We start from the raw sequence: 55,855 nt of genomic DNA, 5'->3' as shown, positions 1-55,855 counted from the left end.
AAGGGATTCGGTTTTGGCGCTGACGACTACATGACAAAACCTTTCCATCGGGAAGAACTCGTCGCCCGTATTCACGCGATTATCCGCCGTTCCAAAGGTCACTCGCAATCAGTGATCCACACGGGGCGGGTCGCAGTGAACCTGGATGCCAAAACTGTTGAGGTTGAAGGCAAGCCTGTTCACCTGACCGGCAAGGAATACCAGATGCTGGAATTGCTAAGTCTGCGGAAAGGGACAACTCTGACCAAGGAAATGTTCCTAAACCATCTTTATGGCGGCATGGATGAGCCGGAACTGAAAATCATTGATGTGTTTATTTGTAAACTGCGCAAGAAACTCAGCAATGCGACAGGCGGCGATAATTATATCGAGACCGTTTGGGGCAGGGGCTACGTCCTGCGTGAACCTCAAAGCAACAACATGGACGAACGCCGTATTGCGGTTGGCGCCTGATCCAGGATGAGACTTGGTCGCCGGAGGTCCGGGGCGACCACCTCACTCACTGAACAGCACGGCTGGACCTGACCATGACCTCGCCCTATCACTGAGGTCCAAGACTACGTGACAGGGCGAGGCCATGAGCGATTTGATTCCGGTAAATGATCTGACCGAAAATGCAGCGCGTGCGGAACTCGCGCGGCTTGCTGATCTTATTTCGCGTGCGAACACGCTTTACCACGTCGACGACGCTCCTGATATCTCCGACGCGGAATACGATGCGCTAAAACGCCGGAACGCCGACATTGAGGCGCAATTCCCTCAGTTGAAGCGGTCCGACAGCCCCTCGGATCAAGTTGGTGCGCGCCCAGCCGAGGGGTTTTCAAAGGTCGTTCATGCGGTTCGTATGATGTCGTTGGGCAACGCGTTCAATGATGAAGACGTTGCAGATTTTGACCGTTCGATCCGGAAATACCTCGGGCTGGAGACCTCGACCCCACTGGAGTTCACCGCTGAGCCTAAGATCGACGGCCTTTCTCTTTCTTTGCGGTACGAACAGGGAAAGCTTGTTCAGGCATCCACCCGTGGCGATGGTGAAGTTGGTGAAAACGTCACCGCAAATGCCCTGACGATCTCGGATATCCCGCACAATGTCGAAAACGCCCCGGATGTTCTGGAGGTACGCGGCGAAGTTTATATGTCGCATGAAGACTTCAAAAAGCTGAACGAGCGACAGGCAGAACTGGGCGAAAAGACGTTTGCAAACCCAAGAAACGCGGCGGCGGGGTCGCTTCGACAACTGGATCCCAAAATCACCCATTCACGTCCTCTCAGGTTCTTTGCCTATGCGTGGGGCGAACTGTCTGAACCTCTGGCGGATACGCAATCGGAAGCGATAGAACGGCTGGCCAAGTTAGGTTTCTCGACCAATCCTTTAACGGCTGTGTGTGAGACGACCAGTGAGATGCTAAGTCACTACCGTAGCATCGAAGAACAACGGGCCACGCTTGGATATGACATCGACGGTGTCGTCTACAAGGTGAACGATCTGGCGCTTCAGGCCCGGCTGGGGTTCAGGTCCACGACCCCCAGATGGGCGATTGCTCACAAGTTTCCGGCCGAGCTGGCCTGGACACGGTTGGAAGCGATCGACATTCAGGTAGGCCGTACTGGCGCGCTTAGCCCCGTTGCGCGGCTGCACCCTGTAACCGTAGGCGGTGTTGTCGTGTCAAATGCCACTCTGCACAATGAAGACTATATTGCGGGTCGCGATGCAAAGGGGGGGACGATCCGGGATGGCAAGGACATTCGTGTCGGTGACTGGGTACAGGTCTATCGTGCAGGTGACGTGATCCCAAAAGTTGCTGATGTCGACATTTCGAAACGCCCTGAAGATGCGGAACCTTATGTCTTTCCTATGTCCTGCCCGGAATGCGGCAGTGATGCAGTTCGCGAAGAAGGCGACGCCGTTCGGCGGTGCACAGGTGGTATTATTTGCCCTGCTCAGGCCGTTGAAAAGCTGAAACATTTTGTGTCTCGCAAGGCGTTCGACATTGAAGGTTTAGGCGCGAAACAGATCGAAATGTTCTACGACGACCCCGATCTGCCGGTCAGAGCGCCCGTTGATATTTTCACGTTGCAAGGCCGGGACGCGACCAACCTGAACAAGCTGGCCAACCGCAAGGGCTGGGGCGCACAAAGCGCGGGCAATCTCTGGGACGCTATCGACGAGAAACGCAAAATACCCTTCGGACGGCTTTTGTTCGCGTTGGGCATTCGACACGTTGGTGAGGCGGCCTCAAATCTGATCGCCAACCATTATGGTGCCTGGTCCGACTTTGAACGGGCTGTCACCGCGGCTGCGAATTTCGAAGGCCCTGAATGGGACGAACTGCTGGGGATCGACGGCGTCGGAGAGGTTATGGCCCGTGCACTGGTGTCCTCTTTCGCTCAGGAGGCAGAGCGGTCCAGCATTGACGCCCTTGTCGAACAACTGGATGTGCAGGACGCGAAACGCCCGGACACTTCGGGCAGTCCGGTGGCAGGAAAAACGGTTGTTTTCACCGGCACGCTGGAAAAGATGACCCGCGCCGAAGCCAAAGCACGGGCCGAGTCCCTGGGGGCCAAGGTTTCGGGTTCGGTCAGCAAGAAGACTGACATTCTGGTTGCGGGCCCAGGAGCCGGGTCCAAAGCCAAGAAAGCCTCAGATCTTGGCATCAAGACCCTGGACGAGGACGAATGGCTGCAACTGATCGGCACCGCATGAGTGGCCGTCCCGAAGTTCTTTTTCCGCTGTTTGCAGGGCTCGAGACCCTTGACGGCGTTGGTCCCAAGACCGCTCAGGTCATGGTGCAGTCGGGCATCGAGTCTCCGCGCGACGTGTTATTCGGCCTGCCATATGCGGTCGTGGACCGGCGTCGGCGTGAATCGATCAAGGGGGCCGACCTGCCGACGACGTTAACCGTCGAAGTTACGGTCGGAACGCACAGGCCACCACGCAATAAGGGCGGGGCCTATAGGGTTCATGTCGAGAACTCGCAAACCGACTTCCAATTGGTGTTTTTCCATGCGCGCGGTGACTATCTGAAGAAGGTTCTGCCGCAGGGAAGCCGCAGAGTGATTTCTGGAAAGCTCGAACTGTTCGACGGAATGGCTCAGATGGTCCACCCCGATCACATGCTGCCGTTGGAAAATGCAGGTGACATCCCTGAGTTTGAGCCCGTCTATCATTTGACCCAGGGCATCACCCAGAAAACAGCATACAAAGCCGCCCGCAGCGCGCTAGCACGCGCACCGCAACTGGCTGAGTGGATTGATCCCGCTCAGGTTGGGCAGCAGAATTGGTCGGATTGGGCGACGGCCATTTCGGCAGCTCACAATCCGCAAGGGGCAGATGATGTTGCTGCGCACGCTCCGGCCCGCGAACGGTTGGCCTATGATGAGCTGTTTGCCCATCAGGTGACGCTGGCATTGGCCCGGCAGCGCGAACGTAAGGCGCGGGGGATCATGAGCGTTGGCACCGGTTCCCTGCAGGCCAAAGTTTTGCGCAGTCTTCCATACAAACCAACCGGCGCCCAGATACGGGCGATCGAGGAAATCACCGCTGATATGGCCTCGGACGCGCGCATGAACCGGTTGCTGCAAGGCGATGTCGGCGCAGGAAAGACACTGGTAGCCTTCATGGCGCTGCTGGTTGCTGTTGAGGCCGGCGGTCAGGGCGTGATGATGGCGCCCACGGAAATTCTGGCTCGCCAACACCTTGAGGGCCTGCGGCCGCTAGCCGAAGAGGCCGGGGTCGTTCTGGAAATCCTCACAGGCCGGGATAAGGGGGCCGAGCGGCGCGCCAAACTCGCAGCGTTGAAACAGGGCGACATTCACATCCTCGTCGGCACTCACGCGGTTTTTCAAAGCGATGTTGAGTTCCGCGCATTGCGTTTGGCCATCGTTGATGAACAACACCGGTTCGGCGTCCGCCAGCGGATGGAGCTTTCCGAAAAAGGGCAGGGCGCGGATGTTCTGGTCATGACCGCCACGCCAATCCCGCGCAGCCTGGCTTTGGCACAGTACGGAGACATGGATGTCTCTGTTCTGGACGAAAAACCTCCGGGGCGAAAGCCGATCAAGACGGCCATCATCAGCACCGAACGCATGGAAGACGTCGTGGCGCACTTGCGTCGGGCGATCAACGAAGGCCGCCAGTGTTATTGGGTTTGCCCGCTGGTCGATGAATCCGAAGTGTCGGACCTGACGGCCGCGGAGGAACGGTTCAAACGCCTGCGCACTGTGATGGGAGAAGGCATGGTCGGTCTGGTTCATGGCCAGATGCCTGCCGCCGATAAAGACGCCGCTATGGCAGCCTTTCAGAAAGGCGAGACAAAGGTATTGGTTGCCACAACAGTCATCGAAGTTGGCGTTAACGTTCCCAATGCCTCGATCATGGTGATCGAACGAGCCGAGATTTTCGGGCTGGCCCAGCTGCACCAATTGCGCGGGCGGGTCGGACGGGGTGAGGCGGACTCGACCTGTCTGCTGATGTATCAACCCCCTCTGAGCGAGGGCGGACGCAAACGACTGGAAGTCCTGCGTGAGACCGAAGACGGGTTTCGGATTTCCGAGACTGACTTGCAGATGCGCGGCGCAGGAGACCTGATCGGAACGGCGCAATCAGGGCTGCCTAAGTTCCGGATTGCGGATTTGGAACGACAGGCTGGGTTGATGGCAATTGCACAAGCAGATGCACGCAATATGCTGAGCAAAGACCCGAAACTTGGCACCGAACGGGGGCAGGCAGTGCGTGTTCTTTTGTGGCTTATGAAACAGGATCAAGCAATCCGTTTGATTTCAGTAGGTTAGCAAAAGTGTTCCCGTAAGTTCACAAATGTTCTCAAAAAGTTCTTTACCGACTCGGCGAAATATGAGAACAAAAGGTCAACAAAGGATTAAAACCCTGACCGGAGGTGAGACCATGCTGACCCAAATCAAGACTGCCATTAGCCGCTCGCAAGCAACGCTGTTGCAAGACGCTGCCGGTGCTGTGTCGTTGGTGGTCATGCTGGTGGTAGCCCTTCACCTTCCCGGAGCGTTCTGACCCTTTCTGCCTGCGATCTCGTGCCGATCAAACCGCGCTGTCATCCCCATTTCAGTCAAGGGTGACCTGCCTGTCCCAATTCCCTTGAAGGGGCCATGCCTCGGCCCTGCGCGGATATCCGGGTCCCACGCGAGAAACGCAATGCCTGCCGCCGCCCTTTCCGCCCGGAAGGTGCGGCGGTTTTTTTTACAATTGACCGGTTTTGAATATTTCCAGCATCGCGGAAAGTACGGAGTTCACTGCGACTGAAGCAAGGATCATGCCCATGATCCGGCTGATAATCGCCGCGCCGGAATGTCCGATCAGACGGATGATTGGTTCGGCCAGCAGCATCAAAACAAAGGCAATGGCGATCACGGATAGCATGACCAACGCGGTGATGCTCTGATCAGTGGCGCTGTAGCGGCTGTTATCCGTCAGAATAACCACTGCCAGCATCGCACCGGGAGAGGCAAGTGACGGCACGGCCAAGGGGAAAATCGCCGGGTTATGCTGGTGAAACTTGTCCTCCTGATCGTCTTCGGCTTCACGACGTTCGATGTCTTGTTTGCTTTCACCAAAGATCATCGTCAGAGCAAACAGGAACAGAATGATCCCGCCGGCGACCTGAAACGAGTTGAGTCCGATATCCAGCGCCTCGATCAGCCATTGTCCGCAAACCAGGAAAAACAACAAAACCCCGGCGCTGATAGCAGCAGCCAGCAAAGCCGTTTTCCGACGCGCCGCGGCTTCAAGCCCAGCCGTCACTGCGATGAACACAGGGATGGTGCCAATCGGATCAATGACTACCCAAAGGGTGACGAAGTGTTCCAGTAAATTATTCAAACCAATGACTCCCCCTGATTGGACAGGAGGTTAGATGGGTTTGAACTGAATTACCATGTTCAGGCGCAATTGGCCTGTTCGGCCTGCTCCATCGCCTCGGCAGTCGCATCCAGCGCTAGTAGAATCGAGGCGTGGCGGTTTTTGTAGTCGCGCGCTGGCATGAGGACTTCCAGACCGTCGAACGGGGCATCGGGGGGAGGGCCATCTTTCTTCAGCATGGTCGCCAATTGATCCCGTGCCGTTTCGATTTGCGCGCGTGTGGTACCAATCACGGCAGAACCAACAACCGAAGCGGACGCCTGACCCAGCGCGCAGGCTTTTACATCCTGTCCAAACTCGGCAACCCGACCGTCCAGAACCTTGACGTCCACCGTCACGGTCGACCCACACAATGGCGACCGCTTTTTCACGGTTGCGTCAGGGTTTTCCAGCCGCTCCAGATGCGGAATATCAGCGGCAAGCGCTAGTATGCGGCCGGAATAGAGCTTTATCAGGTCGTTCTCGCCGGACATGGCTTTCCCTCGTTGCGTGTTCCCCATACATAGTGAGCATCCACCGGGATGCAAAAGGTTTTTATGATGTCCGAGACCATCACATTCGATCCGTCGAGCTTGAAGTATAACCAGGCTGGCTTGGTTCCCGCCATTGCACAGGATGACGCCTCTGGCGAAGTTCTGATGATGGCCTGGATGAACGCCGAAGCGGTTGAAAAAACGCTGGAAACCCGCCGGGTGACCTATTGGTCGCGCTCGCGGCAGTCGTTTTGGATCAAGGGTGAAACGTCAGGCCATGTTCAGGAGCTGGTGGATTTTCGTGTGGATTGTGACCGGGATTGCTTGTTGGTCCTGGTGCGGCAGACAGGCGCAGCATGCCACACAAACCGCCGTACCTGTTTCTACACTGCCGTTCGTGACGGTGAGGAAGTCGAGTTGATGTCACCGATGGAGTAGGGCTCAAAGCCCGACCATGGTGCGGATTTGACCTGCGGAAACTCCTTCGGCCCGGTACTTGGCAATAGCCCGCGCGTCGTCGCGCTTGGCCAGCCGTTTTCCTGTGTCGTCGCGTATTAGCCGGTGGTGGTGGTACATAGGGGTCGGCAAGCCAAGAAGCGCTTGAAGCAGCACATGAATACGGGTTGCCTCAAACAAGTCCTGACCGCGCACAACATGAGTCACGCTCTGCGCCGCATCGTCCAGAACGACGGATAGGTGGTAGGATGTCCCCATATCGCGCCGTGCCAGTACTACGTCGCCGATGGTTTCTCTAAGCTCTTTGGCTGTGAAGGCAATATGTCCGCTTTCGCCTTCTGGGCCGGTGCCGGTTTCCTCGAAAAAAGCTGCGTTTGCAAGTTGTTGAGAGGTCATCTTGAACAATTCGGGAACTGCGCTTGCGGCCTTAGCAATGTCCAATCGAAGGGGCGTGTCAGTTGGCATGGGTCCGGTTCTGTCTGAAACCTCCCGGCACGTACCCGGATAGATAATTCCGTCCGGCCCATGCAAGGGCACACCTTCCTGCGGCGCACCGGCTGCGGCGGCGATATCCCGGCGATTGCACGTGCATGGATACAACAGGCCACGCAACCACAGGTCTCTCAACACCTCTTCGTACGTGGAAAGGCGCAATGACTGGCGCATTACCGGTACAGGCCATTCCAAGCCCAACCATCCCAAGTCACCGTAGATCTGATCCTCCCAATGTTCTCGGCATCTGGAGCGATCTATGTCCTCAATCCGCAACAGGAATTGGCCACCTTCTTCAGCAGCCATATCACTGGCTAGAAGTGCGGAATATGCATGGCCAAGATGAAGAGGGCCCGTTGGAGAAGGGGCAAACCTGGTAGTAAATGTCACGTTTTCTCAACAACATATACGTCTGATTTAAGGTCCATCCCTGGTAAGTGAGGACCATATTCCTTAAACAACAGCCTAGCGGCCCCCATGTCCAGCCAATCGTTCAGGCGGCTCGTATAAGACGGATCGTTGAGCGTATGATCATTGAACGAAAACGCCAGCAACCCATCCTTGGGCAACGCATTCATCAACAGGTCGAAGGTCTCTGGCGGCGCCGCACCGGTTCCGATCACGCCAATCGCGGTGATCGCCTTATATGCGCCTTGCTCCAATGGATCCGGATTGGTGATCTCAAACGTGGTCAGATTTCTGTAGATACCTTTGGCCTTAGCCTCTTCAAGCATCTTCAATGTGGGGTCGATCCCGTCGATCACCTGAAATCCAGCCGCGTGCAGCGCCATTCCTGACAATCCAGTGCCACAGCCGTAGTCCAGAACAGGAGTCTGAGGTTCAGGCATCTTTGACCATAGCGCTTCGGCGACGCGGCCAGGCGTGGCATAGCCATGCGACCCGACTTCGGCGTCATAGGATGATGCCCATTTCTGATAGTGCGCTCGGGTGGCCTCGGGCGTTTCCAACCCGTAGACATCCTTGAGATATTTGTCGCTCATATACGCATGTTAGGCTGGTTGGACGCGGTGCGTCCAGTCAGCAATGCGCGAGCCAATCAGACCATTCCGCCTTGGCGCGATCAGTATAGGCCTTGTAGCGGTCTTTTCGGCCGCGCCGACCGCCTTTCAACCCTTCGACAGGACGGAAAAGGCCAAAGTTCACGTTCATCGGCTGAAACGTCTTGGCCTCGGCGCCACCGGTGATGTGATGGATCAACGCGCCCATGGCACTGTCTTGCGGTACTTCAGGGAGCGTCTGACCGAGGATCTCAGCTGCGGCCAGACGTCCGGCCAGCAGCCCCATGGCAGCACTTTCGACATAGCCCTCAACACCCGTGATCTGACCGGCGAACCGGATATTCGGTTTTGATTTCAACCGCATCTGCGCGTCAAGCAATGTCGGAGAGTTAATAAACGTGTTACGATGAATACCGCCCAGTCGCGCAAAGCTCGCATTTTCGAGACCGGGGATCATTCGGAACACTTCGGTTTGCGCGCCGTACTTCATCTTGGTCTGGAAACCCACGATGTTGAATAGGGTTCCAAGCGCATTGTCGCGGCGCAGCTGCACAACCGCATGAGGTTTCACGTCTGGCTGATGCGGGTTGGTCAGGCCAACCGGCTTCATCGGCCCGTGGCGCAGCGTTTCCCGCCCGCGTTCGGACATCACCTCAATGGGAAGGCATCCGTCAAAATATCCAGCGGTCTCGCCTTCATGGAACTCGGTCTTGTCGGCGGCCAGAAGGGCATCGACGAACGCCTCGTATTGGTTTCGATCCATCGGGCAGTTCAGGTAGGCGGTGCGCTCTTCTTCTGTTTCGCCCTTGTCATAACGCGACTGCATCCACGCTTTGCTCATGTCGATGCTGTCGGCATAGACGATGGGGGCAATCGCATCAAAAAAGGCCAGAGACTCGGCACCGGTTTCGGCTCGGATCGACTCTCCCAGCGACGCCGAGGTCAACGGACCGGTCGCGATGATCCAATTGCCGTCATCGGGCAGGGCGGTGACTTCCTCGCCGGTCACCTCGACCCGTGGATGGGCGTGTAGTTTCGCGGTGACCGCTTCGGCAAAGGGATCACGATCCACAGCCAGCGCGCCCCCGGCGGGCAGACGATGCGCATCGGCCGTCGTCATGATCAATCCGTTAGCCGCGCGCATTTCCCAATGCAGCAATCCAACCGCGTTCTGTTCGTCATCATCCGAGCGGAATGAGTTCGAGCACACCATCTCGGCCAAGTTGGCGGTCTGGTGCGCAAAGGTTCCAACTTTGGGCCGCATTTCGTGGATCACTACATCCACGCCCATTTCAGCTGCTTGCCAGGCCGCCTCGGACCCTGCCATGCCGCCGCCCACGATATGCAATTTCTGTGTCATGAGGTGCCACATAGGGCAGAGCAGGGCGCAACGCAACACAAGCTGCGCACCGTATCAAATCGTCAACAATTTAAGGGGAACTTGGGGTCGCCGCAGCGGGAATGTCAGCGCTGGTGAGAGAAACCAGCTTGGAGGGACCTTCCGCCTACAGCGACCCAAAAGCGTATCTGGGGCCTAAGCCTTGTCCCAGCTTTGCCACAGTGTCGCCCTTTTGAAAAGTCCAAAAATGCGAACAGTGGTTAAAATTTCCCGAGACAATCGCGTTATTGCTCCCAATTCGGAGGTCTTTTTTCGATAAATGCGGAAATCCCTTCCTCGGTATCCCGATGCATCATATTCTGTGCCATTACCTCTCCGGTATAGGCGTAAGCCTGTTCGACTGGCATATCGAGCTGTTTGTAGAATGCTTGTTTGCCGATTTTGACCGCTGATCCAAGCTTATCTGCCAATTGTTCCGCAAGCGCCGTTGCTTCTTGCTCTAACAGATTTTCCGGTACCACGCGATTGATCAGTCCCAGTTCGGCGGCACGGTCCGCAGAAACGAAGTCGCCGGTGGTCAACATCTCGAACGCTTGCTTCCGTGGGATGTTCCGGCTGAGCGCAACCATAGGGGTCGAACAGAACAATCCGATATTGACCCCGTTCACGCCGAACCGCGTACCCTCAGTGGCGATGGCCAGATCGCAGGTCGCGACCAGCTGACACCCCGCGGCCGTGGCAATCCCGTGCACCTGAGCAATCACCGGTTGGGGCAGAGACTGGATCGACAACATCATCTTGGCGCAACGTGCAAACAGATCCTGAAAATAGGCTTTGCCGCCGTCCTCGCTCTGCCGCCCGGCAGTCATCTGTTTCAGATCGTGCCCCGCACAAAATGCCTTGCCTTCGCCAGACAAAATCACGGCACGGATACTCGGGTCATCACCGAGAGCGTCAAATTCAGACTGCAGCGCCGTCAGCATTTCGTCGCTCAGGGCGTTCAGGCGGTCTGGCGCGTTCATTTTCAGCCGTGCGACACCCCCTGTGTCGTTACGTTCCAGAATTCTCATCTTGCCCTCCGATCTGATGTCGGGCCAACTCTAGGGCGGCAAATCGAGGAGGGGAAGTATGTCGTTGGTTTTGAACCGCGAACAGCTGTCAGAGTATCTGCATCAAGTATTTCCGCAGGTCGAGCGGGACTTTGCGGTGGACAGTTTGGACGAAAACTCAATCGTAATGCGGTTGCTGGTCGAGGATAGACACCTGCGACCTGGGGGAACGGTGTCCGGCCCGTCGATGTTCAGCCTCGCCGATGTCAGCGTTTACGCAATGATCCTTGCCCGTAAAGGGCGTCAGTCGCTGGCCGTGACAACGGGCTGCTCGATGGACTTTATGCGCAAGCCAGAAGGCACAGTGGACATGATCGCCCGATGCACATTGCTGAAACTTGGAAAATCTCTGGCAGTAGGCGATGTCCTGATGTTCACGGAAGGCTCGGACAAACCTGTTGCGCGTGCCACGATGACGTATTCTCTGCCACCCGAGGGGTCTGCCGCCGCGGCATTTGGATAAAAAATGGCCGGGTAAATACCCGGCCAAGGAAGAGGTCCCGATAGGGACTGGGGAATGGTTAATACTGCCAGAAATAGCGTTTGATCTCTCGGTCGGCTTGACCACGGGTAAGCCCGACGTCTTTCAACATACGATCATCCAACTGTGACAGGTTAATCCTGCTGCGGCGCTGTCGTTCCCACTTTGTGACAGTCGCCGCAAACCGCACGGCCAGCGCGGCGATCATCGGCAGCCGGGGGCTATCGTTCAGCAGCATGAGGGCGGGGTTGTGCATTGAGCGTGTCATCTTGGGTGTCCTTTCAAATTGTATTGACACAAAGCTAATATGTTCGGTACATGTGCTTGATACATTCAGCATTGTGTCAAAAGCAAAGGAAGAATTGTAATGGATACAATTTGGCCAGAGGCGCTCCCGAAATCCAAAGGTCCAAAGTACACCCTGGTTGCCGACACAATACGAAAAGCGATTGAGAACAAGGCGCTGGAAGTCGGGGCGAAACTGCCTCCGGTCCGTGAACTTGCTTATCGATTACAAATTACACCTGGTACGGTTGCCCGGGCCTATACGATTCTGACCGACGAGGGATTGCTACAAGCCGAAGTCGGACGTGGTACATTTGTCGCCCCTCCAAAATCGCCCTTGCTGGATGACGTCTGGGCGCGGCAACTTTACCTGCGCGAGGACAAATACAACGCCAATGTCAGCCTGTTCAGCCCGCGACTGCCCGATGTCGGGCAGGTGGCGCTGATCAGGGAATGTCTCAAAAAGGTTTCCCAAGCCGATCCGCGATTGCTGATGAACTATCCCACGCGCGACGCCTACCAACCCATGCGGCAAGCGGTCGTTGAATGGCTTTCAGATTTGCCTTTGGGCGCGCTGACCCAGGACGATATCGTCCTGACCCATGGCGGCCAAAATGGCCTTTGCCTTGTGTTTCAAACGATTTTGCGTGACCCCAAGCCGGTGGTTTTGGTCGAAGACCTGTCATACGCCGGTTTCCGACGGGCGGCCGAGTTGATGCGGGCCGAGGTCGTTGGTGTGAAGATGGACAAATGGGGCGTTGACCCTCTGGCCATGGAGCATGTCTTGCGGCAAACCCAGGCGCAAGCGGTATGCGTCTCACCCGAGGTGCAAAATCCGACCGGCACGCACACTCCGTTAGAGCGCCGCAAAGAGGTTGTCGAAGTCGCCCGGCGCTTTGATTTGCAGATCATCGAAGACGATTGCTATCGGATGGGCGACGCGCGCGAGCCAAGCTATCGCGCCCTGGCCCCCGAGCGGGGGTGGCATGTCTCATCGATCTCAAAGATTCTGACGCCGGCCTTACGTGTCGGCTTTGCCGTCGCCCCGCGTGAACGCAGCGTCGACCTGCGTCGCTCGGCGGAATATGGGTATTTTGGTTTGGCGCAGCCGCTTGCCGAGCTGACCCGGTTGCTGCTGTCCGACCCACGGACACGGCAAATCGCCAAAGACGTCCGCGCCCGGATGGGAGAATATGTCAGGGTGACCGTCAATGCGCTTGGGGGTTTTGATCTGAACTGGGCGCCCGACGTGCCTTTTGTCTGGCTGAACCTGCCATCTGGCTGGCGCGCCGCCGCATTCAGCCGCGCGGCCGAGCGTGAGGGGATTCAACTAAGGTCAGCCGACGAATTCGCCCTGCGAGACGGACGCGCACCCAATGCCGTGCGCATTGCAATGAACGGGCATGTGTCACTGGAACGGTTCGAGGTTGCGATGCAGCGCCTGCGGGCGCTGCTGGACAATCCGCCGGAACAGATCAGCGTCTGACGCCTCAACCCAAAGGCTCAGGATCGCCGAAGAACCCAGCCAAGTATGAGATCTTTCCCTCAGCATCCAAATGTGCAAAGTCGTGCCCGGCAATAAGAACGCTTCCGTCCGCGCCGACCAAACGCCATGTGAAATGAATGACATCGTTGTGGCCATTGGCCTTGCTGGTCAGCTCAAGCTTGCCGCCAGTGCTGTGAACCACCTCTGCAATGTGACCGCACAGATTTGAACGGCCCTTAACCATCGCCGAAGGGTCAACATAGATGCCATCTTCGGCAAAGCAGCCACTGAGTATTTCAAGCCGCTTGCCTGTGTCGGGCTCGTGCCATGCTGCCCCATAGTCATTTACGGTCTGTTGCCAGTTCATTGAGTGATCTCTCCCTTTCTGGAGCTTGACTTGTTAGTTAACGATCACTTCTGTATTGCGGATTGGCGGTGTGATTGTGGGGTAAAATAATACCTATTTTATAACCTTTTGTATTTACTATACAAAATTAAGTTAGACGTTCTTGACGCGCATTTCGCCTGCCTCTAAATACCCAACATCGAATTCGGGCCGCTCCGCTGGGGCGGTCTTTCACATCAAACAGGACTATCCTGCCATGAAAACCTTTTCTGCAACACCTGCAGACATCGACAAGAAATGGATCCTGATCGACGCCGAGGGCGTTGTTCTGGGCCGTCTTGCCTCGATCGTCGCCATGCGCCTGCGTGGCAAGCACAAAGCGTCGTTCACCCCGAACATGGACATGGGCGACAACGTCATCGTGATCAACGCTGACAAAATCCAGATGACCGGCAAGAAGCGCGAAGAGAACTTCTACTGGCACACTGGCCACCCGGGCGGCATCAAGTCGCGCACCAAACAGCAGATCCTCGAGGGTGCACACCCCGAGCGCGTCGTGACCCAGGCGGTCAAGCGCATGCTGCCGGGCAACCGTTTGGCGCGCCAGCAGATGACCAACCTGCGTGTTTATGCCGGTGCCGAGCACCCGCACGAAGCCCAGGCCCCCGAAGTTCTGGACGTTAAGTCCATGAACAAGAAAAACACCCGGAGCTAATGACCGATGGCTGATCAGATCAATACTCTCGAAGAGCTGAGCGCCGTTGCAGGCGTTGAAACCGTGGCCGAAGAAGTCATCGTGCGTGAACCCGTACGTGACGAGCTGGGCCGCTCGTACGCCACCGGCAAGCGTAAAGACGCTGTTGCCCGCGTTTGGATCAAGCCGGGTTCCGGCAAGGTCACCGTAAACGGCAAAGACCAGGACAAGTACTTTGCGCGTCCCGTTCTGCAGCTGATCCTGCGCCAGCCGTTTCAGGTTGCCGGTGTCGAAGGTGAATTCGACGTTGTCGCAACCGTCAAAGGCGGTGGCCTGACCGGTCAGGCCGGTGCGGTTAAGCACGGCATCTCGAAGGCCCTGCAGCTGTACGATCCCAGCCTGCGTGGCGCACTGAAAGCCGCTGGCTTCCTGACCCGCGACAGCCGTGTTGTGGAACGTAAGAAATACGGTAAGCGCAAAGCGCGTCGTTCGTTCCAGTTCTCGAAGCGTTAATTCGCTGCGGAATGCACAAATTCAAAGGGCTCGCGTTTGCGAGCCCTTTTTCGTTATGCAGATGTGCATGTCTTACTCTTCATACACCATCTTCCAGGCTCCGTTTTCCACGACGTTCACATAGACTGAATCGGCACCTTGGTGATCGTCCGGCCCAAAGGTCATATGGTTGCCAACTAGATCGTCCTGATAGTTCAGCGTTTCCATCGCAGCGATAAAGCTTTCATGGGTCAGGTCGGGACCTGCTGCCTCAAGCGCCTTGACCATCATCTCGGCCGCCGCATAGCCAAGCATGGCAAAACCTACCGGGTCTTCGCCTGTGGTTGATTTATACTCTTCAATGAACGCAGCGGGGGCAGGGTCGTCTGCACGCGCCCAGAGGTCTTGCCATGAGGCCGCGGCATAGAAACCGTCCGTCACACCACCGGGCACTTGGGCAACAACGGTCAGGAAGCTGGCCGAGGTTCCCATGAACTTCATGTCGCTCAGGCCCATCTTCTTGGCGGTACCGACCACCGTAATCGCCTGTCGCACACCCAGAGCAATCGTGACGATATCGCAGCCTTCTTCCTTGAGCTTGCTGAGCGAGCCAACGAAATCCGTCTCATCCGGTTTATGCGTCGTCTCGGCGGCAAAGTTGATGCCTGCTTCTTCGGCACCTGCCTTGCTGCCTTCCAGAATCTCTTCGCCAAAGTCGGTGGGCAGGTACATGGTGCAGACGTTTTGCGATCCGAACTGTTCGGCGAGATACTTCACTCCGACGCGGCTCTGATCAAAATAGGTCGAGAATGACGTGAACTTGTTGTCCATCGGATCTTGTAGCATTTGCCGGGCTGCGGTTAGGGGCGCGACGTTCGGAATCCCCTTGGGATCCAACAGCTTAAATCCGGCAAGGTTCATTGGTGTTCCCAGTGACTGCAGCATGGCAAAGACCTTGTCGCGGTTCAGCAGCTTGTTATAGCCCTGCATCGCGCGCGGCATCTGGTACCCGTTGTCTTCGACCACATAGCGGATCGTGCGCCCATGCACGCCGCCGTCAGCGTTCACACGGTCAAACACAACATTGGCACCCTTAATCGCCGGAACACCGACGGCCGCGAAAATACCACTCAGATCATTGACCGAACCAATGATGATCTCGTCGTCGGTAACGCCCTGGGTCTGCGCGTTTGCAAGGGTTGCCGAAGCCGTCAAAGCGGTGGCCGCCGCCAACCGCATGATCAATTTCTTCATCTTTCTCCTCCCTTTGGGTTTTCCCTTTTTCTATTTGTACATGTCCTCAATGAGATGGCTGTGTTTCTTTTCAACAAAACTCCGCTTCAGTTTCATTGTCGCGGTCAGTTCGTCGTCATCGGCCGTCAGCAAGACGTCGATCAGCCGGAAGTCCTTGATCTGCTCGACCCGGGCAAAGTCCTTGTTGACTGCATCGATCTCTGCCTGGATCTGATCATTGATCTCAGGTGCCGCACACAGCGAGGCAAAGTTCGAGAACGGGATTTTCCGGTCCTGAGCAAATTTCTCGACGTTTTCCTGATCGATCATGATGAGTGCGGTCAGATACTTGCGTTTGTCGCCTATGATCACCGCGTCCGAGATGTAGTGACTGAACTTCAATCTGCTTTCGATCTCGGCCGGAGTGATGTTCTTGCCTCCGGCTGTAATGATGATGTCCTTCATTCGGCCGGAAATGGTGACGTAACCGTCATCGTCGACAGCCCCCAAATCACCGGTGCGCAACCAACCGTCAGCGGTAAAGGTCTCAGCCGTTTTGGTATTATTGCGCCAATAGCCCTGAAAGATGTTCAGGCCTTTCAGCTGGATTTCGCCTTCTTCCGAAATGCGGATGTCATTGCCGGGAACAGCACGTCCGATGGTGCCAATTTTATTGTGCTCAATCGTGTTAAGCGTCGCCAGCCCCGAGGTTTCGGTCATCCCAAAACCTTCGATCAGGGGCACGCCAATGGCCCAGTACCACTTCAGCAGATCGGTTGAGATTGGGGCCGCACCCGTCCCGCCACGGCGCATTTTGTCCATGCCCAGCATCCGCCGCAAGTTGCGCAGCACCAGACGATCCCACAGCCAAAACCTTGCCGCGACACCTGCAGGCACCGGCTTGCCAGCCAGAATATACTCGGCCCGCGCCAAACCCGCTTTTAGCGCCAAACCAAAGGCAGCACGTCCCGTTGGCGTCGCATCCTGCGCCATAATCTGCACGTGAGAGTAAATCTTTTCCCAAACCCGAGGCACTGCGGTGAAGGTCGACGGAGACACCTCCTGCAGGTTCGCAAAGACGGTTTCCGGGCTTTCAGCGAAGTTGACGATGCATTTGGCGGCCAGCGGGAAATAGACCGAGACGTCACGTTCAAGAATATGGCACAGAGGCAGAAAGCACAGTTGTTCGTCGGTCATGAACGTGGGCAAGGAATGCGCGCCGCATTCGATGGCGGCCAGAACGTTTTCATGGCTGAGCATCGCGCCCTTCGGCATACCCGTTGTGCCTGACGTGTAAACCAACAGGGCCGTATCCTGCGGGGATGCCAGCGCGATCTCAGCCTCAAAACTGCCGGGCTGTTCCGCTTCGGCCTGTTTGCCCACCGCGTAGAGTTCGTCGATCATCATGCAGCGCGGGTGTCTCAGGTCGTGCAGACCTTCATCGTCCAGAATTATGACGTTCAGAAGCCCGGGTAACTCGCTTTCAACCTGAAAAAACTTGTCCAACTGTTCTTCGTTTTCAACGATCAGAAATCGGCTGTCGCTGTCATTGATAAGGTATTGCAACTGGTTAGCGGAATCCGTGGTGTAAACGCCCGAGGCAATACCGCCGACGCCTTGAATGCCCATGTCGAACCACGCCCATTCCTTGCGGTCTTCGGACAGAATCGAGACGACTTCACCACGCTGTAATCCCAATTTGCGCAGCGCGAGCCCGATCCATTTGGCGTGCTGCCAGTAATCGGCCCAGGAATAGGATTTCCAGATACCAAAGTCTTTTTCACGATGCGCAGTGCGATTGCCAAGTTCGGCGCAGCGGCTCTGAAACAACTCGCAAATCGTGATACATTCATCGACACGCACCGGACGCTGGCCCGGCGTTGCGTTCAGGCGAACACCATTGACCGTGATCTGAGGGGGCAGGGTGCTGATATTCATCTGGCTCACCTCCACGTCTTTTTCCGCTTCCACCGGCGGTTCTCTCGCGCGCCTTCTTCCTGAACGCCCAGATAGAAATTCTGGATGTCCTCAGACTGCATCAAAACATCCGCCGCGCCGTCCATGACGATGCGACCGACCTCCATCACATAGCCATGGTGGGCCAGTTCCAGAGCCGCATTGGCATTCTGTTCGACCAGCATCATCGTCATGTTCTGTTCGTCATTCAGGCGCTTGAGGATACCGAAGATTTCCTGCACCAGCAGCGGCGACAGGCCCAGAGACGGTTCATCCAGCAGCATGATCTTCGGGTTCGCCATCAGGCCTCGACCAATCGCCAGCATCTGCTGTTGGCCGCCTGACAGAGTACCGGCCTCCTGGCCCCGCCGCTCCTTGAGGATGGGGAAATACGAAAACACCAGATCGCGGTCGTGATCGATTTGCCCTTTGTCCGAAAGGGTATAGGCGCCGAGACTAAGGTTTTCGTCAACTGTCAGAAGGGGGAACACCTCGCGCCCCTCTGGCACATGAACAATGCCTTTCTGCACGACCTTGTGCGGCTCGGATCCTTGAATTTCGTCGCCAGCAAAGATGATCTTGCCCTTTTCCGGGTCCATAACGCCCGACACTGTTTTCATCAGCGTAGTCTTTCCTGCGCCATTCGCGCCAAGGATCGAGACGATCTTCCCCTGATGAACGTCCAGCGAAACGCCGCGGATGGCCATTATGGGGCCGTAAAAGCTTTCGATATTGCGGATTGTCAGGATTGGCTCACTCATGAGGCTTTCCCCAGATAAGCTTCGACTACCGCAGGATGCGACTGCACCTCGGCCGGGGTTCCCAGCGCCAGTTTCGCGCCGTCCGCCATCGCCAGAACGCGGTCGGACACACCTGAGACCAGCCCCATATCGTGCTCGACCATCAGTACCGTGATACCCATTTGCCGCCGGATATCGTCGATCCACCAGCGCATGTCCGTGGTCTCTTCAACAGACAGCCCAGATGCCGGTTCGTCCAACAGCAACAGTTTGGGATCGGTGGCCAAAGCGCGAGCGACCTCGACCACTTTGCGCACGCCATAGGGCAGGCCCGAGATCATTTTGTCTCGGAATGCCTGCAGATCCAGAAAGTCGATGATTTCTTCAACTCTTTCCCGGTTCTCAAGCTCCTGCCGTCGCGCTGACGGGAGAAACAGAACTTCCGATAGAAAGTTTGTTTTGCGATGACGATGCCGCCCGACAAGAAGGTTTTGCAAAACCGTTGCGTGTTCAAACAACTCAATGTTCTGGAATGTCCGTGCAACCCCATAGGACGCCACGCCCGAGGGTTTCACCTGTAGCAAATCGTGCCCGTCATAGTGGATCGAACCGGCATATGGATCGTAGAAACGCGAGATAAGGTTGAAGACGGTAGATTTACCCGCGCCGTTGGGTCCGACAATGGCGAAAACCTCACCTTCTTCCACCTCGAAAGACAAGTCGTTCACTGCCGTAAGGCCGCCGAATTTCAGGGTGACGTTTTCGAACTCAAGCAGGCTCATCTCAGGCGCTCCGTCTTGAGGTAGGATTTCTGGCGCTTGAACATGTCCTTGCGGTAGAAGGGAAACAACTCGAACCACGTCCGGATCTTGAGCCAGCGCCCATACATGCCCATCGGTTCGAACAGGATGAAGGCGATCAGGATCATCCCAAAGATACCGAACTCCAACCCCGGAATGGCGACGGTATTGCCGCCGAAAATGGCACCGACATATTCCTTCGAGATCGACAGAAACTGCGGCAGAAACCCGATAACGATAGCGCCCAGGAAGGCGCCGTGGATTGAGCCCAGCCCGCCGATGACGATCATCATCAGGAGTTGGATGGAGATTACGACGCTGAACGTCTCGTTGTTGAACGCCCCGGCATACATTCCCATCAGCGCGCCGGCCCAACCAGTGACAGCGCAGGACAACGCAAACGAGATCATCTTGGCGCGGGCAATATCCACGCCCATGGCCTGCGCGGAAACTTCGGAATCCCGCACGGCGATGAAGCTGCGCCCCAAGGGCGCGCGTAGCAGGTTGATGTAGCCAAGCGTCACCAGAATCGCCACGCCAAGAACCAGCCAGAAGAACTGTACGGGTGTACCCCAGCGGTCGATCAGAAATCCAAAGATTTCTACGCCGCCCAGATACTTACCTGCAACGCCGCCCGTGATAGGTTCGGCTAGAACGATCACGTCGTCCATCAGAATGGACAGGGCCATGGTAAAGATTGCCAAATAGATGCCGTGCAAGCGCAGTGCAGGGATGGCGACAGTTACTCCAGCGATCCCGGTCAATATGCCCGCCAGAGGGAATGCGATCAGGAACGGCACACCGGCTTCCAACAGGATGACATTGGCATAACAGCCAAAGGCCAGAAACGCCGCGTGACCCAGACTGACCTGCCCGGTATGGCCGGTCAGAACCATCAGTCCAAGTCCGGCGATAGCCCAGATCAGGACGTTTGTAAGCTCACCCAGATAAAAGTCGTCCAGCCACCAAGGGGCAGTTGCGGTGACGGCCAGCAGGATCAAGTACAGGCTCAGTTGATAGGTGTCTTTCCAGGGCCGGATATCCTGCATGTAGTTGGTTTTGAAAACAATCCGCATAGTTTAGACCTTCTTGACCCGAACCTGACTGAACAGCCCGTTGGGGCGGAAGATCAACACCAACAGCAGCAACGCGTAAGGGGCAATCTGGCTGTACCCGGCGGCGATATATCGGCTGGCGAAAGGTTCGATCACACCGACGACCAAACCTCCGGCCAAGGCCCCGGGCAGGCTACCGAAACCACCAATCACAGCCGCTGCAAAAGCCTTGATCCCAAGTAGACCTGTGTTCGGATCGACAGACCCTTTTGCAGCAAACAGAATGCCCGCAATCCCGGCGACAACCCCGGCCAAGGCCCAGATGAACCCCTGCACACGCTTGACGGGGATGCCCATGTAATAAGCCGCGAGTTGGTTCTGCGACGCGCCTTGCATGGCCAATCCCAGCTTGGTCCGGCTGAAAAAGACGTACAGACCCCAGGTCAACAGGATGGTGACCACTATGACTGCGACATCCTCCATCCCAAGGACCAGCCCGCCAAACCGCACTTCTTTTCCGGCCAATGGATTTTGTAGCGTCTGCGGCTCGTGCCCCCAAATCAGGCCGGCCACAAAGCGGATCACGAATCCAAGTGCAATGGTGAGGATCACAACCGCCGTCTGACTTTCACCGAACAATCGCCGGATGATGAGCCGATCAAGAAGGTAGCCCAAAGCTCCCATGATCCCCAGCGAGATCGGCAGGGCAAGCCAGAACGGCAGCCCCATATACTCGGTATTCGTAAGTCCGATTGTCACAAAGGCGCCCAGCATCATGAAGTCGCCCTGTGCGAAATTCACCGCTTCTGTGGCCTTGTAGATCAACACAAAGCCAAGCGCGATGAGGCCGTAGACACAGCCATTCGCCAGCCCGCTGATCAGCAGCTGCGCGTTATCCAAATTCACCCTCCCATGCCGGTATGCCCGGCGTTTTTGGTGCCCCGGACATCCTCCATGGTCCGGGGCTTGGTTCTACTATGGCGTGATTATTACCTTTCCGTCACTCTTTTTCAGCGCATCGGCCAGATTTGACACCACGTCACGCAGCGCAAGCCGTTCAGAAACATCGGTTTTCCAACGGCCATCGGCAAATCGGGCCTGAACCTCACCGACAACGCGCATCTGGTCTGCTGGCGGTGTTGAGGTCATCCATTGCGTCAGCCAAAACCCTTCGATCCGCTTACTCATAAAGATCAACTGACCTGTCTGCGTCAGCTTCGGAAGCTCCGGACTCAGCTTGCCGTAGACAACCCAACGCGCGCCGTTTGGCATCGCGCAAAAGATCTGCTCGGATGTTTGATCAGCGACGGCATCCAAAAACACGCGGGGTTTGAGTTCGGCACTTAGTGCCGCGAATTTCTGCATCATATCCGGATCAGAAGTGACCAGAACATCATGCGCGCCGAGCTCTTTCAAAGCGTCTACCGCCCCGGCCCGGCGGACGATTGCGATTGGTTTCAGTCCCAGATCGCGACCCAGCGAGCACATCAGCTTACCCAACTGACTTGTCGCGGCCGAGACGATAAAGGCGTCTCCGGTGCTTCGAGCAATGTCGACCATCGCCATCGCGGTCATTGGATTGACGATCTGTGCCGACCCGTCCTCGTCCGAGATATCGGGCCGCAGCGGAATGCACATCATGGCTTGCGTCACAATATATTCCGCCCAAGCACCAGAACCGGCGGCAACAAACGCAACCCGCTGTCCTTGCAGCGCTTCGGCACCGGTGCCGGTGGCGACCACATCGCCGCACCCCTCGAAGCCGGCTGGCATTCCTTTAACACGCGGTTGACCGTATTCCCCCTTGATAAAGTGGATATCGGACGGGTTTACCGAAGACGCCCGCAGTTTGATCAGAACCTGTCCGGGGCCGGGCTCAGGAACCGGAATCTCCGCTTCGGCCAGCCAATGGGCGGCGTCCTCAATAAACGGTCCAGAGGCCGATCCGGAGTACCCGTCATGGGTCTGAATGACGGCAAACATGTTTGCGGGCAGGGCGGTCATAGTTTCTCCTATTTCCTGTACGGACACTGCACAGACTGGGTCTGTCGCAAATGATGTAGCTTTGGATTTAGGGGCAGCCAATCAAACCGTAGCAGGCGCGTCAATCTGAGGGGCGACTGACGTAGCTGGAGGTCCGGGGCGCGCGAAAGAAAAGGGCCGCTCGAAATCGAACGGCCCCTTGGCTTATTGTTGTCCCGACAGAAGGGTCCGGAGCTCTTCTATCTTTTCGCCGATCAACTGCGGAGATGCCTTGATCTCGTCCAGGATCTTGATGGCTTGATCCTTCAAGTCTTGCGCCAGATCGCTGTTTTGAACCGAAGCGACCATGGCATCATAGTCGAAATTCTGGACGTTCAGAGAACCTTGCTCGATCCACGTATTGACCAGATCCTGACCCTGGCCGGCCAAAGATGCAACTTGATCTCCGGCCTGGTTGGCCAGATCGGTGGCCGCCTGTCCGGCTTGCTCGGCAGCTTGCGAGGCCTGGTCGGCGACGGACGAGGCAGCTTCGTTCACCTGCTCGGTTGCCGCATCCACGGCTTCGTTGACCGCATCGCCCGCGTCTTGGGCAGCTGACTGCAGTTGCTCGGCCGGGGTCGGTTCTGGTTGGTTGAGATAGTAATAAATGCCCGCGCCAATGGCGGCGACGAATACAGCTAACAAGATAGTACGCGACATGTGTCTCTCCTTGAAATAAGTGCCGCTGAGATGGTTCAAAACTAATAGTAATCAAAGGGGAATTCCCCGAAGTTCTTTTCAATACGGGGTATTGAGCCAGCCTGCGCCGATCCGAAGGGCACAGATGGCAATAACACGCCGTCACGCGTGACTGTATACGGACAGCACGGTTGTCGAAAACGATATGATGCCCAAATCCAAAGAATTGTGGCGGAGAAACAGGTATTGTCACATTCCCAAGAAAACAATGGCTTAGAATGGTGAACCCTTCATTTGCCGCACAATAACCCACAAAGTAAATTTTGTGGTTTGACGAACCTTTAATTCATTGCGGTTGCATCTTCTTCCAACTTTCTGATCTTCGCACCACTGGGGGGTGCTCCCCCAGTGAGTAAGAAAGTTAGAATGCAGTTTCCCAATACGTCGTCATACGTTGACCGACATGGGAAAATACGCTGGCGCTATCGAAAGAACGGGATGTCTGTTGAACTTGGCACTGTCTATGGGTCGGTTAGTTTTCGGCACCGGTATGGATTGGCAGTAGCTGGTCAAAAAGCAGCCAAAGGACAGTATCAACAGTCCCGGCACAGCTTTAGCCGGTTGGCTGAAGAGTGTTTCAGCTCGTCGGATTTCATTTTCTCGTGGCGCCAGCACGAAATGAAAATACCGAAGGGTGATTGAGAGTATTCTCGAAGCGCATGGTCAAAAATCGGCAAAGAAAATCCGGCGCCCTCACTTCAAATAGATCCTGCAAGAGAAAACCTCCACACCATCAGCGGCAAACCATCGTCGCAACCTGTTGAGGAAAATGATGGACTTGGCCATGGACTTGGAGTGGCGTCATGACAATCCCCTCAACGATCTCAAACTATTCCCAGAGGTAACCGAAATCTTGCGCACATGGTCCGAGGTAGACATTGAGAACTTCGGTCAAACCCACGAATCCGGCACCTGAGAAAACACAGCGATGCATCTAACGCTTTTTACCGGTGTTGCTTGCGTCGACGCGGTCAGATTTGGACCCCCAAATGTGGTTCGTGGTCGACTGAAACATCGACGGCAGACGACCCGAAACAACTGAGTCGCTCTAATTGACATTCTTCTACATCCAGAACTCAAAGCTCTACTCGCAAAGCTTCCAAAAGGGCAAAATACCTTTCTACAGTTGCAGAACGGTCGGCAGCGATCTGAGAATGGTCTTAGCAATTTGACCTGCTGCGGGGGCAAGTTGATCCTGGCTAAGAACTCAATGAACTCGACCAATATGCCTCCTGAAGAAGTCGCATGGTGCTATCCGGCCACAGGGCAGCGCAAGATCCGGACATCTCGAGTGTGACTGGCACCATAGCACACGCGTTTTCCAATTTGCTGGCATGTGCCGGGGTGATGTCACCGATACGCCGGACCTGGCTTTGCAGGCTTCGGGCTGCGGCCAGGCGACCGTCTTCCTCAAGCCATGGCTGCTCAGCGATAACGGATCCAGTTGTATGTCTGGTGAACTTGCTGAATGGCCGGAAGATCAGGACATCGATCATGTCCGAGGAACACCATACCACCCTAAGACCCAGAGCAAGATTGAGCGTTGGCACCAAACCCTGAAGACCCGCATCCTGCTCAAAAACTACTATTTGCCTCTGATGACGGACAGAAAGAGGCATCAAAATCGAATAAGTTTTGGATTTAATTATTAAAACAGGAAGATTGGAATTGGGATGAGCGATGCAACTATGCAAAAGATTCGTTTTCTCAATTTTCTCTACTCAATTTAGAGCTATTGAGAGTTTCTGTTAATCCATTGCTCGGTCCAGGGTTCGGATTTATCGCCCTTAGCTACAGCCTGAAGCCTCTTTTGCGTATCCAAAAGGAAAGCCAAAGTGCGTTCGGTTTTTTGGATCCTGTCCTCAATTACCTTAATCCCAGCCTCGAGAGCAGGTGCTTCATCTCCATCGAGCGTATCGTTCATTTCTTTGAGCTCGCTTACCGACAACCCGGCTTCGCGCGCTTGTGCAATAAACACCAGATCCTCAACCAGATGCTCGGGATAGTCCCGATACGTATTCGTCGCCTCATCTCCGGGCAGTGACTGAATCAATCCAGCACGCTCATAAAACCTTATGGCGTCCCGGGTCAGACCAGTCCTGTTCGCAAGTTCACCTATTCTCATGTGGATCGGATATCCCAGTTCCGAGCGACCTACAATAAGTTGAACTATGGACCATTGACCATGGTTTCAAGTTTGTGTAGTGGGCCTGATGTTTTTTGCCCTGACCCGCTTTGGCATGCCTCAACTCACGCACCGAAGGCAGAGAGCAAGTGTTCAGGGGAGAAGTTACTGCAACAACCGACCGGTTTGCTTGGACGCATCGCGATCACAAAGCATTGACAAATGAAAAAAGGAAGGAAGAGCCTTGCTCCCTCTCTCAAAGTGTATTTCCCCCCTGATCTTCACTCTTGGTTTGTCAATCGGGGCCGCAAGCCCAATTGCGGCGGTCGCTCAGGTGGAATCTGAGAACCTTGTGACGGTTCTGGTTGCGCCCGTCATCCGCAAGGACATAAGCGACTTTCAGGTTGCGCAGGGGACCGTTCAAGCGGTGCGCCGGGATTTTCTTTCGTTCGAAAAAGCCGGGCGCGTTGTTTTCATTAAGAAGGTTGAGAACGGAAACCTCTTGCACGAGGGCAATGCAGTCGCAGGACCGTCGGAGCAATATCCCGAAGGCGAATTGCTGGCAGAGTTGGACAACTCTCAGGCGGAAGCTGCGTTAAAGGTTGCGCAAGCCGAGCTTGCAAATACCCAAGTTCAGGTAACTTCAGCCCGACAGAAGCTTGAACGCACAAAAACACTGGTCGACCGTGGCGTTTCGACCACGGCGCAGCTGGAGACTGCCCAGGCGGCATATGATGGTGCAGTGGCCGCGCAAGACGCAGCAGCAGCCCGTGTCGACCAGACAAAAACACAACTGCGTCTCGGTCAGTTGCGCGCACCGTTTGATGGCGTGGTCTCGTTTATCAACATCCGTGAAGATCAGTATGTTACACCACAGCAATTTGACGCAACGAACCTGGGCACAGCCTCGCGCACGGCCCCGATTGCCGTGATCGACCCGAATGAATTTGAGATTTCGGTGAACCTGCCCGTGTTCATTGCAGAGCGCGTCAAGGTTGGTCAGCCCGCCGTTGTGATCAGCGAGGACTTTCTCGCCAAGGCGCAAGAGTTCGGCGCGGATACCGCGACACAACAAAACCAGTCCGCAGTCGACGCATGGGCAGCGGGCAGGCAATTGACCCAGGTGACCTCGGTCAGCCCTGCTGTTGACCCGTCAGACCGGTCCATTCGCGTCCGACTAGATCTGGATAACAGCACGCAAAAACTGCGCGACGGCGCTTTTGTCACTGTCTGGATCGAGGTTGGGCACAAGGAAGATGCGATTGTTGTGCCGCTGTCAGCGATCAAGGCTGAAGGGGATGATAGGTATGCCTTTACACTCTCGGATGACAACACGGTCACGAAGCACAAGGTCGAACTGGGTCTGTTCGATTTTGAAGGCGTTGAAGTCACTTCGGGACTGAGAGCAGGGGACACCGTTGTCACAATCGGAAAGAGCCGCTTGCTGGACGGAATGAAAGTTAATTCGGTCAAAGCAAAAGGGGCAGACAAGTGAGCGATACGTCCCAAGCTCCCGGATTTTTGAGCCGGGTATTCATTCTCAAAACAACATTTGCGCGCCTTTTGCTGATCATTTTGGTCGTCGGCGGGGTAATGTCCGCCATCGGTATGGTGAAAGAGGCACAGCCCGACCTGAACATCGCATCGGCGATTGTTACAACCGAATGGGGCGAAGCTGACGGACAAACCATCGAGCAGCAGGTAACGCTCAAGCTTGAAAAGCACCTGAAAGATATTCCCGGCGTCAAGAAACTGCTCAGCGGTTCGTTTCAGGGGTTTTCGGTGATCTCCGTCGAGTTTCGCGCCAACGTCTCGCCGGAAGAAGCGATGACCAATCTTCGCGCCAAGCTGGCTGAGGCCAAATCGGAGCTGCCTGCCGCCGCGAAAGAACCCAAGCTGAAGCAGACCCGCGTTTCGGATTCGCCCATCTTTTCTATTCGCCTGACTGGCGATGCTGGTCTTGAGGAGCTGTCCAAAACCGCGGAAGACCTGAAAAAAGAATTGGGTCGCATTCAGGGTGTCAACGAAGCAAAGGTTATCGGCAAGCGAGACGACATCGTCGCCATTCGCCTGATTGGCGCGCGCCTGCAATCATTAGGCATTTCCGCAACTCAGGTCGCACACGCGCTTGAGCAGAACAATCTGAACATGCCCTGGGGTAAGTTCGACGGCGAACAGTTGGGCTCGATTTTCCGGTTCCAGGGCCGTTTTGATTCACTGGATCAGATCCGCGACCTGCCGATCACCCGCGCCGACAGTGGGCGTGTGATCCGCCTGTCCGAAGTTGCCGAAGTACGTCGAACGCTGGCCGAAGAGCGCACGAGAACGTCTTTCAGCATCGACGACGGACCATTCAAAACCGCGATCGAGCTTTCGCTGACCAAACAGCCCGGTGCAGACGCCATCAATGTAATCACTCAGGCCAAAGAACTGCTGGCGGATCGTCGCGCGCGTGAAACCTGGCCAGAGGGCATTGAATACTATGTGGTGACTGACAACTCGGTCACGATTAACACCAACCTCACCAACGTATTCAACAACGGTTGGCAGGCGATGCTTGCTGTCTTTGTCATCCTGTTTTTCAGTTTGACTTGGCGCGAGGCACTGGTCGCCGGTCTGGCAATTCCGATCACCTTTGCCGGAACATTGATCGTTTTGGCGCTGTTTGGATTCACTCTGAACCAGATGGTTATCATTGGTATGGTCATCGCCCTAGGTCTGCTGGTGGACGTTTTCATCCTGATGATGGAGGGCATGCATGATGCTATGTTCGTCAAGGGTAAGAAGTTCTCTGATGCCGCATTGGAAACCATCAGAACCTACGCCATTCCTGCTCTGACCGGCACCCTGACGACGGTGTTTGCCATGGCACCCCTGCTTGGTATTGAGGGGACGGCGGGCAAGTTTATCCGCATTCTCCCATCCACTGCGATTGTTGCCCTGCTAATGGCCTTGCTGGTTGCGCTTGTTCTGGCGGTTCCCCTGTCGCGCTATGTTCTGCCCAAGCCCGGGACGGTGGTCAAAAAGACCGCCATCGACAGAATCTCTGAAAAACTGTCGGAATCCCTGGATAGCCTGCTTGAAAGGTTTTTCGTCCGCAATCGTTTGACAGCTATCGCATGGACCGCTGTCGCTGGCGCTGTGTTCACAGCGTCGCTGATGGCTTTTTCAACTTTGCCCAGCGAATTGTTGGGCCGTTCCGACGGTCAGGACATGGGTGTGTTGATCGAGCTTGAGCCGGATACGTCTCTTGAAACCGCGCAGATGTGTGCCGACGCAGCCGGAGACGTTCTGGCGGCTCAGCCCTTTTTCAAAAGCGTCACCAAATACGTCGGTGAAAAAAGCCCATTTTCCACACCGGCGCTTTCGGATCAGCTTTCGAGCACAAAAGACCTGAGCTACGTGGGCTTCACCGGGACTTTCTTGCCTCGCAAAGACCGTGAAAAGATCGCCTACGAATACGAAGACGACATCCGTTCGGCACTGGGTTCCGCCATGACAAGTTGCCCCGGTGGGCGACTGAACCTGACCATGCCAGCGGGTGATGCATCGCCTGAATCGCCTGTGCAGATTGTCCTGTCCGGCCCTGATATCGATCGTCTTCGGGATATGTCGATGGATGTGCAAAGCAAGCTCAAAGAAATTCAGGGCACGCGAAATGTCAGGGACAATCTGGGACTGGTCGCGCTAGACATCGAAGCGAAGCCAAAGATGGAAGTTCTGAACTTCTATGGTTTGCCGGCAGAGGAATTGGCAAAGCAAGTGCGCTTTATGCTGAACACTGACGATGTTGGAAAATACGTTCTGGGCGGGATTCGCGAAGATATTGATATTCGCATGGGGTATGCCTGGCCCAGCCGGGAAGGCCAGCTGGGTGGCCCGACAATTCCTGGTGAGCCGCAGTTGCTGAACGTCATTACCAGCAACGGAAATTCGGTACCGCTTGCCGAGCTTGTGGATGTCGAGCTTAAAGAAAGTGCGCTGAATATTCTGCATTGGAACGGCGAACGCGCGATTACCGTTCTGTCAGACGTGTCCGGAAAGACCGCAAGTCAAGTTCTGGATGATCTGCTACCTGAATTGGATAAACTGAGCGCTCAGTGGGGTCAGGATTACGGGTACACCATTGCAGGCGAAGCCGCTGACAGCGCCGAAGTCTTCGGATCGGCTGGTGTCATGCTGTTGGTGGCTCTGTTCCTTGTTGCCGCGCTGCTTGTGCTTCAGTTCGACAACTTCATTCAGCCGCTCATTATCATGGCAACAATTCCGCTGGCACTGACCGGGACGTTTCTTGGGTTCTACATCCTGCAACTGCCGTTTTCATTCATGGCAATGGTCGGGGTAATCGCGTTGATTGGTATTGTCGTGAACGACTCGATCGTGATGATCGACACGATGAACAAACACGCGCGTTCGGGCCTGTCTGTTCGTGCAGCTGCGGCGCGCGGTGGCTCGGATCGTTTGCGGCCGATCATTACAACTTCGCTTACAACAATTGTTGGGATGATTCCGTTAACCTTCAGCAGCCCGTTGTGGATGCCGCTTGGCGTCACGATCATCTCCGGGCTGATATTCTCGACCGTGTTGGCCCTACTGATTGTTCCCTGCCTCTATCGGATATTTACGCATGAGGGTTTGCATGCAGAAGGATGAGGCGAGCCGTCGTTTTGAAGATTATCAGGACGTTTTCCGACACGACCCGGACATGCTGATCGCATGTCCGGCGTGCGATACGTTACACGTGTTGCAACCAGTTGAACCGGGGCAGGTGGCACGGTGCACGCGATGTCATTTCAAACTGGTTGCCCCCAAGAAGGACTCGCTGAACCGATCTTTGGCACTGGCGTTGACGTCGGTTGTGCTGATGATCACGATGCTGAACTTCCCGTTTCTGAAGATGTCGAAATCCGGGCTGTCTCATGAAGCGACAATCGTCCAGATCATCACCGGGCTGGCCCATGGCTGGTATGTAATTCTGGCGGCGGCCGTCGCTTTGTTTGTGGTTGCTGTACCCATGATCCGGGCAGGGGCCCTTTTCTATGTGATGTGGGCGTTGAAACAGGACAAAGTGCCCTCAAAAGCCCGCCGTGTTTTTCTTTTCGCAGAAAAACTCTCGCCCTGGGCCATGACCGAGATCTTCATCATCGGGACCGGGGTAGCCTTGATCAAAGTGGCTGGATTGGCCTCAATTTCATTTGGAATTGCCTTTTGGCTTTTCTGCGCGCTTGTCGTTGTTATCGGCCTGAAAAACAGCGCCATCTGCCGCTGGACCGTCTGGTCTCTGATCCGAAAGGGTGAGCATGACCAGAGCATGTGATATGGGCTGGGTCGGTTGCCACATCTGCGGTGCCGTCCACGATGAACAGGCGCATGAGTGCAGGAATTGCAGCGCGGTCTTGCATGCACGCACTCCCGGCAGTTTGCAAAAAACATGGGCCTGGCTGATCACCGGTATTCTGTTCTTGATACCGGCAAACCTTTACCCGCTTCTCAGCAATCGGATTCTGGGTAGCGAAGAAGGACACACGATCATCGAGGGGATCATCATCTTTCTCGAAGCCGGAAACTATTTCGTCGCCATCGTCATTCTGGTGGCGAGCCTTGTGATCCCGCTGGCCAAGATTGCCATCATTGCGTTTCTGATAGTGAGCATTCAGCTGGGGTGGAACCTGAGCAATCATTCTCGATTGCTGTTGTATGAGTTCGTTGAATTCATAGGCCGCTGGTCAATGATCGACGTGTTCGTTGTGGCATTGCTTGCCGGGTTGGTGAACCTTGGCGCAATCGTTGCAATCGTGCCCGGTCTGGGCGCCATTTGTTTCGCGCTGTCCGTGGTTTGCACCATGATCTCCGCACAGTGCATCGATACCAAACTTATCTGGGATAGGGGAGTAGAAGACAGCCATGAGTGAGTCTGGTGGTATGCGCACGCCCGAAATAAAGACGAAGAAAAAAGGGCTGCTAAGCAATCTTTCGATTGTCTGGCTGGTTCCGGTTGTCGCCCTTTTGGGCGCGCTTGGACTGGCGCTGGACAGCTATTCCAACAGGGATGTTCCAATCGAAATCCGGTTCACCGAAGCAACCGGAATCGAGCCAGGGAAAACCGAGATCAAGTTTCGTGAGCTGCCGGTCGGCGTCGTTACGGAACTGGATTACACCGACGATCTCAAGACCGTTGTCGTAAAAGCCAATATCCACAAGGATATGTCAAAATATCTGGATGCCGAGACGGAGTTTTGGCTGGTTACGGCCAAAGTCTCGACCAGCGGTATCTCCGGACTGAGCACGTTGCTGTCTGGTGCCTACATCAATGTTGAATGGGACGCCGAACAAGGTGAACGAGCCCGCGAGTTTACCGCATTGCAGGATCCGCCGGTTATCCTTCCAGGCGCACAGGGTATCGAAATCAGGCTCAGCACCCCGAACACCGGATCGGTCTCGGTCGGAGCGCCCATTTTGCACAAAGGCGTCAAAATGGGATCGGTTGAAGCTGTGGACTACAATCCAGGCAGCGATACGGTCCTCATAACCGCGTTCATAGACGATCCGTATGGTAAGCTGATCAATACCGGGACACGGTTTTGGAACGCGTCGGGCGTTAGCCTCGAACTCAATGACGAAGGTATTGCGCTGCATGTCGGCAGCCTTGCGTCGCTGCTGCAGGGTGGCATTCAATTCGACACTACGATTTCCGGCGGAGAGCCAATTGAAAACCTTGCCGTCTTCGACCTGTACCCATCTGAGGCGCACGCCAAGGAAAGCCTGTTGGACGAAAACCTGCGCGCGACCGTTCATCTGTCTTCTGCCTTTGAAGGCTCACTAAAAGGGCTGAAGGAAGGATCGGATGTTCTGTTCCGCGGACTGAAGGTCGGGCAGGTTCAGACCCTTTCCGCCGTGACGATTGTGAACGATCAGGGTGATCCTGATATTCGCATGTTGGCGTCCTACACTGTTCAGCCGACCCGGCTGGGGCTGGAAGATGTCGCAACCTCTGACGAAACGCTGGACCTGCTGGAAGGTATGGTTGCCCGAACCGGTCTGCGGGCGCGCCTTGCCGCAAACTCGTTGTTCTCGGGCGGTTTGCATATCGAGCTTTACGAAGATTCCGAAGCCGAACCTGCAGTTCTGCAACGGGATGTCGAGCCCTATCCTGTGCTGCCAACAACGCCGACCCCGCCGGAAACCCTGGCCGTTGCAGCCGAAGGTGTGTTGGAGCGCGTTTCAGCGCTTCCGATTGAAGAGATCATGGACCGCACAATCAAACTGCTGACCGGCATAGATGCGATTGTTGCGGACCAAAACACTAAGGCGATTCCGAAAGATGTTCGCGAGCTACTGGAAAGTGTGAACACGGTTGCCGCGTCTGATGGCATTCAGAACCTTCCCGCGGATCTGCAAGGGGCTATGCACTCGGTCAACGATATCTTGCGTCGGTTTGACGAAAGCGATGGTGTTGAAAGCATCGTGGGCGCATTGGAAGATGTGCGCGCGGCCGCGGCCAACATTTCAACCGCAAGCAACGGACTTCCCGACTTGCTTGGTGACATCGACGCCTTTGTCGAAAATGCAAATGACCTGCCGTTGGCCAACGCGGTCGAGTCTGCCGATGCGGTGTTGCAGTCCGTCAACGAGTTCCTGTCAAACCCGGATATGGAAAGCGTACCGGGCGCGCTTTCCGGTGCGCTGGAACAAGCCAATCTCACGCTTGAAGAACTGCGCAAAGGTGGTGCCGTAGACAGCCTGAACAATACGCTGAATTCGGCCAGTAATGCTGCGGACAGTATTGCAGCAGCTGCGACGCAATTGCCGGAACTCGCCAAGCGTTTGGACAAGCTGGCCGATACTGCGGAATCCACGATCGGTGCATACGGGCCAAATTCTCCGGTCAACCGCGAGGTTCAGGCAGCGATCGGCGATCTTCGAGATGCGGTGAAATCCATTGAAGCACTTGTTCAGGCTATCCGCCGCAAACCCAACTCACTCCTGATAGGACGATGACAATGAGTAACGTTTTCCGCAAAATTCCTGCGCTTCTGCTCCTCATGACTCTGGCGGCTTGTGGCGGGGCACAGGACCGGTATTTGTTACCGGACGTTGCCCCCGGTCAGACTTATCGGTCAAATGTTCGGTCGGTCGAGGTCACCAGTGTCGATCTTCCGCTTCATGCGGAAGACACTGAGATTTCAGTGCTGGGAGAAGACGGCGTTCTGCGCGCCACCAAAAGTGGCTTTTGGGCAGATGAGCCTGATCGGGCATTGACCGAACAGCTTGCGCTTGGGCTGGACCAGGCGCTGCCATCGGCGAGTGTCGCAACAGAACCGTGGCCGCTGGAAACCCCGGCGGACGTACAGGTGAATGTCAAAGTCAGAAACCTTGTCAGCTCACCCGGCAAATCCTTGACGCTAAACGGGCAATACAATCTGACGTCCCCGTCCGGAAATTATAGCCACCGAGAAAGGTTGCGTCGCTTTTCACTGACGGTCCCAATTCCTGATGAATCACTGGATGCGGTGGCCAAAGCGCATTCCGAGATCATCCGCGATCTTGCGGATCACATTGCGCGCACGATCGCTGGACAATAGGCGCGTCCGGCATCCTGTTTTCATTCCGTGAAACTCTCCAACTCGACCATGCCAGGTTTTTCTCCTGGCATGGTCGAAGCAGAGCGAAGCAAATTCGCCGGTTCTCATTGAGGCTATGATTGTGTCTTCTGTGTACAATTTCCGCATAGAAATTTACTTTACTTCGCAACTATTGATTCTATTTGGATCGTTGGTTCTGGGCGAAGTATCCTTCCAGCATGGCCTGTTCTCAGCTATGTTTCTGATCAATTTTTTGGCTGGGTTATCGCTTACTTGGGACAATCCCAAAGTTGCAGGATTTCTCGTTTTCCTGATTACGTTGTCCATTGGGTTTCAAATCGTATCCACTCTGAATGCGTGGCAGGATGGAGCGTTTCTTGGGCACACGACAGTTTATCTTGCCTTCTACGCAACGATCACGGCAAAGGTCATGATGGATGAGTGGAAAGCTGAAATTGTCGACCGGCAAACCATTGTTGGCCTTATGTCAGGATATCTATCATTGGGCCTGGTCGCATTCTTCCTGTTTCTAGCAATCGAGTTTTATCAACCCGGATCATTGCACGGCCTTCCCGAGACAGTGGACGAATACCATAAAGAGGGGTCTATCCTGTATTTTGCCTTCATAACCTTGATGACCGTTGGATATGGGGAAATTGTGCCCGCCGTACCGCTTGCCCAGAAAGCCGCCATGCTGGTCGGACTTGCCGGACAATTCTATCTGGTAATATTAACTGCGGTGATAGTCGGGAAATACCTCCATCAGATCACTACAGATCAGTAAACAACTATGTGAATCTTGGACCGTGATAGTGTGTTGGCATCTGTCCAAGACGATCTCGATAAGACACATTCCAAGATCGAAACGCTGCCGGGGGCAAGAGATCCGCAAACGGGCGTTGGTGGCAACAATTCAGGCTCAAGAAAAGGCACTCAAGGTTATCGAGGCCCTAGTCAAGTTGGCCCCGATGAATCCGCTTAGTGTTGTCTGATAAACTGCATCGTAACGGGGCAGATTTGAACCCAGGAGATGGCATTGTTGTCGCAGTCGGAACACGAAATGTTGTCATGGTATGACTATGTTTCAACGCCGCGAGACATTTCGCAATCACGCGACACGGCGCGGCGAGTTCACCGAATTTATTTTATATCAATGGGATAGTGGCGGAGAGACAGGGATTCGAACCCTGGGTGGGCTTGCACCCACAACGGTTTTCGAGACCGTTTACAGAAGTGGTTCGGTAAGTTTGAATCCAATAAAATAAGGGGTCAGGGGAGCCGGCTTTGGGTAAAATCGGCATAGCTGGCAGCTTGGTTGGCATAGAAAGACGGCATAGTTCCAATGCCTTTCAAGCGCGGTGGACTTTTATGTTGAAGAGGCTGCTGAGGTTTGACGCCAATATGCATATCGAGCAGGGCTGCCGAAGAGTTGAAAATGATCGATGAAGACAAAATCGCTGCTGTCATAGCTGGAAAACTGGCGGCGGCCGAGCTGACAGAAGAGGAAGAAGCTGAGTTTATCGATAGGGTGTCACCGCGGCGCAGAGCAGCACGGTTCATCCCTGAAGAAGAGCGCCAGCGAGCAGAACAAGAGCGAGCGAAAAAACTCCGTATTTTGCATGACATAGTGCTTGACCAGTTTGATGACACAGAAGTCGTTTTCGAGACGCGTGTCTCACCAGACTGCAGCGCTATTTCGTCATTCGTTGTTCTACACTTAGATAAAGAAGTGCGGGTTCAAGTTGTGAATTTTGTGGATGACGCGCTGCCCAAAATCGGTGTGTCTCTCATAAAGTGGTATTTTGGAGATATTTTTCGTGTCAGGTTGCGCGACGAACCAGCTTCAGCACATGAAAAAATGGAGATGCTGAGACGGCTGAGGGACATGAATGACAAATGAAGCGATCGTTATTTGCGCCATCATTAGTGTCGGCCTCGCCGGCTTTGCGGCCAGTGCTTATATGTGGCGGAAATCTCGACTGCCGAAGGGCGACCATGATGTCTCTGATATTATGAAGAGAGTCTTCGAAAATGAACGGTGTTGAAAACACGTTCAACACCATGTGTTCCAGTTTTCGCATTGTTGGCTTTTCAGGAACTGATCGAAAACTACGAAAATCAGCTCCATGTTGCCTGCTCGACGAAGCAATGACGGATCGCGTTTAATGTATCTAATGTAAACAAAAGGCCCGCATAGGCTGATCAGTCAATTACAGATGAATCTGAACAAATCGTCTGTAACACATAGTATTTTCAGTATGTTAGGATTCGAAATTTCAAATTCTCTACCCTGGTAGTTGTGTCTCAGCCGAGGGGCGTAGCGTAATCATGGCATCTTAATCAACTATCGCCCCTAGGCGATGCGGATCTTCACATCGTCCCGGTCCTTGAGGTCCGGGATTTCCCGCATAACGATCGAAAGTGAAGAGAAAAAATCCTGGTAGCCGGTTACAATCAGGCAAACCCGGGTCGCCAAGTGTGGTCGCACAAGTTCGATAACAGGCCGCGTTGTGTTACTTGCCGCGGAGAACCTGGAGGTTACAATTGTGGTAACGTTGGAACTGCCGTCAGGATTCTGCGAAACGGATTCTTCAGAGCCGTTTTCCGGCGACGGCGATGAAAGTTTTCGGGATTTGGCGGTTAGCCATTCAGGAAGTTGGAACAATGCAAAATCTCCAAGGCCTTAAACTCAATAGTGTGGCTCATATGCGAAAAATGTGTTTAGCCAGAATTCAATTGAAACCATCTGTAATAGCCTCGTATTCGACCTTTGCGATTTCCAGCCGTGCTCCGCTCTGATCCAACCCCCAACGGCGCGCCGCGTAAAATTCCAATGCCTTTCGGGTTTCAATGCATAGGGTTTCATCCGCAAAACCATATTCCCGGCGAACAACTGCGGCTTGCGCAGCGGACAAATTCGTGTGTGGGCGTAGGTGGATGCGGGTAAGGGTATGCCAATCTTCATCGTTGGGCAGAGGTGAAGTCAGCTTCCGGCAGGAAAAATCGCTTTCCGGTTCTATTCGGATCGGCAGGTAGTCGCGATAGGCGTCACGTCTGCAACTGTAGGCTCGTAGGTGAAGGCGTTCGCCATCCGATGCAAACCGTGTCGGCACGATCCACTGAGCTTCGCTGTCGCCGGTCGTCATCGAGATATAGCAGACTTTAATCGCCATTTTTGAGTGCATGGCACGGTAGAGCTGGGCTATTACTTCCGGGGTGTTGCGGCGCTCAAGCCGTGGCAGGCTTCCAGCGGGGTGCGGCGAGGGCTGATCCAGCAAAAATTCGGCCATCATATTAGGATTGGCTGTAGTGAGTGGAATGAATTCCGGCCCAGTTAGATAGGTTTTGCGCCCGGTATCGTAGACTGGCGCACCTTTGCCTGAGCGCTCCAGATACAGCCGAAAATCCAATGCTGCCTGAGCGATCGAGATTTCAAACCGCACAACAAGATCACGCCTGTTGGCCATGCCGCGCCAAGTCAGGCATTGGTCCAAATATTCAAGCCGTTCTCGCTGGGCGTGTTTGAGGTCGTCGAAAGCCATGGAGGTAGAATACCTTGACGTGCGCGTATCGTCCATATAAAAAATATACGTATAAAAAATATATGGTATAGAATCGTGCGCATACTTCACACCGCCGACCTTCATCTTGGCCGTCAATTGCATGGCTTTTCTCTGGCAGAGGATCACGATGTTGTTCTGGAGCAGATCGTAGCTGCGCTGGAGCAACATCAGCCCGACCTGTTTATCATTGCTGGCGATTTATTTGACCGTCCCGCACCGCCAGCCACTGCTACGCGTCAGTTCAACAGATTTCTGGCCAGGTCGCGGCAGGTCTCGCGTTTCGCCCTCTTCGTCAGCAGGTCATTGATCGAATGAAAGCTGAACAAGCCATCAATCGCCTCAAGAGCAACTATTTATGTGCAGCAAAGGGCAGGGGGTCTGCTGCAAGATGAGCATCCGTAAAAAAAAATTAAAAAAGTTGGTGACGCCACTTGGACAGGATTTTTTACCGTAAAATGCGAGATGTGTGGTGACGTGCTGGCCCTGCGAAGGTCGCCTGCTAAGCATCGTCCGATCTGCAAGCAATGGGTAACATACTGAAATATTGCAAGTATTTCAACGTCGAGCCTGTGGAGCAATTCGCACACACGAAATCTCGCTCCGGAAATTCGGAAAAAACCGAACCTGTCTACTGAGAGAGTCTCTGAAAAAGTATTTTGCTGGTTTGACTCTTGCTACTTCTCAAACAGCTCTGCGGGGCCCGTTTCCCATTGTCGATCTGCGATCAGCAATGGCTGCCTGAACGACGCATTTGCCGTGAAAATTGGACCGGACCGATGACATAGTCGGCGCAATCGGAACTCGAAATGTGACATAGTATGTCAAATTTCGGGGTTGTGAGGTCTGGTATGGGAACCTGATGAATCGCCGCATCGGCGATAACTATTCTTACTTATCAGGAGCATAGTGGCGGAGAGACAGGGATTCGAACCCTGGGTGGGCTTGCACCCACAACGGTTTTCGAGACCGCCCCGTTCGACCACTCCGGCACCTCTCCGCGGGGGTCTGTGAGGGGGGGATTTAGTGATGAACGCGAGAGGGTGCAAGCAGAAAATTCCCAAAATTTACAAAGCTGGGATTTTCCATTGCCTGACGCCGTATTTCGCCTAGGCTTAACCCTATGACATATCTTGCACGACACATCGTTTTCCCGCTTTTTCTGCTGCTTCTGACCCTTACGGTTGCGTCTCAACATGCTGCGGCTGCCGGAAGGGACCGGATCGAGGCCTTTCTGACCACTACGGGGTTTGACGTTGCGTTGGAGAGTATCGCGCTTGCGTCCGCCTCCGCTCCACAAATGCTGGGAATCGACCCCGAGGGTTTCGGGTCCGATTGGGCACGACTGACCGAAGAAGTTTTTGACACCAAGGACATGCACGAAACCGCAGTGTCGATTCTTGAACAGACGCTGAGCGACGACGCGTTGAACCATGCGGTGGAATTCTATGCCTCAGACCTTGGTCAACGTCTGGTCGAAGCTGAAAATGCGTCCCATATGATCGAGGATGACGAGGCAAAGCAACTGGAAGGTCAGGAGATCGTTTCCGAACTGATCAAGAATGGCTCCATGCGCGTCGAAAACCTGAAGCGCATGAACAATGCGATTGATTCCAGCGGCACGGCTTTGCGCGCGCTGCAGGAAATTCAGGTGCGTTTCCTTCTGGCCGCCAGCGCGTCGGGCGTGATCGATCTGCAACTTGGGGCGGATGAACTGCGCCAGATGATGAAGCGGAATGAAGCTGGCATGCGTCAGGCGCTGCAGCTGTCCGCGCTTGCCGGCGCAGCCTATACCTATCAGGACTTCTCAGATTCCGAGGTGATCGCATATGCGGAGGCGCTGGAGCAGCCTTTGATGCAGGAAGTCTATGAGTTACTGAATGCCATTCAGTACGAAATCATGGCGATGAAGTTCGAAGTTCTCGCGGCTCGGATGGCTGATCTACACCCGGCTCAGGATATCTGATGCGCCTATTTGCCTTCTGCTTATCCCTTGTGTTCTGCGCTTCGCCTCTGGCAGCGGAAGAAAGGGTCGAGCGCCTGATGCAGGCACTCCATTTAGAGCATGTCATCGACATCCTGCGGGAAGAGGGCATGGTGCACGGCCAGGACCTGAACGATACGTTTCTGGCGAGTAAAGGCGGCCCTTTGTTCGAAGCGCAGGTGGATGAAATTTATGATCCGATTTGGATGCGCGAGCAGATCTCTCAGACCTTTGGAACCAGTCTGACAGACAGCGAAATGGACCGCGCGATCGTGTTCTTTGAAAGCGATCTTGGGCAAACCATTGTCTCGCTGGAAAATTCAGCCCGGCAGGCTTTTGCAGATGACACAATCAAGGACATGGCGCGTGAAAACTACGTCAACGGTTCGCGCGACGGCCAGTTCTATCGGCTTGTTGACGAATACATCGAAGTCAATGATCTGATCGAAAAGAACGTTCACAGCTCGCTCAGTTCGGACTACAATTTCTTCCGCGGCCTGAGCGCCGATATCGGTTCAAGTTCAGAAGACATTCTGGCGCAGCTCTTGTCGGACAAGGACAGCGTTACGGAAGAAACCAGAATCTGGATGTACTCTTTTCTTCTGATTGCCTATCAGCCACTGAACGAAGCCCAGATGCGCGAGAACATCGCCTTTTCCCGAACCGAAACCGGACAGGCGGTGAATGAGGCGTTTTTCGATGGTTTCGATCTGATGTACGACCAGATCTATTATCAACTGGGGCAGGCGGTCTCGAGGGTTCTGAGCGCGTCGGATCTTTGACCTGCATTTGATGTTGACTTTCACCGGTATTCTATGGATAAGCGCGCATCCCGGCCGGATTTTCCGCGCCGGGTCTCGTTATTATTGACCCAAGGGGCTGATCCCAAGGGTCGTCACACAGCCCGAAAAGGGCGCGCTGTTCGAGGTGGCTTAGGCCGAAACACCCAACCGGGGACCACAGAACGCGGGTTAGAAAAGGAAAGACGCATGTTTGCGGTCCTCAAGACTGGCGGCAAGCAGTACAAGGTTCAGGCGGGCGATGTGCTCCGTGTTGAAAAGCTGGCTGCCGACGCAGGTGAAACAGTTCAATTCAACGATGTTCTGATGCTGGGCGGCGACGCTCCGGTTGTTGGTGCACCTTTCGTTGAAGGCGCAGGCGTTCAGGCCGAAGTGATCGAACAGATCAAAGGTGACAAGGTCATCAAGTTCGTCAAACGCCGTCGTAAGCACAGCTCGAAGCGTACCGTTGGCCACCGTCAGAAACTGACTCTGGTCAAGATCACCGACATCCTGGCGTCGGGCGCTGACAAGTCTGGCATCAAAGCTGCAACCGGTTCGGCTCCGGCTGGCGAAGCTGCTCCGGCGGCGAAAAAGCCTGCCAAGAAAGCTGAAGCCAAAGCAGAGGCACCTGCTGCTGCCGCTGACGATCTGACAGCACTGAACGGTGTCGGCCCCGCCGCTGCCAAAAAGCTGGCAGAAGCCGGTATCGAGAGCTTTGCCGCTCTGGCCGCCTTGTCGGACGAGCAGATTGCTGCTATCGAAACGGTCAAAGTGAAGCCCGAATGGGTTGAGCAGGCCAAAGATCTGGCCAAAGGCTAAGGAGAGAGAGAATGGCACATAAAAAAGCTGGCGGTTCCTCCCGTAACGGTCGCGACTCAGCTGGTCGCCGCCTTGGCGTGAAACTGTACGGTGGCCAAGCAGCCATCGCAGGCAACATCATCGTACGTCAGCGCGGCACCAAGTTCTGGCCGGGCGAAGGCGTAGGCATTGGCAAAGACCACACCATCTTTGCAACTGTCGATGGCGCCGTGAAGTTCCACAAGGGACTCAAAAACCGCACCTTTATTTCGGTCCTGCCAGTGGCGGAGGCCGCAGAGTAAGCCGAAACCCAGAAGGTTTAAGAAAATTTCATGGGGGACCGGCACAAAGTGCCGGTCCCCTTTCTCGTTTTCAGGAGCGGTCCCATGACCGAAGTGATTAAAACAGAGCGTCTTGTCCTGCGTCGGTTCCGGCGTGAAGACTCTTCGCGTATGGTTGCGCTCCTGAACGATCTGGATGTTGTGCGCTGGGTGAACAGCATTCCGTTTCCCTTTACCATTGAAGACGCGGAAAACTTCGTCACCAATCTGGCTTCACAAGTTTATGATGCGTTTGCGATTGAAAAAGACGGCCAACTGATCGGCACGGTTTCTGCAGGTGAAGAGCTCGGGTATTGGCTGGGACAGTCCTATTGGGGTCAAGGCCTTGCGACCGAGAGCGCAGGCGCTGTTGTTCACCGTCACTTTAATGGTGACAGCAACAGCCTGAAGGCTTCTTACCATCTTGGCAACGAACGCTCTCGTTCCGTGCTGTCCAAGCTTGGCTTCGTTCCAACCTCGCAATCCGAAACCGTTGTGCGTTCGACTGGCGAAATTGTGATGCTTCAGTGGATGGAACTGGACCGGATCACGTGGGAGGCGATCAAATGACGGTTGCCACCACCAGTTTTCTTATCTTCGCCGCCAGTCAGGTCGGTACGCCGGGTCCTGCCAATATGGTTCTGTTGGGCACAGGTGCGCGTTATGGGTTCCAAGCGGCATTGCCGTTTGTAGCTGGCGTGATCTTGGGCAAACAGTTGATCATCTGGCCGGTGGGATTTGGTCTGCTACAACTCGCGGATCAGGCACCGATGGTCTTTACGGTCCTGAAATACGCTTCGGCGGCGTATATCTGTTGGCTGGCATGGAAAATCGCCAATCTGCGCCTTTCGCGCAGTGAGGCAACCGGAGAAGTGCCCGGTTTTTGGGCGGGATTGATTGTTCATCCCCTTAATCCAAAGGCTTGGGCCATGATCATTGCCGGGTTTACCGGGTTCGTTGCAGCTGGCACGCCCACCTTTAACGCAACGTTCACGATCGCTCTCTGTTTATTGTTTTGCCAGGCGGTTTTACATCCAATCTGGACTTTTGCCGGAGATAGAATTGCCCACGTGGTTGAAGGTCGGCCCGTGGAAAAATATCTGATGTGGACGTTAGCCAGTCTCACTGTCGCGTCCGTACTTTTTGTGTTGTTCGGAGGAGGAACGCACTCATGAAACTTGAGACAATAATAAACCAGCCGGTCATCGAAACCGAGCGGTTCGATCTGCGCCCGTTGCGCCGTTCGGATTTGGGTCTCATTGAACATTATGCAGGTGATGAGCGCGTGGCGCGCATGACTACCAGTATCGCGCATCCGCTGGTGCCGGGTTCGACCGAGGCGTTTATCACGCGTTCGATGGCCGATGACCGGGACGAGGACGTCTGGGTCATGGATGCCACCAAGGATGACGGCCCAGAGCTGATCGGCCTGATCTCGCTGAAACGGCTGGATCGGAACCAGTCCGAAGTCGGCTATTGGGTCGCGCCGATTTACTGGAACACCGGCATCGCTTCGGAAGCAGTCGAGGCATTGGTCAATGCCAACCCGCTGGAAAACGCCACCATGTTTGCCAGCGTGTTTCAGGACAATCCGGCCTCGGCCCGGGTTCTGACCCATTGCGGGTTCGAATACCTTGGTGATGCCGAAAGCTATTCGGTGGCGCGCGATGCAAATGTGCCCACTTGGACATACAGCAAAAAACTCTGACTTGTGGCCGATGGGGCCTTTGCATTAGGGGACAGTCATGAAATTTCTCGATCTTGCAAAGGTCTACATCCGGTCCGGGGCCGGCGGTGGCGGGTGCGTCAGCTTTCGGCGCGAAAAATACATTGAATACGGCGGTCCCGATGGCGGCGATGGCGGTAAAGGCGGGTCTGTCTGGGCCGAGGTTGTCGATGGGCTGAACACCCTGATCGACTTCCGCTATCAGCAGCATTTCTTCGCCAAGAACGGCCAGCCCGGTCGTGGTCAGCAGCGCACAGGTAAGGATGGCGACGATATCATCCTTCGCGTGCCCGTTGGCACCGAGATTTTGGACGAAGACGAAGAGACCGTCATCTGCGACCTCACCGAAGTCGGGCAGCGGTTTCTGCTGGCCAAGGGCGGCAATGGCGGCTTTGGCAACCTGCATTTCAAATCGGCCACAAACCAGGCTCCACGCCGTGCCAATCCGGGGCAAGGAGGGATTGACCGCACCATTTGGTTGCGGTTGAAGCTGATTGCGGATGTGGGTCTTCTGGGCATGCCCAATGCGGGTAAGTCCACCTTTCTGGCCGCCACTTCGAACGCGCGTCCCAAGATTGCCGATTATCCTTTCACGACCCTGCACCCCAATCTGGGTGTTGTGGGTGTCGACAGCGTGGAATTCGTCGTCGCCGACATTCCCGGCCTGATCGAAGGTGCCCACGAAGGGCGTGGAATCGGAGACCGGTTCCTCGGCCATGTCGAACGTTGTGCGGTTCTGCTGCATCTTGTGGATGGCACTTCAGAGACTGTGGCCGAGGATTACCGCACCATCATTCACGAGCTTGAAGCCTATGGCGGTGAACTCGCCGAAAAACCGCGGATCACGGTTCTCAACAAGGTCGATGCGCTGGATGAAGAGGAACTGGCGCTGCAAAAGGCCGAGTTGGAAGAGGCTGTTGGCGGCCCCGTGATGACCATGTCCGGCGTTGCGCATCTGGGCGTGACCGAGGTTCTGCGGGCCTTGCGCGCTAAGATCGATGAAAACCGCCTGCGGCAGAAACCCGTTGAGGAGAAGCAATCTTGGCAACCCTGACTGCAGCGCGCCGATTGGTCGTCAAAATCGGGTCTGCCTTGCTGGTAGATCGCGATACGGGTTTGCTGAGGTCGGACTGGTTGCACTCGCTGGCACAGGACGTCGTGTGGCTCAAAGGGCAGGGGACGGATGTCATCCTGGTCTCATCCGGTTCGATTGCGTTGGGACGTGGCGTTTTGGGCCTGCCGATGGAAGCATTGGCGCTGGAGAAATCGCAAGCTGCGGCTGCTGTCGGGCAAATCCGGCTGGCCCGCGCGTATGAAGAGGCGCTGACGCCCCACGAGATCACGACAGCTCAGGTACTTGTCACGCTGGAAGACAGCGAAGACCGGAGGCGTTACCTGAATTCCCGTGCGACGCTGGAAACTCTGCTCAGTTTGGGCGTGGTTCCGATCGTCAACGAAAACGATACAGTGGCCACGGATGAGATACGGTACGGCGACAATGACCGCCTGGCGGCACAGATCGCGGTGACTGTCGGTGCCGACCAGTTGATTCTGTTGTCCGACGTCGACGGTTTCTATACAGGCAACCCCAACGAAGACAGCACCGCCAGGCGTTTCGACGTGATCGAAACCATCACGCCCGAAATCGAAGAAATGGCCGGCGACGCCGGTTCTGGCCTGTCCAAGGGCGGGATGAAGACCAAGCTGTTGGCCGCCAAGATGGCGACTGCGGCTGGTTGCGATATGGCGATTACCGAAGGGTCAACGTTGAACCCTTTGAAAATGCTTGAAGAAGGCGCGAACAGCACTTGGTTCACTGCAACCCTGGACCCGCATGCGGCGCGCAAACGCTGGATCTCGGCGATGAAGCCTCGGGGAGAAATCGTAGTGGATGCTGGCGCGGCCAAGGCATTGGGCAATGGCAAAAGTCTGCTGCCCGCCGGCATAGTTGAGGTCACTGGCGATTTCGGGCGCGGCGATCCAGTCGCCATTATGGACCCACAGGCGCGACGGCTGGCTCAGGGGCTCAGCCGCTACACCGCGCAAGAGGCCGACGCGATAAAGGGGCGGAAATCCTCGGAAATCGAGGCGACGCTGGGTTACCCCGGGCGCGCCGTCCTGATCCACCGCGATGATTTGGCGCTGTAACGGCGCGATGATAGAACCAAAAGACCGACCGAAAGGCACCTGAGATGAAGGATTTCGACAATATTCCCGCCCTGATGGCCGATCTTGGAAAACGCGCCAAGGCGGCTTCGGCCGATTTGGCCTTTGCCAGCGCCGAGCGTAAACACGCCGCACTGATCGCTGCGGCGGACGCGGTTTGGGCCAATCGCGCCCAGATCATTGAGGCGAACAAGAAAGATCTGGAGTTCGGTCGCGAAAAGGGTCTGAGCCCGGCGATGATGGATCGGCTGATGCTGGATGAAGCGCGTATTCAGGGCATGGTCGACGGTCTGCGCACCGTTGCAGACCAGACCGATCCGGTGGGCGAAGTGCTGACCGAATGGGACATGGCTTCGGGTCTGAATATCCAGCGCGTGCGTACGCCGCTGGGCGTCATCGGAGTGATTTACGAAAGCCGTCCGAACGTAACTGCCGATGCGGGTGCCTTGTGCCTGAAATCGGGCAATGCGGTGATCCTGCGTGGCGGTTCGGAAAGCTTCCATTCCTCGACCGCCATCCACGCCTGTCTGGTCGAAGGACTCAAGGCCGCAAATCTGCCCGAAGACGCTATCCAACTCATCCCAACGCGGGATCGTGCCGCAGTACAGGAACTGCTGACCATGACCGATTACGTGGACGTTATCGTTCCGCGTGGCGGTAAAGGGCTGGTCGGTCTGGTTCAACGTGAGGCGCGCGTACCGGTCTTTGCGCATCTTGAGGGCATCGTGCACATCTATGTCGACAAGGCGGCGGACCCACAGAAGACTCTGGATGTCGTACTGAACGCCAAAACTCGGCGCACCGGAATTTGTGGTGCTGCTGAATGCCTTCTGATTCATCAGGACGTCGCCGAAACCTTAGGCCGAGACGTCATTACGGCCCTGCAAGCTGCTGGCGTCGAGGTACATGCCGAAGGTTCGTTGGCTATTGAAGGCAGCGTTGATGCAACCGAAGAGGATTGGGGCAAGGAATTCCTCGACAGTATCATTGCGGCCAAACCCGTGGCTGACATCGACGCAGCCATCGCGCATATCCGCCAGTACGGCTCGAACCACACAGATTGCATCATGACTGAGGATGCCCAGGCGGCTGCGTATTTCTTTGAACGGCTGGACAGCGCAATCCTGATGCACAACGCCTCAACCCAGTTCGCTGATGGCGGAGAGTTTGGTATGGGTGCCGAAATCGGCATCGCAACAGGCAAGATGCACGCGCGCGGCCCGGTAGGGGCCGCCCAGTTGACCAGCTTCAAATATCTGGTCCGTGGTAATGGGACTGTTCGTTCCTAGAAACGGATGACAACGCGGGTTGAGGCGGTTTCCGCCGCGACCCGCCGCCCCATCGACGCAGCCGTTTGAGGCAGCAAGGCAAATTGGACCTGAGCCGGAGTGACCTTGTTGGGGAACTGTCCCCTGGGTAAGTTCTTCCAAAGATCCGTATCCAGATTCAGCTTGTCGGCAACGCCGGTCACTGTCCAACCGCTGCCGACACTTTCCAACGTTACCTCGCCGCCCATAGGCATCGCGCTTTCGCAGCACATCAAGGCCAAAAAGGCGAGTTTCACCTGATTGCGCGGAACAGCCTCTGTCAGGTGCCAGTTGACGCGGACACGACCGGCACGTTCAACATCGCGCAGCAATTCTGTAACCTCGGCGCGTCCCAGCGGCTGATCACTTGCAGACCCAAAGGCGACGCGAAAGAAGCGAATCCTTGCCCCGGCACTGCCGACACTACCCGTAATCAGCTCCATCTCAGGCCCTTGCACGGTGCCAACCATCTCGAGCAGTTCGAGACCATTGGTGATCGCTCCGATTGGGCTGATCAGATCGTGGCAAATTCGGGAACCGATCAATTCGGCCAGATTGACGTTGGTGTCGCCCATGCATACTTCTCCTGCTGTACCTGCCGCCGAACCGGAGCCCGTTTATGACAGACCTCAATGCCATTCTTGCACCGGGCATGTATGTCCGCCACCCCGATTTCCCCGATTGGGGTGTTGGACAGGTACAGTCCAACATCGGGGGCAAAGTCACCGTGAATTTCCGCGAGCAGGGGAAAGTGGTGATTGACGGGACTCGCATCGCCCTGATGCCGGTCTTTGATCAGTGAAACTGGTTTAGGAATGGTTAACGTCCGGCACCCGCCGCGCTGGTTGCCATTCAACCAAAAACTGCGGTATCAGCGCCCAAACAATAACGGAAGCCCCGATGCCGGATGCAGGTCCTTCTTTCACCGTCAAACTTGCCGAATCCGAGGCGGAACTGCGCGCGGCGCAAAGGTTGCGTTATGACGTATTCGTCCGCGAATTGGGCGGCGGCGGTGAGATGGTGGACCACGAAGCGGGCCTCGAGCAGGACCGGTTCGATCCATACTTCGATCATATGCTGGCCTATGACGATGCCACCGGCGAAGTTATCGGCGTTTACAGACTGTTACCGGGCGAACGTGCACTGAAATTGGGGCAGTTTTATTCCGAGGACGAATACGACCTGACTGTGTTGAAACAAAGCGGGCGCAAGCTGCTGGAGCTTGGCCGGTCCTGCCTGCATCCCGACTACCGGGGCGGCACGGCGATGTATCATCTGTGGAACGGCCTCGCCGGATATGTGACCGAGCGCGAAATCGAAGTGCTGTTCGGTGTCGCCAGTTTTCACGGCATCAACATTCAAAAACTGGCGCAGCCTTTGTCGATGTTGCACCACAATCATTTGGCTCCACCGGACTTGCGGGTCAGAGCGCAACCAGATGTGTTCCAATCCATGGACCTCGTCGCGCCAGACGCTCTGGATCGGCGCGCTGCGATGGTACAGGTGCCTGCGTTGATCAAGGCATACCTGCGCCTCGGCGGCTTTGTGGGCGAGGGGGCCTTCATCGACCACGCCTTCAACACCACCGACGTCTGCCTGATCCTGGATACGGCGCGTATGAATGAACGCCAGCGGCGTATCTACGGCGGAGCCTGAGACGGTGTCCGATCCGCTTTGGAACAGTGAAGACGCGCCTGACCCAATCGAATTGGGCCTCGTGGATTGGCTACTGGTGGTCCTGCGGGGCGTACCGCTGGCACTGCTGGTCTTTGGCGGGCTGATCGTATTGTTAACCGTGCGTCTGATCGAACGCCCGCTGTTCGGAGTGCACCGCCCGATCACACCGTTTATCGCTCAATTCGTCTGTCGCAATGCACTGCGGCTTCTTGGCATAGGATTTCGCAGTTCCGGAGAACTGATGCGCGAGCGCGGAGCTGTGGTCGCAAACCATACCTCGTGGCTGGACATTTTTGCGTTGAACGCCCGCAAACGCGTGTACTTCGTTTCCAAGGCCGAAGTTGCCAAATGGCCTGGCATTGGCTGGCTGGCACGTTCAACGGGCACCGTATTTATCGAGCGCGACCGCAAGAAGGCCCGCGAGCAAACTCTGATCTTCGAAGAGCGCCTGAAAGCTGGCCACAAGCTGCTGTTTTTCCCCGAGGGAACCTCGACCGATGGACTACGGGTTTTACCATTTAAAACAACGCTCTTCGCTGCGTTCTTTTCAGAGGAACTGCGCGATTTCATGTACGTACAACCTGTTTCCGTGGTTTTTCACGCGCCAGCCGGACAACCGGATCGGTTCTATGGTTGGTGGGGCGACATGGATTTCGCTCCGCATCTTCTCAAAACGTTGAGTGCACGCAGACAAGGCAGTGTCGAGCTGATCTATCATGCCCCCGCCAAGGTCAGCGACTTCGCCGACCGCAAAACGCTGGCCGCTCATTGCGAAGAGGCCGTGCGCCATGCACATGCTTTGGCGCGGCTCGAAAAATAAGGGCGATTGACCCTTGCGCTATATCGAAACCTGCCGTATACGCGCGCCATTCAAACCCGCAGGCGGGGTTTGGCCTTTTTGAGGGAGACATCCTCATCAAGACCGCCGGTTGGAGCATCCGCTTCTTTCACCCCCGCCCAGGCGTAAACCGGAAAAGGAAAATAGCATGGCTCTTCCCGAGTTCACCATGCGTCAGCTGCTGGAAGCTGGCGTTCACTTTGGTCACCAGACGCAGCGTTGGAATCCCCGCATGGGCCCGTTCATCTACGGCTCGCGCAATGGCATCCACATCATGGACCTGACCCAGACCGTTCCGATGCTGGATCAGGCTCTGCAGGCTGTTCGTGACACCGTTGCAAAAGGTGGCCGCGTTCTGTTCGTTGGTACCAAGCGTCAGGCAGCTCAGCCGATCGCAGACGCCGCTGAAAAGTCGGCTCAGTACTACATGAACCACCGCTGGCTGGGCGGTACTCTGACCAACTGGAAAACCGTTTCCCAGTCGATCAACCGTCTGAACCAGATCGACGAAGCCATGGAATCGGGCGCAGAAGGGCTGACCAAGAAAGAGCGTCTGGGCATGGAGCGTGACCAGGGCAAACTGCAAGCTTCGCTGGGCGGTATCCGCGAGATGGGCGGCGTTCCGGACCTGCTGTTCGTCATCGACGTTAAGAAAGAAGCACTGGCCATCGCTGAAGCCAACAAGCTGGGTATCCCGGTTGTGGCTGTTGTCGACACCAACTGTTCGCCTGACGGCGTTGACTACATCATCCCCGGCAACGACGACGCAGCGCGCGCGATCGCTCTGTACTGCGATCTGGCCGCTCGCGCCGCTCTGGACGGCATGACCGCTCAACTGGGTGCAGCAGGCGTTGACCTGGGCGCATTCGAAGAAGCGCCGGTTGAAGAAGCCGTTGCAGAAGAAGCGGAAGCAGAAGCACCTGCCGAAGCGTAAGCTGCCCGTCACGTAAATGACATATGGGGCAGGGTAGACCTGCCCCAATTCCGTTTGAATTGAGGAGAGCCAAAAGATGGCAATCACAGCAGCAATGGTTAAAGAACTGCGCGACTCGACCGGCGCAGGCATGATGGACGCGAAAAAAGCGCTGACCGAAACTGGCGGCAACATGGACGAGGCCGTCGACTGGCTGCGTACCAAAGGTCTGGCCAAAGCGGCCAAGAAATCCGGCCGTACCGCAGCTGAAGGTCTGGTTGCAGTGCACGTCGACGGTGGCAACGGTGTTGCGGTCGAGGTGAACTCGGAAACCGACTTCGTTGCGAAAAACGCCGAGTTCCAGGAAATGGTTGGCAAGATCGCTTACGCGGCCGAAGGCGTCGACAATGTCGAAGCTCTGCTGGCGGCTGACCTGGGCGGCAAGTCCGTTGCGGACACCCTGACCGACAAGATCGCCACCATTGGTGAGAACATGTCGGTGCGCCGCATGGCCAAACTGTCGGGTGACACCGTTGTGTCCTACGTTCACAACGCAGCCACCAACGGCATGGGCAAAATCGGTGTTCTGGTTGCTCTGTCGGGTGGCGATGAAACCATCGGCAAGCAGGTTGCGATGCACATCGCCGCTGTGAACCCGGCAGCTCTGTCCGAGGCGGACATGGACCCGGCTGTTGTCGAGAAGGAAAAGCAGGTTCAGATGGACATCGCCCGCGAATCCGGCAAACCGGAGCAGGTGATCGAAAAGATGATCGAAGGCCGTATGAAGAAATTCGTTGCGGAATCGACCCTGCTGAATCAGGCGTTTGTTGTGAACCCTGACCTGACCGTTGAAGCAGCGGCCAAAGAAGCGGGCGCAACCATCACCGGTTTCGTTCGTCTGGAAGTTGGCGAAGGCATCGTCGTCGAAAAAGAAGACTTCGCAGCCGAAGTTGCCAAAGCCGCGCAGGGCTAAGAATGGAGGGGGCCTCGAAAGAGGCCTCAACCTAAAAAAGAAATTAACCGGTTACGCCACGCGTAGCCGGTTTTTTTTGCGCTCGCTTGCGCACTGAACTCACACGATCAGTGAAGGATTGAGGGGCCCCGCAGATGGGGATGGTCGAGGCCCCCCAAAATTCCAACTAAGAGACGCGGACAAATAGGCGCCCTTGTGTCAGAGCGATCGGAGAGCTTTGTTATTGCAAAGATCCGACCAAAACGTTCCCAGGCCAAAGCCACCACTCACGGAACAATATCACTTTGCAACTAGGTCTCAGATTCGGGAAGTCATGTTTTCCTTACCCTACGTAAATTGACGCAAATTAGCGTCAAAAAAGGCACATCAAGCTTCCATTTTGAACATCTGATTTTGCAACGAAGCCTTCAGTACAGCTTGTGCCGTTGTCTCGACCGACAGAGATTCGCGCGCGAGCCTGAGATGCTTTTCTACCGTCGCCGCCGTCAGCCCCATGAGCAGGGCGATATCCTGCGTTGTCTTTCCGTCACCGACCCATTCCAACGCCTCACGTTGGCGCTTGGTCAGGGCTCGGTTTGGGGCGTTGTAGGGAAGGGTGAGGATCTTGAGGTGCGCGACATTGTTCATCAACAGGATGTCATCGCCATGTTCCGCCCAGATCGCGTCAACGTCACTCTGACCAACCGACCCACCAGCGGAAAGTGAAATTGCCCCCTTGGACCGCATCGACACGGACGTAAAGCTGATGGTGTATCCGGCCACCACACCTTTTGACCGGTTGAACTCATAGACCTGTCGTTCTTCGGCAGTCATCCTACCGTCAGAACTCATGTCCTGGATCATCTTCCAACTGGCCGCACCTTCGTTTTTCAACGCCCATTTCAACATCGGGGCGTGGAAATACAGGCCGTCCCGCACGAAACCATCAATGTAGTCTGTGGCGTGGTTGGTCAGGATGGTGAAGTCTTCGGGATCACCCAGCGAGGTTTCGGTTCTGTAGCGCGTGTAGCCATACAGCAGGCGTTCGAAACCGAACTCTGCCATCTGGCGGCAATGAGCGTCCCAAAGCTCTTCCAGCGTTTTGACGTAGCTGAGAAAATTCAGATATTCGCCCAGCTTCATACGGCCCCCTCATTCTTGAGATGAGCCGACAACGCATCCAGCGCCATAACGTAGCTTTGCAACCCAAAACCACAGATCTGACCCAGCGCAACCCGCGCGATGTAGGATGTGTGCCGAAAGGGCTCGCGGGCATGAATGTTGGACAAATGAACTTCCACCACAGGCAATTCGACCGAGGAAATCGCATCCATCAGGGCAATCGACGTGTGGGTATAGGCGCCCGCGTTCAGAACGATCCCGTCCTGCGTGCCTTTGGCCGCATGGATGGCATCAATCAATGCGCCTTCATGATTGGACTGCAGGTGTGAAACGTCCAACCCAATGGACGCGCCATGGTTTACGCAGGATTCTTCGACCATTTTCAGAGTCGTACGACCGTAAACCTCGGGTTGCCGAGTGCCGAGCAGGTTTAGATTTGGACCGTTCAAAATCAGAACTTTATGCATTATTTCACAATCCCCATTTACTGGTTCATAAACGTGAAAAGGCATGGATGTCCACCAGCCTGCGCACTCATCAGGCGAGTGTCACCAATCGAACACCATCATCCCTTGATACAGAAACTCGCGTGCATTCAGGCTTCAGGCATCGTGACCACAATCTTCCCGAGAACCGATCTTTCGTTCAGCAGCGCCAGAGCTTGGCTCGCATCTGCCAACGGAAACCGGGCGCTGATCTGCGGTTTTATCTCAGATTTTTGATATAGGTCGAACAACTCGCTGACATTTTCCGCATGGCCTTTAGGATCGCGGAACACCGAAGCCCCCCAGAACACGCCAACAATTTGGCAGCCTTTCAACAACGGCAGATTGAGTGGAATTTTGGGAATGCCAGCCGGGAAACCAACAACAAGGAACCTGCCATTCCACGCCATGCAGCGCAGCGCGGGCTCTGCATAGTCGCCGCCGACACCGTCATACACGACATCAACCCCATTTGCGCCAGCTGACGTTTTAATTTCCGCAGAGAATGCCTTTTGCGCACCTCGATCCATCTGCCGTGAATACACGATGGTTTCATCCGCTCCGATCTGACGGCAAAAATCCGCCTTTTCTGACGAAGATACCGCAGCGATCACCCGGGCGCCCATGGCCTTGCCCAACTCGATGGCAGCGCTTCCGACACCACCCGCCGCACCAAGGATCAAAAGGGTTTCCCCGGGTTTCAACGTCGCGCGATCCTTCAGCGCGTGATACGAGGTGCCGTAGGTGAAAATGAAACAGGCCGCATCTTCGAAAGGCATCGTATCGGGGAATTTAACGGCCGTTGCCGCCTTAACGGTCAAATGGGTTGCAAACCCGCCGTGACCGGTCAGCGCCAACACCCGGTCGCCAACGTCGAACCCGCTAACGCCTTCTCCAATTGCCAGTACCTCACCCGCGATTTCACCTCCGGGGGCGAATGGCCGGGGCGGTTTGATCTGATACAGGTCTTGGATCATCAGCGTGTCCGGAAAATTGACGCCAGCCGCTTTGACCCCGACCAGCAATTCTCCCTTTCCCGGCATCGGATCGGGCAGAGTCGTAAGTTCCAAAGTTTCCGGCCCGCCCGGAGCGACGCTGAGTAAAGCTTGCATATTGGCCCTGTTGTCCTTGTTATTTGGTTAGGAGGAACTTTGGCGCAGTGGCGGATGTTGTCAAGAATTCAGCGGGGTGTAAGCCTCGCCCAAGATCGTCGCACGTGTCAAAACACAAAACCGAGGAGCAGACCATGACCCCTGAATCGCTTTTTTCTCTGCAGGGCAAAACCGCACTAGTGACCGGCGGTGCAACCGGAATTGGCCGGATGGCAGCCGAGGCGCTGGTAAGGGCAGGGGCGCGCGTATTGATCGCATCGCGCAAGGGTGATGCCTGTGAGGCCGTGGCGGCCGAGTTGAATGCCCTTGACGCACCCGGCAGCGCAGAGGGCTTCAGCGGCGATGTCGGCACCGAAGACGGTGTTCAGGCAATGGTTGACGAGATCAAAAAGCGCACCGAACAGCTTGATATATTAATGAACAACGCCGGGATATCCTGGGGCGCGCCGATGGGGCAGTTTCCCTATCACGCGTGGGACAAGATCATGTCTGTCAATGTCGCCGGGTTGTTTGAACTGACGCAGAGACTGTTGCCGATGCTGATGAAGTCCGGCACCTCCGATGACCCGGCACGCGTGGTCAATGTGGGTTCGGTTATGGGCGAAGTTCCCATGGGTGATGGCGCCTACAGCTATTCCGCATCGAAAGCCGCCGTGCTGCACCTGACCAAAATTCTGGCCAAGGAGCTTTCCCCATATCACGTCACTGTCAATGCATTGGCACCGGGACCTTTTGTGTCGCGCATGACGGCCTTCGCAACGGCCGACGAAGGCACCCGTGACAAAGTTGGTAAATCGGTGCCGCTGGGGCGCGTCGGGCGCGACGAAGATATCGCCGGATGCATGCTGTTTCTGTGTGGCCGTGGCGGCAGCTACGTAACCGGGGCCGTCATCCCGGTCTCTGGTGGCATCAACATTGTAACGGCCGGCAACATCTTTGCCGAAGCACTGTAAAAGGCGGGGCTTAAGTATCTGCAATGAAGGATAAATCAAAACTCGATCTGACAAGTCTCGATACCTATCTGAGCGCAAATCTCGACGGCTACCAAGGACCGCCAGAGGCGACGAAGTTCGCCATTGGTCAATCCAACCCAACGTTCGAACTGCGCACTCCGCCCAATACATATGTGCTGCGTCGCAAGCCTCCTGGCATTCTGCTGAAATCGGCCCATGCGGTAGAGCGGGAGTTTCGGGTCCAAAAGGCACTGGCCGAAAGCGCGGTACCGGTTCCTCGCATGATGCTGTTGTGCGAGGACGACAACGTCATTGGGTCCGCGTTTTATATCATGGAACGCTTACAGGGGCGCGTGTTTTTGGAACCCACAATGGATGGGATCAATAACGAAACCCGCTCGGGCGTGTTCGACGAAATGAACCGAGTGCTGGCCGATCTGCATGAGGTCGACGTCGATGCGGTCGGGTTGTCTGATTACGGCCCGCCAGGTAACTACTTTGAACGTCAGATTGCACGGTGGACCAAGCAGTACCGAGCCTCAGAAACCACGACGATTGCCGAAATGGACACTCTGATTTCGGCGCTAGAAACGTCGATCCCGAAGGACGACGGGCAACGGACGCTGGTGCATGGTGACTATCGCATCGACAATTTGATGTTCCAGAATGACGGCACACGTTGCATCGGCGTTCTGGACTGGGAGTTGTCGACCATCGGACACCCCTATGCGGATCTGGCCGCGGTCATCATGCAATGGCAGCTACCACCCGGCAAAGAGGGGCGCGGACTGGCCGGTGTCGACCGCAAGGCGCTCGGATTGCCATCAGATCAGGAGTTTATCGAACATTACTGTCAGCGCCGGGGGCTGCCGGGGATCCAGGATTTCGGCTTTTACCTGGCCTTCAACTTTTTCCGAATGGCAGGCATCCTCCAAGGCGTTTATAAACGCGCGCTGGACGGAAATGCGTCAGATCCCAAGCGCGCGCAGGTGTTCGGAGCCTACGTCCCGGTATTCGCAAAGCATGGCCTTGCTGCGCTTGAGCAATAGGTCAGGCGGCTATCATTCCACAGACTGAGCAAGCTCCAGCTCCAAGTTGCCGAGGCTGTTTTTGCCAAAGAACATCTCGGCCCCGGCAAACATTGTGGGCACCCCGAATACCCCGCGTTTCACAGCGGCTTTGGATTGCTCCTTAAGCCGCTGCTTTACATCCGCCCCGGTCATTGCCTCACGCAGTTTTCGTGCCGGAAGTCCGTGTTCCTGTAAAATGTCCATCAAAACGCTTAGCTCATCCACTTTTTGACCATGCACCCAAATTGCATCAAAAACAGCGTCTATATATTTGGTCTCCCATGATTTTCCTGACGCAAATATTGCGCCCCGCATT

The 55,855-nt window shown here is 55.5% G+C and carries 58 protein-coding genes, 1 tRNA gene and 1 pseudogene (2 of these 60 only partly in view); 36 read left to right on the top strand and 24 right to left on the bottom strand.

What is annotated here, in order from left to right:
* From ctrA to MHN28_RS24775, 4 genes are all read left to right on the top strand, one after another.
* A protein-coding gene (ctrA, locus tag MHN28_RS01670; protein WP_239335292.1) for a response regulator transcription factor CtrA crosses the window boundary here: on the top strand, positions 1–453 show its 3' portion. It extends 264 nt beyond the left edge of the window; the window shows 453 of its 717 coding nt (coding positions 265–717); its start codon lies off the left edge, out of view; its stop codon occupies positions 451–453.
* A 124-nt stretch (positions 454–577) separates the two neighbouring features.
* Positions 578–2,704, top strand: coding sequence for an NAD-dependent DNA ligase LigA (gene ligA, locus MHN28_RS01665; protein ID WP_239335290.1), 2,127 nt, complete (start codon positions 578–580; stop codon positions 2,702–2,704).
* Positions 2,701–4,791: an ATP-dependent DNA helicase RecG gene (gene recG / locus MHN28_RS01660; protein ID WP_239335694.1), complete on the top strand. Its 2,091-nt coding sequence runs from the start codon at positions 2,701–2,703 to the stop codon at positions 4,789–4,791. The genes ligA and recG overlap by 4 nt, the downstream gene beginning before the upstream one ends.
* A 112-nt stretch (positions 4,792–4,903) precedes the next feature.
* Positions 4,904–5,026 carry a hypothetical protein gene (locus tag MHN28_RS24775; RefSeq protein WP_255731862.1) on the top strand — a complete coding sequence of 41 codons (123 nt, stop codon included), beginning with the start codon at positions 4,904–4,906 and terminating at the stop codon, positions 5,024–5,026.
* Between the two features lie 186 nt (positions 5,027–5,212).
* Here MHN28_RS24775 and MHN28_RS01655 read toward each other — a convergent pair whose 3' ends face one another.
* Complete coding sequence (locus MHN28_RS01655; protein WP_239335289.1) at positions 5,213–5,851, bottom strand: MarC family protein; 639 nt, start codon at positions 5,849–5,851, stop codon at positions 5,213–5,215.
* A 59-nt stretch (positions 5,852–5,910) separates the two neighbouring features.
* Positions 5,911–6,363 carry an iron-sulfur cluster assembly scaffold protein gene (locus MHN28_RS01650; RefSeq protein ID WP_239335288.1) on the bottom strand — a complete coding sequence of 151 codons (453 nt, stop codon included), beginning with the start codon at positions 6,361–6,363 and terminating at the stop codon, positions 5,911–5,913.
* A 48-nt stretch (positions 6,364–6,411) separates the two neighbouring features.
* Here MHN28_RS01650 and hisI point away from each other — a divergent pair, with 48 nt between their 5' ends.
* The gene (gene hisI, locus MHN28_RS01645; RefSeq protein WP_239335287.1) at positions 6,412–6,801 is read left to right on the top strand and encodes a phosphoribosyl-AMP cyclohydrolase; all 390 of its coding nucleotides are present in this window, start codon (positions 6,412–6,414) and stop codon (positions 6,799–6,801) included.
* A 3-nt stretch (positions 6,802–6,804) separates the two neighbouring features.
* Here the strand turns inward: hisI and gluQRS are convergent, their stop codons facing one another.
* From gluQRS to MHN28_RS01625, 4 genes are all read right to left on the bottom strand, one after another.
* Entirely contained in the window at positions 6,805–7,701 is an 897-nt protein-coding gene (gene gluQRS / locus MHN28_RS01640; RefSeq protein ID WP_239335286.1) for a tRNA glutamyl-Q(34) synthetase GluQRS, read from the bottom strand.
* Complete coding sequence (locus MHN28_RS01635; protein WP_239335285.1) at positions 7,698–8,312, bottom strand: class I SAM-dependent methyltransferase; 615 nt, start codon at positions 8,310–8,312, stop codon at positions 7,698–7,700. The genes gluQRS and MHN28_RS01635 overlap by 4 nt, the downstream gene beginning before the upstream one ends.
* Positions 8,313–8,349: 37 nt before the next feature.
* Positions 8,350–9,690 carry a methylenetetrahydrofolate--tRNA-(uracil(54)-C(5))-methyltransferase (FADH(2)-oxidizing) TrmFO gene (gene trmFO, locus MHN28_RS01630; protein ID WP_239335284.1) on the bottom strand — a complete coding sequence of 447 codons (1,341 nt, stop codon included), beginning with the start codon at positions 9,688–9,690 and terminating at the stop codon, positions 8,350–8,352.
* A 263-nt stretch (positions 9,691–9,953) separates the two neighbouring features.
* Positions 9,954–10,739, bottom strand: a complete 786-nt coding sequence (locus MHN28_RS01625) for an enoyl-CoA hydratase (RefSeq protein WP_239335283.1) — start codon at positions 10,737–10,739, stop codon at positions 9,954–9,956.
* Between the two features lie 58 nt (positions 10,740–10,797).
* Between MHN28_RS01625 and MHN28_RS01620 the strand changes: the two genes are divergently transcribed.
* Positions 10,798–11,241 carry a PaaI family thioesterase gene (locus tag MHN28_RS01620; protein ID WP_239335282.1) on the top strand — a complete coding sequence of 148 codons (444 nt, stop codon included), beginning with the start codon at positions 10,798–10,800 and terminating at the stop codon, positions 11,239–11,241.
* A gap of 58 nt (positions 11,242–11,299) precedes the next feature.
* Here the strand turns inward: MHN28_RS01620 and MHN28_RS01615 are convergent, their stop codons facing one another.
* Positions 11,300–11,527 carry a DUF1127 domain-containing protein gene (locus tag MHN28_RS01615; protein ID WP_239335281.1) on the bottom strand — a complete coding sequence of 76 codons (228 nt, stop codon included), beginning with the start codon at positions 11,525–11,527 and terminating at the stop codon, positions 11,300–11,302.
* 99 nt (positions 11,528–11,626) lie between these two features.
* Between MHN28_RS01615 and MHN28_RS01610 the strand changes: the two genes are divergently transcribed.
* Positions 11,627–13,030, top strand: coding sequence for a PLP-dependent aminotransferase family protein (locus MHN28_RS01610; protein ID WP_239335279.1), 1,404 nt, complete (start codon positions 11,627–11,629; stop codon positions 13,028–13,030).
* A 4-nt stretch (positions 13,031–13,034) separates the two neighbouring features.
* Here MHN28_RS01610 and MHN28_RS01605 read toward each other — a convergent pair whose 3' ends face one another.
* On the bottom strand, positions 13,035–13,397 hold the full coding sequence (locus MHN28_RS01605) for a hypothetical protein (RefSeq protein WP_239335277.1): 363 nt from the start codon (positions 13,395–13,397) through the stop codon (positions 13,035–13,037).
* Between the two features lie 235 nt (positions 13,398–13,632).
* On the opposite strand from MHN28_RS01605, the gene rplM reads away from it, so the two are divergent.
* Together rplM and rpsI are read left to right on the top strand one after the other, a co-directional pair.
* A complete protein-coding gene (rplM, locus tag MHN28_RS01600) occupies positions 13,633–14,091 on the top strand; it encodes a 50S ribosomal protein L13 (protein WP_039536983.1) in 459 nt (152 codons plus the stop codon).
* A 6-nt stretch (positions 14,092–14,097) separates the two neighbouring features.
* Complete coding sequence (gene rpsI / locus MHN28_RS01595; RefSeq protein WP_039535473.1) at positions 14,098–14,583, top strand: 30S ribosomal protein S9; 486 nt, start codon at positions 14,098–14,100, stop codon at positions 14,581–14,583.
* A gap of 72 nt (positions 14,584–14,655) precedes the next feature.
* On the opposite strand, the gene MHN28_RS01590 is transcribed toward rpsI, so the two are convergent.
* From MHN28_RS01590 to MHN28_RS01555, 8 genes are all read right to left on the bottom strand, one after another.
* On the bottom strand, positions 14,656–15,816 hold the full coding sequence (locus MHN28_RS01590; protein WP_239335275.1) for an ABC transporter substrate-binding protein: 1,161 nt from the start codon (positions 15,814–15,816) through the stop codon (positions 14,656–14,658).
* A 30-nt stretch (positions 15,817–15,846) separates the two neighbouring features.
* Positions 15,847–17,733, bottom strand: coding sequence for a long-chain fatty acid--CoA ligase (locus MHN28_RS01585; RefSeq protein WP_239335274.1), 1,887 nt, complete (start codon positions 17,731–17,733; stop codon positions 15,847–15,849).
* Positions 17,734–17,738: 5 nt separating this feature from the next.
* The gene (locus tag MHN28_RS01580) at positions 17,739–18,512 is read right to left on the bottom strand and encodes an ABC transporter ATP-binding protein (protein ID WP_239335273.1); all 774 of its coding nucleotides are present in this window, start codon (positions 18,510–18,512) and stop codon (positions 17,739–17,741) included.
* Positions 18,509–19,273: an ABC transporter ATP-binding protein gene (locus MHN28_RS01575; RefSeq protein ID WP_239335272.1), complete on the bottom strand. Its 765-nt coding sequence runs from the start codon at positions 19,271–19,273 to the stop codon at positions 18,509–18,511. Before MHN28_RS01575 ends, MHN28_RS01580 begins: the two co-directional genes overlap by 4 nt.
* Positions 19,270–20,367, bottom strand: coding sequence for a branched-chain amino acid ABC transporter permease (locus MHN28_RS01570; protein WP_239335271.1), 1,098 nt, complete (start codon positions 20,365–20,367; stop codon positions 19,270–19,272). Before MHN28_RS01570 ends, MHN28_RS01575 begins: the two co-directional genes overlap by 4 nt.
* Before the next feature lie 3 nt (positions 20,368–20,370).
* Positions 20,371–21,246, bottom strand: a complete 876-nt coding sequence (locus MHN28_RS01565) for a branched-chain amino acid ABC transporter permease (RefSeq protein WP_239335270.1) — start codon at positions 21,244–21,246, stop codon at positions 20,371–20,373.
* Between the two features lie 75 nt (positions 21,247–21,321).
* On the bottom strand, positions 21,322–22,350 hold the full coding sequence (locus MHN28_RS01560; protein WP_239335269.1) for a zinc-binding dehydrogenase: 1,029 nt from the start codon (positions 22,348–22,350) through the stop codon (positions 21,322–21,324).
* A 183-nt stretch (positions 22,351–22,533) separates the two neighbouring features.
* A complete protein-coding gene (locus MHN28_RS01555) occupies positions 22,534–23,028 on the bottom strand; it encodes a hypothetical protein (protein ID WP_239335268.1) in 495 nt (164 codons plus the stop codon).
* Between the two features lie 1,385 nt (positions 23,029–24,413).
* On the opposite strand from MHN28_RS01555, the pseudogene MHN28_RS01550 reads away from it, so the two are divergent.
* A pseudogene (locus MHN28_RS01550) lies at positions 24,414–24,662 on the top strand (IS3 family transposase); the annotation flags it as partial.
* 137 nt (positions 24,663–24,799) lie between these two features.
* Here MHN28_RS01550 and MHN28_RS01545 read toward each other — a convergent pair.
* A complete protein-coding gene (locus MHN28_RS01545) occupies positions 24,800–25,192 on the bottom strand; it encodes a MerR family transcriptional regulator (protein WP_239335267.1) in 393 nt (130 codons plus the stop codon).
* Positions 25,193–25,526: 334 nt separating this feature from the next.
* On the opposite strand from MHN28_RS01545, the gene MHN28_RS01540 reads away from it, so the two are divergent.
* The 8 genes from MHN28_RS01540 (at position 25,527) to MHN28_RS01505 (ending at position 35,674) form a co-directional block, all read left to right on the top strand.
* Positions 25,527–26,687 (top strand): efflux RND transporter periplasmic adaptor subunit, encoded by a 1,161-nt coding sequence (locus tag MHN28_RS01540; protein WP_239335266.1) that lies wholly within the window; start codon positions 25,527–25,529, stop codon positions 26,685–26,687.
* Entirely contained in the window at positions 26,684–29,845 is a 3,162-nt protein-coding gene (locus MHN28_RS01535) for an efflux RND transporter permease subunit (RefSeq protein WP_239335265.1), read from the top strand. Before MHN28_RS01540 ends, MHN28_RS01535 begins: the two co-directional genes overlap by 4 nt.
* Positions 29,832–30,509, top strand: a complete 678-nt coding sequence (locus tag MHN28_RS01530) for a paraquat-inducible protein A (RefSeq protein WP_239335263.1) — start codon at positions 29,832–29,834, stop codon at positions 30,507–30,509. The genes MHN28_RS01535 and MHN28_RS01530 overlap by 14 nt, the downstream gene beginning before the upstream one ends.
* Positions 30,493–31,104, top strand: coding sequence for a paraquat-inducible protein A (locus tag MHN28_RS01525; protein WP_239335261.1), 612 nt, complete (start codon positions 30,493–30,495; stop codon positions 31,102–31,104). Before MHN28_RS01530 ends, MHN28_RS01525 begins: the two co-directional genes overlap by 17 nt.
* Entirely contained in the window at positions 31,097–33,190 is a 2,094-nt protein-coding gene (locus tag MHN28_RS01520) for an intermembrane transport protein PqiB (RefSeq protein WP_239335259.1), read from the top strand. The genes MHN28_RS01525 and MHN28_RS01520 overlap by 8 nt, the downstream gene beginning before the upstream one ends.
* Positions 33,191–33,192: 2 nt before the next feature.
* The gene (locus MHN28_RS01515) at positions 33,193–33,774 is read left to right on the top strand and encodes a membrane integrity-associated transporter subunit PqiC (RefSeq protein WP_239335257.1); all 582 of its coding nucleotides are present in this window, start codon (positions 33,193–33,195) and stop codon (positions 33,772–33,774) included.
* Between the two features lie 121 nt (positions 33,775–33,895).
* Positions 33,896–34,558 carry an ion channel gene (locus MHN28_RS24950; protein ID WP_239335246.1) on the top strand — a complete coding sequence of 221 codons (663 nt, stop codon included), beginning with the start codon at positions 33,896–33,898 and terminating at the stop codon, positions 34,556–34,558.
* Positions 34,559–35,209: 651 nt separating this feature from the next.
* Positions 35,210–35,674, top strand: coding sequence for a hypothetical protein (locus MHN28_RS01505; protein ID WP_239335244.1), 465 nt, complete (start codon positions 35,210–35,212; stop codon positions 35,672–35,674).
* Positions 35,675–36,506: 832 nt separating this feature from the next.
* Here MHN28_RS01505 and MHN28_RS01500 read toward each other — a convergent pair.
* The gene (locus MHN28_RS01500) at positions 36,507–37,505 is read right to left on the bottom strand and encodes a hypothetical protein (protein ID WP_239335703.1); all 999 of its coding nucleotides are present in this window, start codon (positions 37,503–37,505) and stop codon (positions 36,507–36,509) included.
* On the opposite strand from MHN28_RS01500, the gene MHN28_RS01495 reads away from it, so the two are divergent.
* On the top strand, positions 37,392–37,652 hold the full coding sequence (locus MHN28_RS01495; protein WP_239335242.1) for an exonuclease subunit SbcD: 261 nt from the start codon (positions 37,392–37,394) through the stop codon (positions 37,650–37,652). The genes MHN28_RS01500 and MHN28_RS01495 overlap by 114 nt on opposite strands.
* A 592-nt stretch (positions 37,653–38,244) precedes the next feature.
* Here the strand turns inward: MHN28_RS01495 and MHN28_RS01490 are convergent.
* Positions 38,245–38,334: transfer RNA gene (locus tag MHN28_RS01490), tRNA-Ser, on the bottom strand.
* Positions 38,335–38,457: 123 nt separating this feature from the next.
* Here MHN28_RS01490 and MHN28_RS01485 point away from each other — a divergent pair.
* From MHN28_RS01485 to MHN28_RS01440, 10 genes are all read left to right on the top strand, one after another.
* Positions 38,458–39,300 carry a DUF2059 domain-containing protein gene (locus MHN28_RS01485; RefSeq protein ID WP_239335240.1) on the top strand — a complete coding sequence of 281 codons (843 nt, stop codon included), beginning with the start codon at positions 38,458–38,460 and terminating at the stop codon, positions 39,298–39,300.
* Positions 39,300–40,100: a DUF2059 domain-containing protein gene (locus tag MHN28_RS01480; RefSeq protein ID WP_239335238.1), complete on the top strand. Its 801-nt coding sequence runs from the start codon at positions 39,300–39,302 to the stop codon at positions 40,098–40,100. Before MHN28_RS01485 ends, MHN28_RS01480 begins: the two co-directional genes overlap by 1 nt.
* A 207-nt stretch (positions 40,101–40,307) precedes the next feature.
* A complete protein-coding gene (locus MHN28_RS01475; protein ID WP_239335236.1) occupies positions 40,308–40,919 on the top strand; it encodes a 50S ribosomal protein L21 in 612 nt (203 codons plus the stop codon).
* Between the two features lie 11 nt (positions 40,920–40,930).
* Positions 40,931–41,200 (top strand): 50S ribosomal protein L27, encoded by a 270-nt coding sequence (gene rpmA, locus MHN28_RS01470; RefSeq protein WP_050602452.1) that lies wholly within the window; start codon positions 40,931–40,933, stop codon positions 41,198–41,200.
* Positions 41,201–41,284: 84 nt separating this feature from the next.
* Positions 41,285–41,788, top strand: a complete 504-nt coding sequence (locus MHN28_RS01465) for a GNAT family N-acetyltransferase (RefSeq protein WP_239335234.1) — start codon at positions 41,285–41,287, stop codon at positions 41,786–41,788.
* Complete coding sequence (locus tag MHN28_RS01460; protein WP_239335232.1) at positions 41,785–42,393, top strand: LysE family translocator; 609 nt, start codon at positions 41,785–41,787, stop codon at positions 42,391–42,393. Before MHN28_RS01465 ends, MHN28_RS01460 begins: the two co-directional genes overlap by 4 nt.
* Complete coding sequence (locus tag MHN28_RS01455; RefSeq protein WP_239335230.1) at positions 42,390–42,926, top strand: GNAT family N-acetyltransferase; 537 nt, start codon at positions 42,390–42,392, stop codon at positions 42,924–42,926. The genes MHN28_RS01460 and MHN28_RS01455 overlap by 4 nt, the downstream gene beginning before the upstream one ends.
* Positions 42,927–42,963: 37 nt before the next feature.
* Entirely contained in the window at positions 42,964–43,998 is a 1,035-nt protein-coding gene (obgE, locus tag MHN28_RS01450) for a GTPase ObgE (RefSeq protein ID WP_239335228.1), read from the top strand.
* Entirely contained in the window at positions 43,986–45,092 is a 1,107-nt protein-coding gene (proB, locus tag MHN28_RS01445) for a glutamate 5-kinase (protein ID WP_239335226.1), read from the top strand. Before obgE ends, proB begins: the two co-directional genes overlap by 13 nt.
* A 44-nt stretch (positions 45,093–45,136) precedes the next feature.
* Complete coding sequence (locus MHN28_RS01440; protein ID WP_239335225.1) at positions 45,137–46,399, top strand: glutamate-5-semialdehyde dehydrogenase; 1,263 nt, start codon at positions 45,137–45,139, stop codon at positions 46,397–46,399.
* Here MHN28_RS01440 and MHN28_RS01435 read toward each other — a convergent pair.
* On the bottom strand, positions 46,396–46,992 hold the full coding sequence (locus MHN28_RS01435; RefSeq protein WP_239335224.1) for a histidine phosphotransferase family protein: 597 nt from the start codon (positions 46,990–46,992) through the stop codon (positions 46,396–46,398). The two genes, MHN28_RS01440 and MHN28_RS01435, sit on opposite strands and share 4 nt — an antisense overlap.
* 44 nt (positions 46,993–47,036) lie before the next feature.
* Here MHN28_RS01435 and MHN28_RS01430 point away from each other — a divergent pair, with 44 nt between their 5' ends.
* From MHN28_RS01430 to tsf, 5 genes are all read left to right on the top strand, one after another.
* Positions 47,037–47,219 (top strand): DUF3553 domain-containing protein, encoded by a 183-nt coding sequence (locus MHN28_RS01430; protein WP_239335222.1) that lies wholly within the window; start codon positions 47,037–47,039, stop codon positions 47,217–47,219.
* A gap of 98 nt (positions 47,220–47,317) precedes the next feature.
* Entirely contained in the window at positions 47,318–48,073 is a 756-nt protein-coding gene (locus MHN28_RS01425) for a GNAT family N-acetyltransferase (RefSeq protein WP_239335221.1), read from the top strand.
* Positions 48,039–48,914 carry a 1-acyl-sn-glycerol-3-phosphate acyltransferase gene (locus tag MHN28_RS01420; protein WP_239335220.1) on the top strand — a complete coding sequence of 292 codons (876 nt, stop codon included), beginning with the start codon at positions 48,039–48,041 and terminating at the stop codon, positions 48,912–48,914. Before MHN28_RS01425 ends, MHN28_RS01420 begins: the two co-directional genes overlap by 35 nt.
* A 166-nt stretch (positions 48,915–49,080) precedes the next feature.
* Positions 49,081–49,866 carry a 30S ribosomal protein S2 gene (gene rpsB, locus MHN28_RS01415; RefSeq protein WP_239335219.1) on the top strand — a complete coding sequence of 262 codons (786 nt, stop codon included), beginning with the start codon at positions 49,081–49,083 and terminating at the stop codon, positions 49,864–49,866.
* 76 nt (positions 49,867–49,942) lie between these two features.
* The gene (gene tsf, locus MHN28_RS01410; protein ID WP_239335218.1) at positions 49,943–50,818 is read left to right on the top strand and encodes a translation elongation factor Ts; all 876 of its coding nucleotides are present in this window, start codon (positions 49,943–49,945) and stop codon (positions 50,816–50,818) included.
* 366 nt (positions 50,819–51,184) lie between these two features.
* Here the strand turns inward: tsf and MHN28_RS01405 are convergent, their stop codons facing one another.
* The 3 genes from MHN28_RS01405 to MHN28_RS01395 all read right to left on the bottom strand — a co-directional run bounded on the left by MHN28_RS01405 (position 51,185) and on the right by MHN28_RS01395 (position 53,516).
* On the bottom strand, positions 51,185–51,940 hold the full coding sequence (locus MHN28_RS01405) for a LuxR family transcriptional regulator (RefSeq protein ID WP_239335217.1): 756 nt from the start codon (positions 51,938–51,940) through the stop codon (positions 51,185–51,187).
* Entirely contained in the window at positions 51,937–52,386 is a 450-nt protein-coding gene (aroQ, locus tag MHN28_RS01400) for a type II 3-dehydroquinate dehydratase (protein ID WP_239335216.1), read from the bottom strand. The genes MHN28_RS01405 and aroQ overlap by 4 nt, the downstream gene beginning before the upstream one ends.
* Positions 52,387–52,514: 128 nt before the next feature.
* Positions 52,515–53,516, bottom strand: a complete 1,002-nt coding sequence (locus tag MHN28_RS01395; protein WP_239335215.1) for an NADPH:quinone oxidoreductase family protein — start codon at positions 53,514–53,516, stop codon at positions 52,515–52,517.
* A 134-nt stretch (positions 53,517–53,650) separates the two neighbouring features.
* Between MHN28_RS01395 and MHN28_RS01390 the strand changes: the two genes are divergently transcribed.
* On the top strand, positions 53,651–54,469 hold the full coding sequence (locus MHN28_RS01390) for an SDR family oxidoreductase (RefSeq protein ID WP_239335214.1): 819 nt from the start codon (positions 53,651–53,653) through the stop codon (positions 54,467–54,469).
* Positions 54,470–54,492: 23 nt separating this feature from the next.
* Positions 54,493–55,518 (top strand): phosphotransferase, encoded by a 1,026-nt coding sequence (locus MHN28_RS01385; protein ID WP_239335212.1) that lies wholly within the window; start codon positions 54,493–54,495, stop codon positions 55,516–55,518.
* A gap of 12 nt (positions 55,519–55,530) precedes the next feature.
* Here the strand turns inward: MHN28_RS01385 and MHN28_RS01380 are convergent, their stop codons facing one another.
* A protein-coding gene (locus MHN28_RS01380) for a 2-hydroxychromene-2-carboxylate isomerase (RefSeq protein WP_239335210.1) crosses the window boundary here: on the bottom strand, positions 55,531–55,855 show its 3' portion. It continues 284 nt past the right edge of the window; only the last 325 of its 609 coding nucleotides appear in the window; its start codon lies off the right edge, out of view; the stop codon is at positions 55,531–55,533.

The sequence above is a fragment of the Ruegeria sp. Ofav3-42 genome, from assembly GCF_022347725.1.
Lineage (GTDB): Bacteria > Pseudomonadota > Alphaproteobacteria > Rhodobacterales > Rhodobacteraceae > Ruegeria.
Note: the sequence above shows the minus strand (reverse complement) of the source record. Positions and strands in the feature narration are given on the sequence as shown.

Coding starts and splice junctions, on each gene's coding strand:
- ligA (WP_239335290.1), top strand. CDS start 578: ATGAGCGATTTGATTCCGGTAAATGATCTGACCGAAAATGCAGCGCGT.
- recG (WP_239335694.1), top strand. CDS start 2,701: ATGAGTGGCCGTCCCGAAGTTCTTTTTCCGCTGTTTGCAGGGCTCGAG.
- MHN28_RS24775 (WP_255731862.1), top strand. CDS start 4,904: ATGCTGACCCAAATCAAGACTGCCATTAGCCGCTCGCAAGCAACGCTG.
- MHN28_RS01650 (WP_239335288.1), bottom strand. CDS start 6,363: ATGTCCGGCGAGAACGACCTGATAAAGCTCTATTCCGGCCGCATACTA.
- hisI (WP_239335287.1), top strand. CDS start 6,412: ATGCAAAAGGTTTTTATGATGTCCGAGACCATCACATTCGATCCGTCG.
- MHN28_RS01635 (WP_239335285.1), bottom strand. CDS start 8,312: ATGAGCGACAAATATCTCAAGGATGTCTACGGGTTGGAAACGCCCGAG.
- trmFO (WP_239335284.1), bottom strand. CDS start 9,690: ATGACACAGAAATTGCATATCGTGGGCGGCGGCATGGCAGGGTCCGAG.
- MHN28_RS01625 (WP_239335283.1), bottom strand. CDS start 10,739: ATGAGAATTCTGGAACGTAACGACACAGGGGGTGTCGCACGGCTGAAA.
- MHN28_RS01620 (WP_239335282.1), top strand. CDS start 10,798: ATGTCGTTGGTTTTGAACCGCGAACAGCTGTCAGAGTATCTGCATCAA.
- MHN28_RS01615 (WP_239335281.1), bottom strand. CDS start 11,527: ATGACACGCTCAATGCACAACCCCGCCCTCATGCTGCTGAACGATAGC.
- MHN28_RS01610 (WP_239335279.1), top strand. CDS start 11,627: ATGGATACAATTTGGCCAGAGGCGCTCCCGAAATCCAAAGGTCCAAAG.
- MHN28_RS01605 (WP_239335277.1), bottom strand. CDS start 13,397: ATGAACTGGCAACAGACCGTAAATGACTATGGGGCAGCATGGCACGAG.
- rplM (WP_039536983.1), top strand. CDS start 13,633: ATGAAAACCTTTTCTGCAACACCTGCAGACATCGACAAGAAATGGATC.
- rpsI (WP_039535473.1), top strand. CDS start 14,098: ATGGCTGATCAGATCAATACTCTCGAAGAGCTGAGCGCCGTTGCAGGC.
- MHN28_RS01590 (WP_239335275.1), bottom strand. CDS start 15,816: ATGAAGAAATTGATCATGCGGTTGGCGGCGGCCACCGCTTTGACGGCT.
- MHN28_RS01585 (WP_239335274.1), bottom strand. CDS start 17,733: ATGAATATCAGCACCCTGCCCCCTCAGATCACGGTCAATGGTGTTCGC.
- MHN28_RS01580 (WP_239335273.1), bottom strand. CDS start 18,512: ATGAGTGAGCCAATCCTGACAATCCGCAATATCGAAAGCTTTTACGGC.
- MHN28_RS01575 (WP_239335272.1), bottom strand. CDS start 19,273: ATGAGCCTGCTTGAGTTCGAAAACGTCACCCTGAAATTCGGCGGCCTT.
- MHN28_RS01570 (WP_239335271.1), bottom strand. CDS start 20,367: ATGCGGATTGTTTTCAAAACCAACTACATGCAGGATATCCGGCCCTGG.
- MHN28_RS01560 (WP_239335269.1), bottom strand. CDS start 22,350: ATGACCGCCCTGCCCGCAAACATGTTTGCCGTCATTCAGACCCATGAC.
- MHN28_RS01555 (WP_239335268.1), bottom strand. CDS start 23,028: ATGTCGCGTACTATCTTGTTAGCTGTATTCGTCGCCGCCATTGGCGCG.
- MHN28_RS01545 (WP_239335267.1), bottom strand. CDS start 25,192: ATGAGAATAGGTGAACTTGCGAACAGGACTGGTCTGACCCGGGACGCC.
- MHN28_RS01530 (WP_239335263.1), top strand. CDS start 29,832: ATGCAGAAGGATGAGGCGAGCCGTCGTTTTGAAGATTATCAGGACGTT.
- MHN28_RS01525 (WP_239335261.1), top strand. CDS start 30,493: ATGACCAGAGCATGTGATATGGGCTGGGTCGGTTGCCACATCTGCGGT.
- MHN28_RS01520 (WP_239335259.1), top strand. CDS start 31,097: ATGAGTGAGTCTGGTGGTATGCGCACGCCCGAAATAAAGACGAAGAAA.
- MHN28_RS01515 (WP_239335257.1), top strand. CDS start 33,193: ATGAGTAACGTTTTCCGCAAAATTCCTGCGCTTCTGCTCCTCATGACT.
- MHN28_RS01505 (WP_239335244.1), top strand. CDS start 35,210: ATGATCGATGAAGACAAAATCGCTGCTGTCATAGCTGGAAAACTGGCG.
- MHN28_RS01500 (WP_239335703.1), bottom strand. CDS start 37,505: ATGTTGCTCCAGCGCAGCTACGATCTGCTCCAGAACAACATCGTGATC.
- MHN28_RS01485 (WP_239335240.1), top strand. CDS start 38,458: ATGACATATCTTGCACGACACATCGTTTTCCCGCTTTTTCTGCTGCTT.
- MHN28_RS01480 (WP_239335238.1), top strand. CDS start 39,300: ATGCGCCTATTTGCCTTCTGCTTATCCCTTGTGTTCTGCGCTTCGCCT.
- MHN28_RS01475 (WP_239335236.1), top strand. CDS start 40,308: ATGTTTGCGGTCCTCAAGACTGGCGGCAAGCAGTACAAGGTTCAGGCG.
- rpmA (WP_050602452.1), top strand. CDS start 40,931: ATGGCACATAAAAAAGCTGGCGGTTCCTCCCGTAACGGTCGCGACTCA.
- MHN28_RS01465 (WP_239335234.1), top strand. CDS start 41,285: ATGACCGAAGTGATTAAAACAGAGCGTCTTGTCCTGCGTCGGTTCCGG.
- MHN28_RS01460 (WP_239335232.1), top strand. CDS start 41,785: ATGACGGTTGCCACCACCAGTTTTCTTATCTTCGCCGCCAGTCAGGTC.
- MHN28_RS01455 (WP_239335230.1), top strand. CDS start 42,390: ATGAAACTTGAGACAATAATAAACCAGCCGGTCATCGAAACCGAGCGG.
- obgE (WP_239335228.1), top strand. CDS start 42,964: ATGAAATTTCTCGATCTTGCAAAGGTCTACATCCGGTCCGGGGCCGGC.
- MHN28_RS01440 (WP_239335225.1), top strand. CDS start 45,137: ATGAAGGATTTCGACAATATTCCCGCCCTGATGGCCGATCTTGGAAAA.
- MHN28_RS01435 (WP_239335224.1), bottom strand. CDS start 46,992: ATGGGCGACACCAACGTCAATCTGGCCGAATTGATCGGTTCCCGAATT.
- MHN28_RS01430 (WP_239335222.1), top strand. CDS start 47,037: ATGACAGACCTCAATGCCATTCTTGCACCGGGCATGTATGTCCGCCAC.
- MHN28_RS01425 (WP_239335221.1), top strand. CDS start 47,318: ATGCCGGATGCAGGTCCTTCTTTCACCGTCAAACTTGCCGAATCCGAG.
- MHN28_RS01420 (WP_239335220.1), top strand. CDS start 48,039: ATGAACGCCAGCGGCGTATCTACGGCGGAGCCTGAGACGGTGTCCGAT.
- rpsB (WP_239335219.1), top strand. CDS start 49,081: ATGGCTCTTCCCGAGTTCACCATGCGTCAGCTGCTGGAAGCTGGCGTT.
- tsf (WP_239335218.1), top strand. CDS start 49,943: ATGGCAATCACAGCAGCAATGGTTAAAGAACTGCGCGACTCGACCGGC.
- MHN28_RS01405 (WP_239335217.1), bottom strand. CDS start 51,940: ATGAAGCTGGGCGAATATCTGAATTTTCTCAGCTACGTCAAAACGCTG.
- aroQ (WP_239335216.1), bottom strand. CDS start 52,386: ATGCATAAAGTTCTGATTTTGAACGGTCCAAATCTAAACCTGCTCGGC.
- MHN28_RS01395 (WP_239335215.1), bottom strand. CDS start 53,516: ATGCAAGCTTTACTCAGCGTCGCTCCGGGCGGGCCGGAAACTTTGGAA.
- MHN28_RS01390 (WP_239335214.1), top strand. CDS start 53,651: ATGACCCCTGAATCGCTTTTTTCTCTGCAGGGCAAAACCGCACTAGTG.
- MHN28_RS01385 (WP_239335212.1), top strand. CDS start 54,493: ATGAAGGATAAATCAAAACTCGATCTGACAAGTCTCGATACCTATCTG.